Origin of the sequence: Segeticoccus rhizosphaerae (genome assembly GCF_005222685.1) — a bacterium.
Lineage (GTDB): Bacteria > Actinomycetota > Actinomycetes > Actinomycetales > Dermatophilaceae > Segeticoccus > Segeticoccus rhizosphaerae.
Map to the genome: position 1 here is coordinate 56,416 of NZ_SWMA01000006.1, position 57,671 is coordinate 114,086.

Genomic DNA, 57,671 nt, shown 5'->3' on the forward strand with positions numbered 1-57,671 from the left:
CAACCGGGCCGCGGCCGAGGTGCGCACGGCGCTGACGCGCGCCGGCGGCAACCTGGCCGAACCCGGGGCAGTCTCCTACCTGTTCAACCGCAAGGGCGTGGTCATCGTCCCCAAGGAGGAGCTGACCGAGGACCGGTTGCTCGAGGTGGTCCTGGACGCGGGTGCCGAGGAGATCAACGACCTCGGGGAGTCCTTCGAGATCCTGAGCGAGGCCACCGACTTCGTCGCGGTGCGCGAGGCGCTGCAGGCTGCCGACATCGACTACGACTCGGCCGAGGCGTCCTTCGTGCCCACTGTCGAGGTGCCGCTCGACGTGGACGGCGCCCGCAAGATGTTCCGCGTCATCGAGGCCCTCGAGGACAGTGACGAGGTGCAGAACGTCTGGGCCAACGGCGACGTCCCCGACGACGTGCTGGCCGAGCTCGACGACGAGGACTGAGGCCGAGGACACGGCGCGGGCAACCCGGACGGCGCGTCGCAGCGGCGTGCGGAGGCACCCACGAGGTACGTTCGGAGCGAACAGGTGTTCGGCGAGGACGAGGAGAAGGCCGTGCGGGTGCTGGGCGTCGACCCGGGGTTGACGCGCTGTGGCATCGGGGTCGTGGACGGCGGCGTCGGCTCACCCCTGCGGCTGGTCGCCGTGGGTGTGGTCCGCACGCCCTCGGGTGACCCGGTGCAGGAGCGGCTGCTCACGATCCAGACCGAGATCGACGACTGGATGCGCCGCTACGAGCCCGACGCGGTGGCCGTGGAACGGGTCTTCAGCCAGGCCAACCTGGCCAGCGTGATGGGCACCGCTCAGGCGTCGGCGATCCCGATGCTTGCCGCCGCACGGCTCGGGCTGCCGCTGGCGCTGCACACCCCGACCGAGGTCAAGGCCGCCGTGACCGGCAGCGGCCGTGCCGACAAGGCGCAGGTGACCACGATGGTCACCCGGATCCTGCGGTTGGACACGCAACCGACGCCGGCCGACGCCGCGGACGCACTGGCCCTTGCCATCTGCCACGTATGGCGTGGCGGCGCCGAGGACCGGCTGCAGCAGGCGGCAGCGGCCCAGCGCCGTGCCGTCGCCGCCCGACGTGCGAAGGTGGGCCGGTGATCGCCTCCGTCCGCGGCCCCGTGCAGCACGTCGGGCTCGACTCCGTCATCGTCGAGGTCGGCGGGGTGGGACTGCTCGTCCACACGACACCGGGCACGGCCGCCGACCTGCGCCGTGGGAGCCAGGCGACCCTGGCCACGAGCCTCGTCGTGCGTGAGGAGTCGCTCACCCTCTACGGTTTCGCCGACGCCGACGAGCGCGCCCTCTTCGAGCAGGTCCAGACCGTCTCCGGAGTGGGACCGCGGCTCGCCCTCGCCATGCTGGCGGTGCACCCGCCGGACGTGCTCCGGGGGGCGATCAGCGGCGGCGACCTGGCCACCCTGACCAAGGTGCCCGGCATCGGCAAGAAGGGCGCCGAGCGGATCGTGCTGGAGCTGCGCGACAAGGTGGTCGCCGGCGAGGCGTCCCCGGGCACGCCGGCGCGGGCGGCGGGCCGCGAGCCCTGGCGCTCGCAGGTCGGCGAGGCGCTCGTCGGACTCGGTTGGTCGGCCAAGCAGGCCGACGACGCGGTGGAGGCGGTGGCCGGCCAGGCCGGAGACGGCGGCGACGTCTCGGGCCTGCTGCGTGCCGCCCTGCGTGAGCTGGGCCGTTGACAGGGCGGATGGGACGGATGGAGGACGGAGACGCACGGCGCGAGCAGACCGATCGCGACCGGTATGCGGACGGCTCCAGCGACGCGACCGCGCGCATCGTCGATGCCAGGCCGGAGCCGCTGGACGACGAGGAGCACCGGATCGAGGCGGCCCTGCGGCCGCGCAAGCTCGCCGACTTCCCCGGACAGACGCGGGTGCGCGACCAGCTCGCCCTGGTCCTCGAGGCGGCTCGTCGGCGCGGCACCCCGCCCGACCACGTCCTGCTGTCCGGCCCACCCGGCCTCGGCAAGACGACGCTCGCCATGATCGTCGCGAGCGAGCTGGAGGCACCGATCCGGATCACGAGTGGCCCGGCGATCCAGCATGCCGGTGACCTGGCCGCCATACTCTCCTCCCTCACCGAGGGTGAGGTGCTCTTCCTGGACGAGATCCACCGGATGTCCCGCGCGGCCGAGGAGATGCTCTACCTCGCGATGGAGGACTTCCGGGTCGACGTGATCGTCGGCAAGGGTCCTGGGGCGACCGCCATACCGCTCGAGCTGCCCGTCTTCACCGTGGTCGGTGCCACGACCCGCGCGGGACTGTTGCCCGCTCCGCTGCGCGACCGCTTCGGCTTCACCGGTCACCTCGACTTCTACGCGACGCAGGACCTCGAGCGGATCCTCACCCGCAACGCGGTCCTGCTCGAGGTGGAGGCGGTGCCAGAGGGCATCGCGGAGATCGCGGGCCGGTCGCGGGGGACTCCGCGCATCGCCAACCGGCTGCTGCGGCGCGTGCGTGACTGGGCCCAGGTGCACGGCCGCAGCGTCGTCGACGGCGACGCCGCCCACGCCGCCCTCGCCCTGTTCGACGTCGACGACCGCGGCCTCGACCGGCTCGACCGCGCGGTGCTCGAGGCACTCTGCCGGCGGTTCGGGGGCGGGCCGGTGGGACTGTCCACGCTGGCCGTCGCCGTCGGGGAGGAGCCGGACACGGTGGAGACCGTGGCCGAGCCGTTCCTGGTGCGGGAGGGCTTCATGTTGCGGACCCCCCGGGGCCGGGCGGCGACCCCCCTCGCCTGGCAGCACGTCGGCCTCACCCCGCCGCCCGGCAGCGACACGCCGACCCTGCCGCTGGGTGGTGACGGGCGGTTCGGCGCCTGATCCCGGCGCGCCGGACGACGCGCCCTTTGGCGCTGGGCCGAGGCTCACATAGACTCGTTCTCTGCGCACCGGTCCACACCGGTCATCACCGGGGTACTGCGCCCGGACCACGTTCGGTTCCCGCACCAGCTAGAAGGACTCACACATGCCGTTCCTCGTCCCCGAGGCATCCTCGTCAGGTAGCAGCGGCGGGCTCGGTAGCCTGCTCATCCTGGCCATCCCGATCCTGTTGATCGGCTGGATGTTCATGTCGCAGCGGCGACGCCGGCGCGACATGGAGTCGATGCAGGCCAGCCTCGACGTGGGAGACGAGGTCTCCACGACCTCCGGGCTCCACGGTCGGATCGTCGAGATGGATGACGCCATCGTGACGCTGGAGATCAGCCCCGGAGTGAACGTCCGCTTCGACCGACGCGCCGTGCTGCGCAAGCCCGCCCCGAGTGTCGCCCACGGCGACTCGGAGCCTTCCACCGACTAGGACTCCCCAACTCGTGGCGATCAAACCCCAGAACCGCACACCGCTGAAGACCCTCGCGCTGCTGGTGCTGCTGATCCTCGGCCTGTTCGGCGGCATCGTCGCCGCCTCGGGCGCCGGCAACCCGGTCGACGCGTGGCGGCCCAAGCTCGGCCTCGACCTCGAGGGAGGGCGCCAGATCGTCCTCGCTCCCGTGATCGAGGGTGGCAAGCAGATCAACTCCCAGCAGGTGACCCAGGCCGTCAGCATCATCCGGCAGCGCGTCGACGGCAGCGGCGTCAGCGAGGCCGAGGTCACCACCCTCGGTCAGAGCAACATCGTGGTCTCGCTCCCGGGCAACCCCGACCAGGCCACCCTGGACTCCCTGAAGCAGTCCTCCCAGCTGCGCTTCCGCGCCGTCATCTGCGCCTCCTCCAGTCCCGGCGTGCCGGCTGGGTGCCCGTCACCCCAGGCGGCGCAGCCGGCGCCCTCCGGCACGAGTACGCCGAAGGCGTCCGGTGAGGCAACTGGTACGCCGTCCGTGAAGTCGACGCCGACGGCGTCGAGCAAGGCCACCAGCGCGCCACGGAAGAGCACGCCGAGCCCGAAGAAGACGTCCTCGGCCGGTGCCGCCGTCCCTCAGGCGCTGCGCGCGGACAGCACGCCGAGCCCCAGTGGCACAGCCACCGCGAGCAAGACCGCCACCGCGACCCCCTCGGGCGCCTCGACGGCCACCCCCACGGCGTCCGCCTCGCCGGGGCAGGAGCAGCCGCAGACCAAGCCCAAGAACGCCAGTGACGTCGCCTGGGTGACCCCGGCCCTGACCAAGGCCTACCAGCAGCTCAACTGCAAGACCGCCAAGGGCCGTGAGCAGGCCCTGGCGCCGGTGGACAAGCCGATGGTGGCCTGCCAGACGGACGGCCGGGAGAAGTTCATCCTCGGACCGTCCGAGGTCACCGGCGCCCACATCTCCGACGCCAGCGCGGGCTACCAGACGGGTCAGAACGGCGTGCAGACCAGCGTCGTCGAGGTCGCGCTCAGCTTCGACAAGGTCGGTGCCCAGCAGTTCGAGAAGGTCACCGCACGGTTGACGCCGCATCCGGAAGGCGACCCCCAGAAGCGGTTCGCCATCGTGCTGGACGGCCAGGTCATCTCGGCGCCCCAGTCACAGGCCGTGATCCGTGACGGCAGGGCCAGCATCACCGGCAACTTCACCCTGGACTCCGCCAAGCTCCTCGCGGACCAGCTGAAGTTCGGCGCCCTCCCGATGTCGTTCCAGGTGCAGACCTCCGAGCAGATCAGCCCGCAGCTCGGCAGCGAACAGCTGAAGATGGGCATCATCGCCGGCATGATCGGGCTGCTCCTGGTGGTGATCTACTCGCTCCTGCAGTACCGCGCCCTCGGTTTCGTGACGGTGTGCTCGCTGGCGATCGCGGGCCTCTCCAGCTACGGGCTGGTGACCCTGCTGGGCTACACGCACAACTTCCGGCTGACCATGGCCGGGGTGACCGGGTTGATCGTGTCCATCGGCATCACCGCGGACTCGTTCATCGTCTACTTCGAACGCGTGCGCGACGAGGTCCGCGACGGTCGACGACTCCGTTCGGCGGTGGAAACCGGCTGGGGCCGGGCCCGGCGCACCATCCTGATCTCCGACGGCATCAACTTCCTGGCAGCGGCCATCCTCTACGTGCTCTCCGAGAGCAGCGTCAAGGCCTTCGCCTTCACCCTCGGGCTGACCACGCTCGTGGACGTGGTGGTGGTGGTCCTGTTCACCCACCCGCTGCTGACCATCCTGTCGAGCACCGAGTTCTTCGGGCAGGGACACAAGTGGTCCGGCTTCGACCCCGTCCGGCTGGGCGCCAAGAAGATCACGTATGCCGGGCGGGGGCGGGTCTCGATCGCGGGTCAGCGGCCCGCTGAAGGGGGGACCGCCTGATGATGAGCTTCGCGCAGTTCGGCAACGACCTCTACACGGGCAAGCGCTCGATGAACATCGTCGGCCGGCAGAAACTCTTCTATGCCATCTCGGGCGTCATCCTGGTCCTCGCCGCCATCGGAATCTTCGGCACCGGGCTGAACTTCGGCCTCGAGTTCCGCGGCGGCTCCGAGCTGCGGGTCTCCGGGCTCTCGACCACGCAGAACTTCGAGGCGAAGGCCAAGGAAGCCATGTCCGAGGCGACCGGCGGTGCCGAGAACCTCGTGGTCACCACCATCGGGTCGGACACGATCCGGATCCAGACCGAGAAGCTCAACGAGACGCAGACCAACGCGGCGCAACGGACGCTGGCGAAGGACTTCGGCGTGCCCGAGAGCCAGGTCAGCGCCAACTTCATCGGTGCCTCCTGGGGCAAGGACGTCACGAACAAGGCGATCAGTGCGCTGATCTGGTTCCTCGTGCTCGTGTCGATCGTGCTCGGGATCTACTTCCGCACCTGGAAGATGGCCCTGTCGGCGCTGGTCGCGCTCCTGCACGACCTGATCATCACCGTCGGGATCTATGCGCTGTTCAAGTTCGAGATCACCCCCGCGTCGATGATCGGCTTCCTGACCATCCTCGGCTACTCGCTCTACGACACGGTCGTCGTTTTCGACAAGGTCCGCGAGAACACCCGGGCGGCCCAGGCGAGCGGACGGCAGACCTACAGCCAGGCGGCCAACATGGCCGTCAACCAGACGCTGGTGCGTTCGATCAACACCTCGGTGGTCGCGCTGCTGCCGGTCGGCGCCATCCTCGTGATCGGTTTCACCTACCTCGGCCCCGGCACCCTGCTCGACCTGAGCCTCGCGCTCTTCGTCGGCATCGCGGCCGGCACCTACTCCTCGGTCTTCATCGCCACACCGCTGCTGGCCGACCTGCGTGAACGCGAACCGGGCATGAAGGACCTCGCCAAGCGCGCGAGGAAGTACCAGGAGAAGCTCGCCCACGGCCGCCGTGTCTCCGACACCGGTCTCGTCCTCGACGACGACGGGAACGTGTCCACCGACAGCGGTGGTGCGGGGCAGGCGCCCCCAGCGGCAGCTTCATCGCCGGCCGACGCGCAGCCGGCCGAGGCGACTTCGGGTGTCAACGGCGAGGAGGCGGCGCAGTCGTCCGACGAGGTCCCGCACGGCGGCCGGCAGCTGCACCCCTACGCCCGGACCGGACCGAGGGGCCAACCCAAGCGGTCGTCCAAGTCCCGGCGCTGAGGTGCGAGGATGACCGACACGGTGCGGATGGAGGAGCTGGTCGGCCGTCACGTCCGTGACATCCCCGACTTCCCGGAGCCGGGCGTGGTCTTCAAGGACTTCACCCCGCTGCTGAGTGACGGACCGGCCCTGGGCGCGGTGGTGCGTGACGTTGCCTCGCGCCACCGCGGCAGTGTGGACGTGGTCGTCGGGATCGAGGCGCGCGGCTTCATCCTCGGCGCGGCCGTGGCCTACGAGCTCGGCATCGGCTTCGTCCCGGTCCGCAAGGCCGGCAAGCTGCCCGGTGCCACCTTGTCGACCGACTACGCCCTCGAGTACGGCACCGCCTCGATCGAGGTGCACGCTGACGCGTTCACGCCGGGAACGCGCGCGCTGGTGGTCGACGACGTGCTGGCCACCGGTGGCACGGCGGCGGCGACCTGCGAGCTGGTCGAGCGCGCCGGTGCCCAGGTCGTGGCCTTCGAAGCCGTCATCGAGATCGGCTTCCTGCGCGGCCGCGACCAGCTGACCGACCGCCGGGTCCACACCATGCTGGAGATCTGAGGTCGTCCTCAGAGCGGCCGGCTGCCGCCCTCCGGACGGCTCACTGCGCCTCCAGCAGCTGGCGCAGCACGTACTGCAGGATCCCGCCGTGCCGGTAGTAGGCGGCCTCGGCGGGGGTGTCGATGCGCACGGTGGCCTCGAACGACCGGCTGCGTCCGTCCTGTTCCGCCTGCACCTGCACGGTGGCGGGTACGTTCTCGCCGCCGGCCAGCCCGGTGATGGTGAAGGTCTCCTCACCGGTCAGTCCCATCGAGTCGGCGTTCTCACCCTCGGGAAACTGCAGTGGCAGCACGCCCATGCCGATCAGGTTGGACCGGTGGATGCGCTCGTATGACGTGGCCAGCACCGCACGCACGCCGAGCAGCGTGGTGCCCTTGGCGGCCCAGTCGCGCGACGAGCCCGAGCCGTACTCGGCGCCGGCCAGCAGGACCAGGGGCACGCCCGCCTCGGCGTAGCTGACCGACGCGTCGTAGATGGTCGTCACCGGACCGTCCGGCTTGGTCAGGTCGCGAGTCCAGCCGCCCTCGGTGCCCGGTGCGAGCTGGTTGCGCAACCGGACGTTCGCGAAGGTGCCCCGGATCATCACCTCGTGGTTGCCGCGCCGGGAGCCGTAGGAGTTGAACTCCTTCCGGGTCAGCCCGTGCTCGGTCAGGTAGGCGCCGGCGGGGGAGTCGGTCTTGAACGCTCCCGCGGGGCTGATGTGGTCGGTGGTCACCGAGTCGCCGAGCTTGGCCAGCACCCGCGCACCCGTGATGTCGGCCAACGGCTCCGGCTCACGGCCCATGCCGTCGAAGTAGGGCGGTCGGCGCACGTAGGTGGAGCTCTCGTCCCACTGGAAGATCTCGCCCTCCGGCACGGGCAGACTGCGCCAGTTGTCGTCGCCGGCGAACAGGTCGGCATACCCCGTGGTGAACATGTCGGCGCGCAGCGAGCCGTCGACCAGCTCGGCGACCTCCTGCTCGGTCGGCCAGATGTCACGCAGGTAGACCGGCTTGCCGTCCGGGTCCGTGCCCAGCGCGTCGCGGAGCAGGTTGACGTGCATCGTGCCGGCCAGGGCGTAGGCGATCACCAGGGGAGGGGAGCACAGGAAGTTCATCCGCGTCTCCGGGTGGATGCGGCCCTCGAAGTTGCGGTTGCCGGAGAGCACCGAGCACACGGTGAGGTCGCTCCCGGTCACGGCCGTGCTGACTTCGGGGATGAGCGGGCCGGAGTTGCCGATGCACGTGGTGCAGCCGTAGCCGACCAGGTTGAAGCCGAGCTTCTCGAGCGACGGGGTCAGGCCGGCCCGGTCCAGGTAGTCGGTGACCACCCGGGAACCGGGCGCGAGAGAGGTCTTGACCCACGGCTGGCTGACGAGGCCGCGCTCGACGGCCTTCTGGGCCAGCAGCCCGGCGCCCACCATCACCGAGGGGTTGGAGGTGTTGGTGCAGGAGGTGATGGCGGCGATGACGACGTGGCCGTTGTCGACGCTGGCGCTCCTGCCGTCGGCGAGGGTGATCGGGGTGGTCTTGGAGGGCCACTCGTGCGCGGACTCGCAGGAGCAGGGGGTGTGCGGTTCGTCCTCCGGGCTGTCGTGGTCGATCGCGATCGGGTCGCTGGCGGGGAAGGACTCGCTCGAGGCCTCGTCCAGACCCTGGAGGGCCTCCTCGACGGAGCTGCCGGTGAGCAGCTGGGAGATGGCGTGCGGCACCAGTTTGAGCGGGATCCGGTCCTGGGGACGCTTCGGTCCGGCGATCGAGGGCTCGACGGTGGACAGGTCGAGCTCCAGGCGGACCGAGTACTCCGGCTCGTGCTCGGGGTCGTGCCACATCCCCTGCTCCTTGGCGTAGGCCTCCACCAGGGCGATCTGCTTCTCCTCCCGACCGGTCAGCCGCAAGTAGTCCAGCGTCACCTGGTCGATCGGGAAGATCGCGCAGGTGGAGCCGTACTCCGGGCTCATGTTGCCGATCGTCGCGCGGTTGGCCAGCGGCACGTTGGCCACGCCCGGCCCGTAGAACTCCACGAACTTGCCGACCACGCCGGTCTGACGCAGGAGCTCGGCGATCGTGAGGACCAGGTCGGTGGCGGTCGTGCCGGCCGGCAGCTCACCGATCAGCTTCAGGCCCACCACTTGCGGGACGAGCATGCTCATCGGCTGACCGAGCATGGCGGCCTCGGCCTCGATGCCGCCGACGCCCCAGCCGAGCACACCGAGCCCGTTGACCATCGGGGTGTGCGAGTCGGTGCCGACCAGGGTGTCGGGATAGGCGAGCGTGCCGCCCTGGCCGTCCTCCCGCGTGAAGACGGTCCGAGCCAGGTGCTCGAGGTTCACCTGGTGGCAGATGCCGGTGTCCGGGGGCACCACCGCGAAGTCGCGGAACGCCTGCTGGGCCCAGCGCAGCAGCTGGTAGCGCTCCTGGTTGCGCTCGAACTCCAGCTGCGCGTTGAGCTTGAACGCATCCGCCCGGCCGAAGACGTCGGCGATGACGGAGTGGTCGATGACCAGCTCGGTCGGAATGAGTGGGTTGATCTTGGTCGGGTCGCCACCGAGGTCGGTGATGGCATCGCGCATCGCCACGAGGTCGACCACGCAGGGCACGCCGGTGAAGTCCTGCATCAGCACCCGCGCCGGCGTGAACTGGATCTCGCGGCCGTGCGCTGCGCTCGGGTCCCACTGGGCCACCGCGTCGATCTGTTCGGTGTTCACCAGGTGCCCGTCCTCGCAGCGCAACAGGTTCTCCAGCAGCACCTTGAGGCTGTAGGGCAGCCGCGCGGACCCCTCGATCCGGTCCAGTCGGTGGATCGTGTAGGTCAGGTCGTCCACGACCAGCTTGCCTTCGGTCCCGTAGCTGTTGGTGCTCATGGCTCTCCATCCTTGGTCGCCGGTCAGGTGGTCGGTGGGCTGGTCAGGTTGGTTCAGTAGGGCGTCCCGATCTTGCGCCACTTGCGTCCGCCGGTGCCCGGCTCGGGCGGAGGGGTGGCCTTGCGGCTGCGGTAGACGACATACGGACGCCACAGGTACCACAGCGGATAGCTCCAGGCGTGGACGAGCCGGGTGAACGGCCACAGCAGGAACAGCAGCCAGGCCGCGACCGCATGGATCTGGAAGTAGAGCGGGGCCTGCAGGGCGACCGACACGTCCGCACTGCCGGTGAACAAGCTGCGGAACCAGATCGAGATGGTGTCGCGGTACTCGTGCCCGAGGGGTGCGTTGATGGCGGTCACGACGATCCCGAGGATGACCATGATCCCCAGCAGTACCATGGCGACCCAGTCCACCGGGCTGGTGGTGGCCTTCACCCGGGGCACGAACAGCCGACGGGTGGCGAGGATCCCCATCCCGACGATCACCAGCGCGGCCGCGATCAGGCCGGCGGTGGCGGAGAACAGGTGGTAGACGTGCTCGTCGATTCCGATGGCGTCGATCCACGACTTGGGGACGAGGATGCCGAGGACGTGACCGCCGATCGCGGCGAAGGTGCCGTAGTGGAACAGCGGCGCCCCCCACTTCAGCCGGCGCCGCTCCTGCAGCTGCGTGGAGTAGCTGGTCCAGCCGTACTGGTCGTAGCGCCAGCGCCAGATGTGGCCGACGATGAAGACGGCCATCGCGACGTAGGGCAGGATCACCCACCAGAAGTATGCCCACGTGCTGCTCATCGCCGTGCCTCCGTCCCGGTGAGGTACTCCGGTGGCGCGAAGGGCTCCAGCCCCACCTCTTCCGCGGGTGGGCCCTCCGACCAGGCCCGCGCCACCTGGGCAGCCTCCCGCCGCCCGAGCGAGGGCAGCCCCGCCTGGACTGCCGCCACGAGGTGCGCATAGGGCGACTGGGCGTCGTCCAGGGCCTTGCGGAGCAGCTCGAGGTCGGCACGGTGGGAGGTCAGCAGCTCCGCGCCGCGCCGGTTCATGGAGGCGAATTCCAGCACCAGGGGCAGGTAGTCGGGCAGCTCGTCGTCCGTCGGGGTGAAGCCCTCCACCCGGTATGCCGTCTTGAAGGCGATCATCGCCAGTCCCCGGCGCCTGGTGTCACCGAAGCGGTAGTAGGTCAGGTAGAGCGCGCAGCGGCGGCGCAGGTCGAAGGTCTCGACGTAATGGCGTGCCACCTCGGTCGGTGGGGTGTCGCGCAGCCACGCGAGGAACGTCGCGAACGCGGTGCGCGAGCTTTGCGGTGAGGTGGCCGCGGCGGCCTCCTCCAGGGCCGCCATGCCCTCGAAGAACGAAGCGGTCGGATATTGCAGCAGGACGGAGGCCAGCTTCCACGCGGGTGCCGGGTTGCGGCGTCTCACGGGGCGCTCTCCTCGGGAAAGAGGCCCGGCGCGGACCCGCTGCCGTCCCAACCGAAGAGGTTGAACCGTTGGCGCCCGGCATCGTCGCGGAACTGGTGGCTCGCGCCCGGGGAGGCGCCACCGTGGAACGCGTCGACGCCCTCGGGGCCGGTGCCGCCCATCCCCGGCCCGCCCGGGGTGTCCAGGCTGCAGAAGAGCTGTTCGTGCTGGGCCATCAACCGGCCGGCGTCCTCGGTGTGCGCCGGGGGGATGACGTAGCGCTCGTCGTACTTGGCGATGGCCAGCAGCCGGTAGAGGTCGTCCAGGTCGTCCGGCGACGCGCCCACCTGCTCGGGCAGGTCGTCGGCGGGGTCGATGCCGAGCTGGGCGGCGCGCTGGTAGCCGCGAATCGCCGCGAGCTTGCGCAGGACCCGGCGGATGTGGCTGGTGTCCCCGGCGGTGAACAGGTTGGCGAGGTACTCCATGGGGATGCGCAACGACTCGATCGTGGCGAAGACGCGATCCGGGTCGTTCTCGTCATACCCCTCGGCGTGGGCCACGTCGGCGACCGGCGACAGCGGCGGGATGTACCAGACCATGGGCAGCGTCCGATACTCCGGGTGCAGGGGGAGGGCCACCTTGTGCCGGCAGGCGAGGGCGTAGACCGGCGAACGGCGAGCGGCCTCGATCCAGTCGGTGGGGATGCCGGCGCGCTCCGCCTCGGTGCGGACCTGCGGGTCCTCCGGGTCGAGGAAGACCGACAGCTGCGCCTCGTAGAGGTCCTGCGGATCGGGGGTGGCAGCCGCCTCGAGGACCTTGTCCGCGTCATACAGGAACAACCCCAGGTAGCGCAGTCGACCGACGCACGTCTCCGAGCAGATGGTGGGTTGGCCCTGCTCGATGCGGGGGAAGCAGAAGGTGCACTTCTCCGCCTTGCCGGTGCGGTGGTTGAAGTAGACCTTCTTGTACGGGCACCCCGAGACGCAGAATCGCCAGCCGCGACACCGGTCCTGGTCGACGAGCACGATGCCGTCCTCGTCCCGCTTGTACATCGCGCCGGACGGGCAGGACGCCACACAGGACGGGTTGAGGCAGTGCTCGCAGATGCGCGGCAGGTAGAACATGAAGACGTCCTCGAACTCCATCCGCACCCGGTCCTCGAGCCCGGCGAGGTTGGGATCGGCCATCGCCCGCGCGGGCGCGCCGGCCAGGTCGTCCTCCCAGTTCGGGCCCCAGTGGAGGTTGACGTCCTTGCCGGTCAGCGCCGAGATCGAGTGGGCCGTGGGGTTGTGGGCACCGAGAGGCGCGTCGATGACGGTCTGGTAGTCGTAGGTCCACGGGTCGCCGTAGTCGTCGATCGAGGGCAGGTTGGGGTTCCAGAATATCTGCAGCAGCTTGCGCACCCGGCCACCGGCCTTGAGCTGCAACCGACCCCGCTTGTCCAGGGTCCAGCCGCCGTGCCACTGCTCCTGGTCCTCGTAGCGGCGGGGGTAGCCGACCCCGGGCTTGGTCTCGACGTTGTTGAAGTAGACGTATTCCATGCCTGGCCGGTTGGTCCACGTCTGCTTGCAGGTGACCGAGCAGGTGTGGCAACCGATGCACTTGTCGAGGTTCATCACCATCGCGACCTGCGCCATGGGCCTCATGTGTTCTACCTGCCTTCCGTCGGACCGGGTTCCGCGAATCGCCGAGCGAAGAACGAGTCAGGACTTCGTGGGGTGCGCCTGTTGGGGTGTCAGTACTCGACCTCCTGGGCACGCCGGCGGATCACGGTGATCTCGTCGCGCTGGTTGCCCGTGGGGCCGTAGTAGTTGAATCCCCAGGAGAACTGGCCGTACCCGCCGATCATGTGGGTGGGCTTGACGACCAGCCGGGTCAGGGAGTTGTCGCCACCGCCGTGCCAGCCGGACACCTCCGACTTGGGCACCATCAGGTGGCGGTCCTTCGCGTGGTACATGAACACGGTGCCCTCGGGCATGCGGTGGGTCACGACGGCGCGGCAGGCCACGACACCGTTGCGGTTGTAGGCCTCGATCCAGTCGTTGTCCTCGACCCCGATCTTCCCGGCATCCCTGGGGCTCATCCAGATGACCGGACCACCGCGGAAGAGTCGCAGCATGTGCAGGTTGTCCTGGTACTCCGAGTGGATCGACCACTTCGAGTGAGGGGTGAGGTATCGGACGGTGATCTCGGGCCGGTCCCGCTCCCGCAGTCCCTGCTCCCCGTAGTGGCGCACATAGTCGAGGGGCGGCCGGTAGGTGGGCAGGCCCTCCCCGTACTCGGCGATCCAGTCGTGGTCGAGGAAGAAGTGCATGCGCCCGGTCAGGGTGTGCCACGGCTTCTTCCGCTCCACGTTGACGACGAAGGCGGAGTAGCGCCGTCCGCCGGTCTCGCTGCCGGACCACTCCGGGGAGGTGATGACGGCGCGCGGCTGGTTCTGGGTGTCGGCGAAGGTGATCCGGTCGCCGGAGCGTTCCTCGGCGAGGTCGGCCAGCGGCATCCCGGTGCGCTTCTCGTACTCGTGCCAGCCCTGCACGGCGACCTCGCCGTTGGTGGTGCCGGACAGCGCCAGGATGCCCTCGGCCAGGTGGATGTCCCGGGTCAGCTTCGGCCGGCCGTCCGCGACGCCTCCTCGCACCCGGCCGTTGGTCCTGCCCAGGAAGTCGACCGCGGCCGTCGGCTTCCAGCTGATCCCCTTCACTCCGGTCCCCAACGTCTCCACCAGGGGCCCGAGTGCTGCCATCTTCTGCGCCACGGCGCCGTAGTCGCGCTCGACGGTGACCAGCCTCGGCATCGTCACCCCGGGCACCGGCTCGCACTCGCCGAGCGTCCAGTCACGGACCCGGCCGCCCGGCTGGGCGAGCTCGTCGGGGGAGTCGTGCATGAGGGGCGTGGCCATGAGGTCGGTGCGGGTCCCCAGGTGGGTCGCCGCAAGGCCGGAGAACCTCTCGCCGACCAGGCGGAACCACTCGAAGTCGGTGCGGGAGTCCCAGGGCGGTGAGATGGCCGGGTTGAACGAGTGCACGAACGGGTGCATGTCGGTGGTGGAGATGTCGTGCTTCTCGTACCACGTGGCAGCCGGCAGCACGATGTCGGAATAGGTGCAGGTGCTGGTCATCCGGAAGTCGAGGGTGGTGACCAGGTCGAGCTTGGCCCGGGGCGCCTCGTCGTGCCACTTCACCTCGAGGGGGCGCAGGCGCTTCGGCGACTCCTCTGCTCGGACGGCGTCCTCGACGCCGAGCAGGTGGCGCATGAAGTACTCCATCCCCTTGCCCGACGACCCGAGCAGGTTGGCCCGCCAGACCGTCATCACGCGGGGGAAGTTGGCCGGGTTGTCCGGGTCGGTGTCGGCGAAGTGCAGCCGGCCCGCCTTGAGCTCGTCCACCACGTGCTCCGCCACCGGTCGACCCGCCGCGGCGGCCTCGTCGGCCACGTCCAGCGGGTTGCGGTCGAACGCGGGGTGCGACGGGGTCCACCCGAGCCGGGACGCCTGGACCAGGCAGTCGGCGAAGGCCCGGCCGCGCAGCCGTCCCGGGCCCAGCGGGCTGGCCAGCTCCTCGGCTCCGAAGCTTTCGTAGCGCCACTGGTCGGTGTGCAGGTAGAAGAACGACGTGCCCGTCATGTGGCGGGTGGGGCGCTGCCAGTCCAGCGCGAACGCCAGGGTCTGGAAACCGGTGAGCGGCCGGACCTTCTCCTGCCCGACGTAGTGGGCCCAGCCGCCACCGTTGACCCCTTGGCACCCGCACAGCATGGTGAGCGTGAAGAAGGTGCGGTAGATCTGGTCGGAGTGGTACCAGTGGTTGGTGCCTGCCCCCATCGTGATCATCGAGCGGCCCTTGGACAGCTCGGCGTTGCGCGCGAACTCGCGTGCCACCCGGGTCGCCGCGACGGCCGGGACCGACGTGATCGTCTCCTGCCACGCGGGCGTGTAGGGGACGGGATCGTCGTAGCCCGTGGGCCACTCGCCGGGCAGCCCGTCCCGCGGCACGGCATACTGCGCCATCAGCAGGTCGAAGACCGTGGTGACCAGGTGTCCGTTGATCCGGCGGGCGGGCACCCCTCGCCGGATCGCGGTGCCGCCCTCGGTCTCGCCCTCGTCGAAGCGAGGCAGGTCGACGGTGACCGCCTCGTCGTGCCGGCCGTAGAGGGTCAGCAGCGGGTCGATCCCGCGCAGGTCGAGGTTCCAGTGCCCCATGCCCGCCTCGCCGTAGCGCTGGGCGACGGTGCCGTCCGGCAGGAACGCCTCGCCGGTCGCCGCGTCGAGCATGACGGTCTGCAGTGCGGCGTTCTCGCGCTCGGCGTCCGCGCCGCCCAGGTCCTCGGCGGTCAGGAAGCGCCCCATCACGTGGGAGTCGCCTCGCTCGGGCAGGGTCACGAGGAAGGGTAGGTCGGTGTAGGTCTTGACGTAGGTGTCGAAGTAGGGCACCGAACGGTCGCGGAAGAACTCCGTCAGGACCACGTGCCCCATCGCCATCGCCAGGGCCGCGTCGGTGCCGGGGGCGCAGGGCAGCCAGTCGTCGGCGAACTTGGTGTGGTCGGAGTAGTCGGGGCTCACGACCACGACCTTCTGCCCGCGGTAGCGCGCCTCGGTCATGAAGTGCGCGTCCGGTGTCCGGGTGATCGGCAGGTTGGTGCCCCAGATGATCAGGTATGACGAGTTCCACCAGTCCCCGGACTCCGGCACGTCGGTCTGGTCGCCGAAGACCTGGGGTGAGGCGATCGGCATGTCGGCGTACCAGTCGTAGAAGGACAGGATCGTGCCGCCGATCATGGACAGGAACCGGGTGCCCGCGGAGTAGGAGACCTGCGACATCGCCGGGATCGGCGAGAACCCCACGACCCGGTCGGGGCCGAAGGTCTTGATCGTGTGCACGTGAGCCGCCGCGATGATGTCGGTGACCTCGTCGGTGGTGGCTCGCACCATCCCGCCCCGCCCACGCATGAACTTGTAGCGCGCGGCCTTGTCCGGGTCGGAGACGATGCTGGCCCAGGCGTCCACGGGGTCGGCGAACTCGCGACGGGCCTCGCGCCAGAGCTCGAGCAGGGGGCTGCGGACGTAGGGGTAGCGCACCCGGGACGGGGAGTAGGTGTACCAGGAGAAGGACGCGCCGCGGGGGCAGCCACGCGGTTCGTACTCCGGCGAGTCGGGCCCGACGGACGGGTAGTCGGTCTGCTGGGTCTCCCAGGAGATGATCCCGTCCTTGACGTAGACCTTCCAGGAACAGGAGCCCGTGCAGTTGACGCCGTGGGTGGAACGGACGACCTTGTCGTGCCGCCAGCGCTCGTGGTAGAACGCCTCGGCGTCTCTCCCGCCCGACCGGTGCAGCTCCCGATGGTCCTTCGTCGGCTCGCCCGGGAGGAAGAACTGGGCCTTGCGCAGGAGCGTCTCGACCGGTTCCCCGGCCGGCAGCAACGGTGCCAATCGGGCGTCCTCGGATCGCGGTTCGGGTGCTGGGAGCGACATGCAACCTCCTCGCGTCGGCACCCGGCGCTGTCGGCCCGGCACCATTCCCCCGGCACCTTAGCGCCGACCTGCGAACTCGGCGAGGTGAAAATCGCCTCGTGCTCACGCGGGCGCAGTCCCCGGTCGTGCGCGGGAGGCCCCCGGGCCCTGCCTAGACTGTGTTCATGAACGAGGAACGGTCGGCGGCGCTGCCGTCCTCGCCTGCCTCCTCGCGGGTCCGCGCCCGCCTCGCGCGCCTGGGTGGGCCGAGGCCGGGCAACCATGCCGTCCTCGAGCCGATGCTGCGCACCGTGCGTCGGACCCACCCCAAGGCCGACCTGTCGGTGATCGAACGTGCGTATGCCGTGGCGGAGCGCGCGCACCGCGGGCAGCTGCGCAAGAGCGGTGACCCCTACATCACCCACCCGCTCGCGGTGACGACCATCCTGGCGGAGCTCGGCATGACGCCGGACACGCTCGCCGCGGCCCTGCTGCACGACACGGTGGAGGACACCGACTACGGCCTCGAGCAGCTGACCCGCGAGTTCGGCCAGGACATCGCAGGCCTGGTCGACGGGGTGACCAAGCTGGAGAAGGTCAAGTACGGCGACGCGGCCCAGGCCGAGACGGTGCGCAAGATGGTGGTCGCGATGGCCCGGGACATCCGGGTCCTGGTGATCAAGCTCGCCGACCGCCTGCACAACGCGCGCACCTGGCGCTACGTCTCGGTGGAGTCGGCCCAGCGCAAGGCCAACGAGACCCTCGAGATCTACGCGCCGCTGGCCCACCGGCTGGGCATGAACACCATCAAGTGGGAACTCGAGGACCTGTCCTTCGCCACCCTCTATCCGAAGGTCTACGACGAGATCGTCCGCCTCGTCGCCGAACGCGCGCCGGCCCGCGAGGAGTACCTCGCCGGCGTCCGCGAGCACATCAAGAACGACCTGCGCGCCGCGAAGATCAAGGCGACCGTGACCGGGCGGCCCAAGCACTACTACTCCGTCTACCAGAAGATGATCGTCCGCGGTCGCGACTTCGAGGAGATCTACGACCTCGTCGCGGTGCGCGTCCTGGTCGACAGCGTCCGCGACTGCTATGCCGTCCTCGGTGCGCTGCACGCGCGCTGGAACCCGGTGCCGGGCCGGTTCAAGGACTACATCGCGATGCCCAAGTTCAACATGTACCAGTCGCTGCACACGACGGTCATCGGGCCCGGCGGCAACCCGGTCGAGATCCAGATCCGCACCCACCAGATGCACCGGCGGGCGGAGTACGGCGTGGCCGCGCACTGGAAGTACAAGGAGGACGGCACCGCCACCACCTCCGTCGGCAAGGACGGCGACTCCGGCGCCATCAACGACATGACCTGGCTGCGCCAGCTGCTCGAGTGGCAGCGGGAGACGTCCGACCCGGGGGAGTTCCTCGACTCGCTGCGCTTCGAGATCAACGCGCGCGAGGTCTATGTCTTCACCCCTCAGGGGGAGGTCATGGGCCTGCCGGCAGGGTCGACCCCGGTGGACTTCGCCTACGCGGTCCACACCGAGGTGGGCCACCACTGCATCGGCGGCCGGGTCAACGGGCGGCTCGTGCCCCTGGAGAGCCCGCTCGAGAACGGCGACGTCGTCGAGATCCTCACCTCCAAGGCGGACGGCGCCGGCCCCAGCCGCGACTGGCTGACCTTCGTCAAGAGTCCTCGCGCGCGCAACAAGATCCGCCAGTGGTTCTCCAAGGAACGTCGTGAAGAGGCGATCGAGAACGGCAAGGAGCAGATCGCCAAGGTGCTGCGCAAGCAGGGGCTGCCCCTGCAGCGCCTGATGTCGCACGAGAGCCTGACCGCGCTCGCCGGCGAGCTGCGCTATGCGGACATCGACGGGCTGTATGCCGCAGTGGGGCAGGGCCACGTCTCCGCGCAGCACGTCGTCACCACCCTGGTGGCCACGGCAGGCGGTGAGGACGGCGCCACCGAGGACCTGGCGGAGGCGACCAACCCCAGGTCGGTGCGCAAGCGCGGCCAGGACCCCGGCGTGGTCGTGGTCGGCACCGCCGACGTCTGGGTCAAGCTGGCCCGCTGCTGCACGCCGGTGCCCGGCGACCCGATCATCGGCTTCGTCACCACGGGCAGCGGTGTCTCGGTGCACCGGGCCGACTGCACCAACGCCGAATCGCTGAAGGCGCAGCCGGACCGACTGATCGACGTGGCGTGGTCGCCCTCGGCGGCCAGCGTCTTCCTCGTCGCGCTGCAGGTCGAGGCGCTCGACCGCAACCGGCTCCTGTCCGACATCACCCGGGTGCTGTCGGAGCAACACGTCAACATCCTGTCGGCGAGCGTGCAGACCTCACGCGACCGCGTCGCCATCTCCAAGTTCACCTTCGAGATGGGCGACCCGAGCCACCTCGACCACGTCATCAAGGCCGTCCGCCGGATCGACGGGGTCTTCGACGTCTACCGCATCACCGGTGGCAGGCACCAGCGCGGGGCCGAGGAGCAGTCCCGGTCGGCGAGCTGACCGGGTCCGCGTGAGGCGAAACGGGACCGTCGACCTCTCCGGGCCGGTTCAGGCGGGGGAGAGGAAGGCCGCCAGCGCCGCGGCATACATCGCCTGGTCCTGGGCGCCGGCCAGCTCCCGGGTTGAGTGCATCGCCAGTGTCGGGGCCCCGAAGTCCACGGTCGTCGCGCCCGTGAGGGCCGCGGTCATCGGGCCCACGGTCGAGCCGCAGGGCAGGTCGGATCGGGTCACGAACTTCTGCACGGGCACGTCCGCCTGGGCGCACGCCTCCAAGAACGCGGCCGCTCCGAGGGAGTCGGTGGCGTAGCGCAGCTGCTGGTTGACCTTGAGCACGGGTCCGCCGTTCATCGCGATCTGGTGCTGCGGCTCGTGGCGGTCTGCGTAGTTGGGGTGCGTGGCGTGGGCCATGTCGCCAGAGGCGATCACCGTGCCGGCGAGCGCCCGCAGGTAGGCGTCGCGGTCACCACCTTGGCTGATCACGATCCGCTCGAGCACGGTGGGCAGGAGCCGGGAGAACGCACCGCGCTCGGACATGCTGCCGACCTCCTCGTGGTCGAAGAGGACGAGCACCGGGGTCCAGGGCCGGGCGGGCGCCTGTTCGGCGGCCGCGAGGAGCGCCTGCACGCCGGCGTAGCTCGTGGCCTGGTTGTCCAGACGCGGAGCGGCCACCAGCTCGCGGTCGCGTCCCACCCGGCGCGAAGGCGTCAGGTCGTGGGTCATCAGGTCCCAGCCGAGGACGTCCTGCTTCTCGACGTCCACCTGCTCTGCGACGTATGCCGTGAAGTCACCCGGTCCGTCTCCGATGCCCCAGATGGGCGACAGGTGCTGCTGGCGATTGAGCTTGAGGCCGTCCTGGTCGAGGCTGCGGTCGAGGTGGATGGCCAGTTGCGGGACGCGCAGCACCGGGTCGTCGATCCGCACCAGACGGCCCTCGACGCCGGCCGCGGTCCGCACCGCCACCCGGCCGGAGAGGCCCAGGTCGCGGTCGAGCCAGGAGTTGAGGAGGGGTCCGCCGTAGACCTCGACCCCGAGCAGCTGCCAACCCGCTCGGGCCAGGTCCGGCTGCGGCTTGATCCGCAGGTTGGGGCTGTCGGTGTGCGCGCCGACGACCCGGAAGGGGGTCGCCGCGCCGTCCGCGTACTCGGTGGTCCACGCCACCAGAGACCCGCCCCGCACCAGGTAGTGCCGGCCCGCGGTGGTCGGCCACGGCTCGGTCTCCGTCACCCGGCGAAAGCCCTGCTCCTCCAGCTGCCGACCGGCCTCGGCGCACGCGTGGAACGGGGACGGCGAGGCGTCGACGTAGGCGCACAGCCCATCGACCGCGGTGTCGGTGTCGAAGCTGAACGCCATGGATGGACTCCTCCTGGTGGGTGGTCGACCGGTGCATCGGCGGGACGAGGTTTGCCCCTCACTGGCCCGAGCCCCACCTTGGCACAGCCCCAACGGGCGAGGCGGAGCCAGTGGTGCGAGTCAGGCGCCGAACTCCTGAAGGCCGCGGCGGGCCTGCTGCAGCCACTGCTCCCGCGCCTCCAGCGCGGACCGCGCCTCCTTCACCGTGCGCTCGTTGCCCGAGGCCTCGGCCTTGGTGAGGTCGGCGCGCAGGTCCGTGACGGCGGACTCCAGTTGCTCCACCAGTGACTGGGCTCGCGCAGCAGCCTCCGGATTGCTGCTGGCCCAACGCTTCTCGTCCGCCTCACGGACCTGGGACTCGACACGCCGCAGTGACTTCTCGATGCGGGCCATGTCCTTGCGCGGGACCTTGCCAGCGGCGTCCCACCGGTCCTGGATGCCGCGCAGCGCTTGCTTGGCCGCGTCGAGATCGGCAACGGGCAGGATCGACTCGGCCTCGGCGAGAAGCTTCTCCTTGACGGCGAGGTTCGCCTCGAACTCGACGTTCTCCGCGGCGACGACCTGGTCCTTGGCCTGGAAGAACGCGTCCTGAGCGCTGCGGAAGCGTTCCCAGAGCGCGTCGTCGTCGGCCCGGGCTGCGCGACCGGCCTTGCGCCAGCGGTCCATCAGCTGCTTGTATGCCGTGGCCGTCGGGCCCCAGTCCTTGCTCCCCGACAGTGCCTCGGCCTCCTTGACCAGCTTCTCCTTGGCCCGCTTGGCCTCTGCGTGGGTCTCCTCGAGCCGGGCGAAGTGCACGCGGCGCAGCTTGTCGAAGCCGTTGCGGGCTGCGCTGAACCGCTGCCAGAGAGCGGTCTCGGTCTCCCGGTCCAGACGGGCCCCGGTGCGCTGCAGCTGCTTCCACTCGTCCAGCAGTGCCCGCATCCGGGCACCGCTCGCCTTCCACTGAATCTTGCTCTCCGGCTGGGCGGCGATCTGCTCGGCCTGCGTCACGAGCTCCTCGCGCTGGGCACGGCTGCGCTCCCGTGCCGCGGTCCGCTCGGCTCCCTCGAGCTTGCGCTTGACGGCGTTGGCGTCGGCGATCTGCTCCACGGTCGCATCGAGTGCGGCCAGGTCGCCCACCACGTTTGCCGAGCGCACTTGGGCGCGAAGCTTCTTCAGCGCCTCCGCGGCGTCATGGGTCGACAGGTCGGTCTGGGTGACCCGCTGCAGGAGCAGGTCGGCGGACGCGGCCAGCTCGTCGTACTTGCGGGCAAAGTAGGCGAGCGCCTCCTGCGGAGTGGCGTCCGGGTAGGACCCGACCTCGCGCTCACCGTCGGGGGAGCGGACGAAGACCGTGCCGTCCTCCGCGACCCGCCCGAACGACGCCGAGACAGAGGCCGGTTGGTGCACGTGCGGCGCGGGAACGGGCACCGCCGCGGCCGGCGCGCTCGGCATCACCCGAGGGGTGGGCACCGGGCCGGGTTTCGGCGTCGCGGCCGCCCGCTCGGCCGGCTCGGCGACCTCCGGCTGCCGGGGCTGCGGCGTCTCCGGCTCGACCTGCTCGGGCTGGTCAGCCTGCTGTGCCTGCTCGGGCTGGTCAGCCTGTTGCGGCTGCTCGGGCTGGTCCACCTGTTGCGGCTGCTCTGCCTGCTCCTTCTGGTCGACCTGCTGCTGCGTCTGCTCGGACACGTGACTCACGCCTTCTGCTCGGTGACGACGACCTTGAGGATGCTGATCGGCTGGACGGGCGAACCGTCCTGCGGGTTCTGCGAGCCGGGGTCGACTCCCTGCTGCGCGACCGCCTTGACGATGTCGAGGCCCTCGGTGACCTTCCCGAAGATCGAGTAGCCACCGCCCTGCGTGGGCAGCGAGGTGTCGTCGTAGACGATGAAGAACTGGCCGCCGTTGCTGTTCGGGTCCTGGGTGCGGGCCATGGCCAGGGTGCCGCTCGGGTAGCGGCCGTCGGCCGGCGCGTTCTCGATGCCGAAGCCGTAGCCCGGGCTGCCCGATCCCGTGCCCGTCGGGTCGCCGCACTGCAGCACGAAGATGCCTGCCGTGGTCAGCCGGAAGCACGGGCTGTCGTCCCAGTAGCCCGCCTGCGCGAGCTGCTCGAAGGAGGCGACGGTCTGCGGTGCCCGGTCGGCATACAGCTCGAGGGTGATGTCGCCGCAGTTGGTGGTGATCGTGGCCGTGACCGTCGTGCCCCGCACGGAGGCCGGGTCGGGGGCGGCGTCGAAGGTCTGGACGTCGGTCGGCAGGGCCGGGGCCGGCGAGCACGATCCCGATCCCGATCCCGTGGCGAGGCTGGTCGTCGTCGCCGACCCGGAGGCGTCCGCGCCGCCACCGCAGCCGCTGAGCCCGACCGCCCCTGTCGCCAGCCCTACGACGAACAGGGTCCGTAGGCGCGGGGAGGGCATGGACCGGGCTCCTTGCATGGATGCTGCCGCGGCGCGGAGCCTGGGCAGCGGACGACAGCTGGTGAACGAACACGGCCTCCTGCGTGCGGGCGGCCGACGGCCAGTCTAGGCAGGGGAGTGGCTCCGGCGCTTCCCAAAAACGGTCACGACCGTGTGACAGTTGTGCGAGGACGACGACCATCGGGCGGCGCCTGAGCCGTCGAGACCGTCTCCGCCGGGCCCGGCCGCCTGCCGTAGGCTCGCGACCGTGTTCACGCTCGGATTCCCTGCCGCCGCCTTCGGCACCAACTGCTACGTGCTCGCGCCCGGCCCCGGCCAGGAGTGCCTCGTGGTCGACCCGGGTGTCGGCGTGGAGGCCCAGCTCGGCGAGGTGCTGGCCGAGCACGGGCTTAAGCCCACCGCCGTCCTGCTCACCCACGGCCACCTGGACCACGTCTACTCCGTGACGCCGGTCTGCGGCGGCGTCCTCGGCGCCTACATCCACGGCGACGACCGCTATCGGCTGAAGGACCCGCTCGCCACGCTGGACCCAGGCCTCGTCGGCATGCTCGAGCAGCAGTTCGGGCGCAGCGCCACCTGGCAGGAACCCGAGGACGTCGTGGAGGTGTCCGACGGCGAGCACCTCGAGCTCGCGGGCCTGTCGCTGGCCGTGCGACACGCTCCCGGCCACACCGAGGGCTCGGTCATGTTCTCCTTGGGGGAGGTCCCCGACGGGGTCGCCGGACAGGTCGACGTCGACGCCACCGTCCTCTCCGGCGACGTGCTCTTCGCCGGCTCCATCGGCCGCACCGATCTTCCGGGAGGGGACGGCAACGCGATGCAGCGCTCGCTGCGCGACGTCGTCCTCCCGCTGCCAGACAGCACGCTCGTCCTCCCCGGCCACGGGCCGGCGACGACCGTCGAGCACGAGCGCGCGACGAACCCATACCTGCAAGGACTCTGAGCCCATGGCCAAAGTGACGCCGATCAGCGGCTTCCCCGAGTGGCTGCCCGACGGCCGCATCATCGAGCAACGCTTCCTCGACGTGATCCGGGAGACCTTCGAGGTGCACGGCTTCTCCTCGATCAACACCCGCGCCGTCGAGCCCATCGAGCGGCTCGGCGCACAGGGCGAGGACGCCGACAAGGAGATCTACGCCGTCTCCCGGCTCGCCGGTGGCGAAGGGGACGCCCGCTGGGGACTGCGGTTCGACCTGACCGTGCCGCTCGCGCGCTACGTCCTCGAGCACGCGGGCAAACTCGCTTTTCCCTTCCGCCGCTACCAGATCCAGGAGGTATGGCGTGGCGAACGCCCCCAGGAGGGGCGCTACCGGGAGTTCACCCAGGCCGACATCGACGTCGTGGACGTCGGCGAGCTGTCGCCACACTTCGAGGCGGAGATGCCGCTGGTGATCGCCGACGTGTTCCGCCGGTTCCCGGTGGGGGACTTCGTGATCCAGGTCAACAACCGCAAGATCGCCAGCGGCTTCTACCAGGGCATCGGGCTGGAAGACGTCGCGGGCACGCTGCGCATCGTCGACAAGCTCGACAAGATCGGCCCCGAGAAGGTGGCGGCGCTGCTGGTCGAGGCGGGCGCCACCGACGAACAGGCCCGGCAGTGCCTCGCGCTCGCGCAGATCCGCACGCCGGACCTCGGATTCGTCGAGGCGGTGCGAGCGCTCGGCGTCGAGCACGCAGAGCTCGACCAGGGGCTCGAGGCGCTGGTGGCGGTGATCCGCACCGGGATGCGCAACGCGCCGGGGACGCTGGTGGCCGACCTGCGGATCGCCCGCGGCCTGGACTACTACACCGGCACCGTCTACGAGACTCAGCTGATCGGTCACGAGGAGTGGGGATCGTTCTGCTCCGGCGGACGTTACGACGCCCTGGCCTCGGACGGGAAGACGACCTACCCCGGGGTGGGGATCTCGATCGGGGTCACGCGGATCCTCGGGCTGCTGATCGGCAACGGGCTGCTCAGCGCGTCACGGTCGACGCCGGCCGCCGTCCTGGTCGCGCTCAACGACGACGAGTCGCGCGACGCCGCGGTCTCCATCGCCACCGCCCTGCGGCAACGCGGCATCGCCTGCGAGGTGGCGCCGGCGGCCAGCAGGTTCGGCAAGCAGATCCGCTACGCCGAGCGACGCGGCATACCGTTCGTCTGGTTCCCGGGCAGGGACGGTGGCTCCGACGCAGTCAAGGACATCCGCTCCGGGGAGCAGCTCGACGCCGACGCCGCGACCTGGTCGCCGCCCGAGGAGGACCTCGTCCCGCAGGTGCTCCGGACCGACGGGTGAACAGACCTTGCGCCGACGCCGTGGGCCGTAGCATGGAGCGAGAGACCACGACCCCGCACGGGGGCCGTCCGAGGCAGGTTGAGGTGGTCACCAGATATGAGGATCGGGATCCCGCGGGAGATCAAGCCGGGTGAGTTCCGCGTCGCCATCACCCCGTCCGGGGTGCACGAGCTGAGCGCACACGGACACGACGTCTACGTCGAGGCAGGCGCGGGGGAGGGCAGCGCGATCACCGACGACGACTACGTCTCGGCGGGCGCCAAGATCGCCGACTCGGCCGACGAGGTCTGGGAGGCAGGCGAACTCATCCTCAAGGTGAAGGAGCCGGTGGCCGACGAGTTCCACCGGATCCGGTCGGGGCAGACGCTGTTCACCTACCTGCACCTCGCGGCCGACGCCGGGCTCACTCGTGAGCTGATGGACCGGGGGGTGACGGCGATCGCCTACGAGACGGTCGAGGAGCCGGATCACTCGCTCCCCCTGCTCGCGCCGATGAGCGAGATCGCTGGACGCCTCGCGCCCCAGGTGGGCGCCTACACGTTGATGCGGGCCCAGGGCGGCCGCGGCATCCTGCTCGGCGGCGTCTCCGGGGTCTACGCGGCCAAGGTCGTGGTGATCGGTGCCGGCGTCTCGGGCATGAACGCCGCCGCGATCGCCCTGGGCATGCAGGCCGAGGTGCTGCTGCTCGACCGCGACATCAGCAAGCTGCGCCGCGCCGACGCGATCTACCAGGGCCACTGCCAGACCGTCGCGTCCAACACGCTCGAGGTCGAACGAGCCATCGCCGACGCCGACCTGGTCATCGGTGCGGTGCTGGTGCCCGGCGCCCGGACGCCCTCGCTGGTCAGCAACGAGCAGGTCTCGCGGATGCGACCGGGCAGCGTCCTGGTCGACATCTCCATCGACCAGGGCGGCTGCTTCGAGGACTCCCGTCCGACGACCCACGACGACCCGACCTTCCGCGTCCACGACTCGGTCTTCTACTGCGTGGCCAACATGCCCGGCGCGGTGCCCCACACCTCCACCTATGCCCTCACCAACGTGACTCTCCCGTATGCCGTCTCACTCGCCAATGAGGGCTGGCGCGACGCTCTGCGGCAGGACCACGCCCTGGCCCAGGGCCTCAACGTGCACGCCGGCGCGGTGACCTGCCCGCCGGTGGCGCAGGCACACGGCTTCGACCTGACCCCGGTCGAGGACGTCCTCACCTGACCGGACCCCGCCTCACCGCAGGGTCGGAAGGCCCTGGTCGGTCGTCAGCGCACCGCGGAACAGGTCGCCGCGCGAGGCGAGCCGGTCCAGCACGGTGCGGAGGGTCCACCGGTCAGGACGGAGGTCTGGATCGTCCAGCTCGTCCCACGCGATCGGCGTCGACACCGGGGCGCCCGGTGCCGGACGCGTGCTGTAGGGCGCCACGAGCGTCTTGTTCACGGCGTTCTGGGTGTAGTCGAGCCGCGCGAGGCCCTTGCGTTCGCGCTTCTCCCACTTCCAGCTGACCAGGTCCGGCATCACCCGGCCGACGGTCTTGGAGACCTGCTCGACCCAGGCGCGGGTCTGGTCGAACGTCGGTCCGCGCCGGATCGGCACCCAGATCTGGATGCCGCGCCGCCCCGTCACCTTGGGGTAGGCGCGGATGTGCAGGTGCTCGAACGCGGTGCGGTGCAGCCTGGCGAGCACGAGCACCTCCTCCCACGACGTGCGTTCGCCGGGGTCGAGGTCGAACAGCGCGTAGGTGGGGTGGTCCGGCTCGTCGGTCCGCGAGGTCCACGGATGCCACTCCAGGCCACCGAAGTTCGCAGCCCACACCAGCGCCGCGGGCTCGTCCACCACCAGGTAGGTGCGCGTCTCGCCGGGGTCGGCGTCGGGGTTGTCCCAGCGCGGAAGCCACTCCGGCGCATGGCCGGGCAGCTCCTTGTGCCAGAAGCCCTTGTGGTCGGCGCCCTCCGGGTAGCGGTGCAGGTTCAGCGCCCGGCCGGAGAGGTAGGGCAGCAGCGTCGGCGCAATCTGGGCGCTGTAGCGAAGGAAGTCCCGCTTGGTGACCGGCTCCTCGCCCTCGCGGGCCGGAAAGAGGACCTTGTCCAGGTTGGTGACGCGCAGGGAGCGTCCGAAGATCTCCCACGTGCCCTGCCGGCCGAGGTCGTCCAGAGCGGTGAGCTCGTCGTCACGGGGCCACTCGACGGCCGCGGACTCGACCGCGACGGAGGCCTCCGCAGCCGGCAGGTCCGAGCGCCAGAGGCGTTCGGGGGAGGCCTTGACCTCCTCATTGGTGCGTCCGGACAGGACCGAACGTGGGTGGTCCTCCGGGTCCCAGCCCTTGACGGCGTCGTCGTCGTGCTTGTGCAGCATCAGCCACTGCTCCTTGCCCGAGTCACCGTCCTGGCCGGGGCCGCCCCGCCGGACGAGGACGAACCGGCCACGCAGCTTCTCCCCGTGCAGGTCGGCGTGGAAGTCACCGGCCCGAACGGCCGCGGCCGGGTCGTCGGTGGCGTGCGGCTCCCAGGGCCCACGGTCCCAGACGATGACGTCGCCACCGCCGTACTCGCCCTTGGGGATGACCCCTTCGAAGTCCTCGTACTCCAGCGGGTGGTCCTCGACGTGGACCGCCATCCGGCGGACGTCGGGGTCGAGGGTCGGACCCTTTGGCACCGCCCAGCTGACCAGCACCCCGTCGATCTCGAAGCGCACGTCGTAGTGCAGCCGGCGCGCCCGGTGGCGCTGCACGACGAACCGCCGGACGCCTTCTGGTGCCGGTGGCGCGGCAGCCTCGCCCGACGGTTCGGGTGTCCGGTCGAACCGTCGCTTCTCCCGGTAGGTGGTGAGCGGCTCGTCCTGCCGGGCGTCGCGCCCAGCCGGACGGCCGCCTCGGGTGGCCGACATACCAGCACCTCCTGGTGGCCATCCTCGCAGCAGGTCGATCGCACCACGACCGGACGCGGATAGAGTCGGCCACGTGTCAGCGACCGGGGCCGCGCATCGCCTGACCGCCCTGGACCGGGCGGTGCAGGGATGGCTCGACCACCTGCGGGTGGAGCGTGGCGCCTCACCGCACACCATGACCGCCTACCGCAGGGACCTGCGCCGGTATGCCTGGTTCCTCGCCTCCCGGGGAGTCACCCGGCCCGAGGACGTGCGGGAGGAGCACGTCGCCGCCTTCCTGGTCTCGTTGCGCGAGGGAGGTCCGGAACAGCGCCCGCTGGCCGCGTCGTCGGCCGCCAGGACCCTGGTGGCGGTGCGTGGCCTGCACAAGTTCCTCGCCCTCGAGGGGGAGTCGACCGCCGACCCGGCAGGAGCGGTGGCGCCACCTCGACCCCCGCGTCGCCTGCCCAAGGCGATCTCGGTCGAGCAGGTGGAGCGGCTGCTGCAGGCCGCGAGCGTGGGCGACACCCCCGCGTCGTTGCGGGACCGTGCCCTGCTCGAGCTGCTCTACGGCGCCGGGGCCAGGGTGAGCGAGGCGATCGGGTTGGACGTCGACGACGTGGACCTGGCCCTCGAGGCGGTCCGGCTCTTCGGCAAGGGCAGCAAGGAACGGGTCGTGCCGCTGGGACGCTACGCGCGCGAGGCGGTCTCCGCCTACCTGGTCCGGGGTCGACCGGCGCTGGCCACGCGCGGCAGGGGGACCCCGGCACTCTTCCTCAACCAGCGCGGCGGGCGGCTGTCGCGCCAGAGTGCCTGGAACGTCATACGCGCTGCGGCCGACCGGGCGGACCTGTCCGGTCACATCAGCCCCCACACGCTGCGGCACTCGTTTGCCACGCACCTGCTCGACGGTGGCGCCGACGTGCGGGTCGTGCAAGAGCTGCTCGGCCACGCCTCGGTGACGACAACGCAGATCTACACGATGGTCTCGGTGCAGCAGCTGCGCGAGGTCTTCGCCCAGGCCCACCCACGCGCACGATGACCTGCGGGCCGACCTGCCGGCATCGGACGGCGACGAGCCGGGCCCTGCCTTGATGCAGGGACGCGGCCGCGACTAGTGTCGGACCGATCTGCGGGAGGCTGACCGAGTTGAGCGACGGTGGGAGTGACACGTCTGTGAGTGCCGAGGTGACCACGGAGGCCGAGGGCCCTGCTGCCGTCCCCACGGCGAGCGAGCCGGCGCCGCGGCCCTCGCACGACCGGCTCCCCGGGACCGAGAGCGCCGGCACGGGGCAGACCGGACCGACGGGACGGCCGCTGCCCGACTTCCCCACGCCGCCGCCGCTGGCGCACCACGGCCCTGCGCGCGTCATCGCGATGTGCAACCAGAAGGGTGGGGTCGGCAAGACCACCACCACGATCAACCTCGGCGCCGCGCTCGCGGAGTACGGCCGCAAGGTGCTGCTGGTCGACTTCGACCCCCAGGGCGCGCTCTCGGTCGGCCTCGGCATCCGCACCCACGAGCTCGACAACACCATCTACAACCTGCTCGTCGAGCGCGGCCACGACGTGCACGACCTCGTGCAGCGCACCCGCACCGAGGGCCTCGACCTCATCCCGGCCAACATCGACCTGTCCGCCGCCGAGGTGCAGCTGGTGGGCGAGGTCGCCCGCGAGATGGTGCTCGCCCGTGTGCTGCGGCCGCTGCTCGACGACTACGACGTCATCCTGATCGACTGCCAGCCCTCGCTCGGGCTGCTCACGGTCAACGCCCTCACCGCGGCGCACGGGGTCATCGTGCCGCTGGAGTGCGAGTTCTTCGCGATGCGCGGGGTCGCCCTGCTCGTCGAGACGATCGAGAAGATCACCGACCGGCTCAACCCGCGCCTCGAGATCGACGGGATCCTGGCGACGATGTATGACGGCCGCACCCTGCACAGCAAGGAGGTCGTCCGCAGCGTCGTGGACCACTTCGGCGACACGGTGTTCCACACCGTCATCAGCCGCACGGTGAAGTTCCCCGACGCGACGCTCGCCGCCGAGCCGATCACCACCTACGCCTCCACCCACGGTGCCGCGGAGTCCTACCGCCAGCTGGCCCGGGAGCTGGTCGCCCGCGGCGGGGCGGCCTGAGACCCATGACCGGGGCCGAGCCCCCTCACCTGCACACCGTGGAGCCACCGGCGCCCGCGCCGGTCGAGGACGTGTCACCCACCGATCCGGAGGCCCTGGACGCCCCGGCGGCTCCGCCGGAGCCGGAGGGGCTGGCGGCGTCCGAGGCCCCCGGAGGAGTGCTCACCAAGCGGGCCGCCGGCACGCCGTTCGAGGTGCACCTCGACGTGTTCTCGGGGCCCTTTGACCTGCTGCTCGGGCTGATCTCCAAGCACAAGCTCGACATCACCGAGATCGCGCTGGCGAAGGTCACCGACGAGTTCATCGTCCACATCAAGGCCGCCCAGACCGCGCACACCGAGTGGGACCTCGGGCAGGCCTCGGAGTTCCTGCTCGTCGCCTCCACGCTCCTCGACCTCAAGGCCTCGCGGCTGCTGCCGCAGCTCGGCCCGGAGGACGAGGAGGACCTCGCCCTGATCGAGGCCCGCGACCTGCTCTTCGCCCGGCTCCTGCAGTACCGCGCGTTCAAGGACATCGCGGCTGCCTTCGGCGCGCGGATGGCGACCGCGAGCCGGATGGCACCTCGTCAGGCGGGTCTCGACGAGCGTTTCACCAGCCTGCTGCCCGAGCTGATCATGGGGGTGACGCCAGAGCAGCTGGCCATGGTGGCGGCCCGGGCGCTCACCCCGAGGCCCGAGCCCACGGTGGGGCTGGACCACCTGCACGCACCTGCCGTCAGCGTGAGGGAGCAGGCCGCTCTCGTCGTCGCCCGGCTCCGCCGCGAGCGGACCTGCTCCTTCCGCGAGCTCGTGGCCGACGCGGGAGAGACCGTGATCATCGTGGCGCGCTTCCTTGCGCTGCTCGAGCTCTTCCGCGAGGCCGCCGTGGCCCTCGAGCAGGAGCAGGCCCTCGGTGAGCTCACCGTCCGCTGGACCGGTGACGACGAGGGAGACGTGGACATCACCGATGAGTTCGACGAGCCGGAGAGCCCGGACGAACCCAGCACCGACCAAGGAGGACCCTCGTGACGGATGACCCGATCGAGACGGCCGGACCCGAGCCTGAGGTCGAGCCGGAGCAGGTGGCGTTCGACGTCAACGACTTCCCGGGCGGCGCACGCAGCGCCATCGAGGCGGTGCTCATGGTGGTCGACGGGCCGGTGACGGAGATGGCGCTGGCCACGGCGCTCGAGCTGCCCGTGGACGACGTCGTAGCGCACCTGACCGACCTGCAGCAGGACTATGAACAGGCGCAGCGCGGCTTCACCCTGCGCAACGTGGCGGGGGGCTGGCGGGTCTACAGCGGCAGCGCCTATGCGCCGGTGGTGGAGAAGTTCCTGCTCGACGGCCAGCAGGCGAAACTGACCCAGGCCTCCCTCGAGACCCTCGCGGTGATCGCCTACCGGCAGCCGATCTCCCGCTCCCGGGTGAGCTCGGTGCGAGGCGTCAACGTGGACGGGGTGGTGCGGACGCTGTTGTCGCGGGACCTGATCGAGGAGGTCGGCGCCGAGGGGGAGAACGGCGCCACGCTCTACGGCACGACCTCCTACTTCCTCGAACGGCTCGGCCTCGGCTCGTTGGACGACCTGCCGGCGCTGGCCCCCTACCTACCCGAAGTGGACATGCTGGACGAGCTGGCGGAACGAGGACGCGGATGAGCGGCGACGACGGCGTGAGGAAACGAGCGGAGCGAGGACGCGGCCCGGGGCCGGGTGGTCGGAGCGGGAGGGGTAAGCCGGGAGCCGGCGCCCGCGGCCGAGGACACGGGGCAGCGGGCCGCGCCGCCGGCGCGCGCACGGGCGGACCAGGCGGCAAGTCGGGCCGGCCGGACCGTGAGCGCGCGGCCCGGCCCAGCGTGGACGTGCACGATCCCGACGGGGTGCGCCTGCAGAAGCTGCTGGCCGCAGCCGGAGTGGGCAGCCGACGGGCCTGCGAGAACCTGATCAGCGAGGGCCGGGTCGAGGTCGACGGCCACGTGGTGCGCGAGCTCGGTGTGCGGATCGACCCCGGCCGCCAGGTCGTCCACGTCGACGGCACGCGGGTGCAGCTGGACGAGTCGCGCCTCTACCTGGCCTTCAACAAGCCGCTCGGCGTGGTCTCGACCATGAACGACGAGCTCGGGCGTCCCTCGATCAGCGACTACGTGGGCGACCGCAAGGAGCGGCTCTTCCACGTGGGCCGCCTGGACGCGGACACCGAGGGCCTGCTCCTGCTCACCAACGACGGTGACCTGGCCCACCGGCTGCAGCACCCGGCATACGGCGTCCGCAAGACCTATCTCGCGCAGATCCCCGGGCCGGTGCCCCGTGACCTGGGCAAGCGGCTGCGTGCCGGTGTCGAGCTCGAGGACGGGCCGGTGGCGGTCGACTCGTTCAAGGTGGTGGACTCCCGGCCCGGCAAGGCGCTGGTGGAGGTGGTCCTGCACGAGGGTCGCAAGCACGTGGTGCGGCGAATGCTGGACGCGGTCGGGCATCCGGTCGAGTCGCTCGTGCGCACCGATGTGGGGCCGATCCGGCTGGGCGACCTGCGACCGGGCAAGATGCGGCCGCTCAACAGCCAGGAGATCGGGGCGCTCTACTCGGCCGCCGGCCTGTAGCAAGCGGGAGTCGCTCGGGCGACCTGCCGGCGGGACCGGCCCAGGCCCTGCAGGCGCCGCGTGAGGCATATTGGGGCCACTACGTGACCCGCCCTTGGAGGTATGCCGTGAACGACGCTCCCGTCCCCATTGGCCCCCTGGGGCCGCCGGACGCCAGTCTGAACCCGCGCTACGCCGGCTTTGCGACCTTTGCTCGCCTGCCCAGGATCGACCAGGTGGACCGCGCCGACCTCGCCGTGCTCGGTGTGCCGTTCGACAGCGGGGTGAGCTACCGGCCCGGCGCCCGCTTCGGGCCGTCGCACGTGCGGGAGTCCTCCCGGCTGCTGCGGCCTTACAACCCGGTGCAGGACGTCGAGCCCTTCGCGGCCGCGCAGGTCGTGGATGCGGGAGACGTGGTGGCCAACCCGTTCGACATCGGCGAGGCGGTGCACCAGGTCGAGACCGCAGCCCATGCGCTGACCAGCTCCGGCGCGCGCCTGGTCACCATCGGTGGTGACCACACCATCGCGCTGCCGCTGCTGCGCAACGCCGCCGCGGAGCACGGACCGCTGGCCGTGCTGCACTTCGACGCGCACCTGGACACATGGGACACCTACTTCGGCGCCAGCACCACGCACGGGACACCGTTCCGTCGCGCCTCCGAGGAGGGCCTGGTTGACCTGGAAGCCAGCATCCACATGGGGATCCGCGGATCGCTCTACGGTCGCAGCGACCTGCGTGACGACAAGCGGCTGGGTTTCACCATCGTGGGGTGCGACGAGGTCGAACAGGACGGGGCCGGGGCAGCGATCGAGCGAATGCTTGCCCGGCTGGGGGACCGGCCCACCTACGTCTCCATCGACATCGACGTGCTCGACCCGTCGCACGCGCCCGGGACCGGCACGCCGGAGGCCGGCGGCCTCACCAGCCGGGAGCTGCTGCGGATGGTGCGTGCGCTGCGCGGCCGACAGCTCGTGGGCGCAGACGTCGTCGAGGTGGCTCCCGCCTACGACCACGCCCAGATCACCGCCATCGCCGCGTCGCACGTCATCTACGAGCTGCTGTCGGCGATGACGCCCGACGCCCCGGCCGAGAGCCTTGATGCGGGGGGGTGAACGCGGCGTTGGGCTCCGGGCGCGGTGCTGTCCTGTGGGTGGACGGGCGCCCGGTCGCACGCGGCGATTCGCTACCGTGCCACGCGTGAGTGAGCAGGCGACGGCGGTGCGTGCGGTCCGTGGGGCCATCCAACTCGACGTGGACGAGCGCGAGCACGTGCTGGCCTCGACCCGTGAGCTCGTGACGGCGGTGCTCGAGGCCAACGGCATCGATCTGGCCGACGTCATCTCGGTGTGGTTCACCGCGACACCCGACGTGCGCAGCGAGTTCCCGGCCGTGGCGGCGCGCGAGCTCGGCATGGGGGACATCCCGCTGATGTGCACACAGGAGCTCGATGTCGTCGGCGCGATGCCCCTGGTGATTCGGCTGATGGCTCACGTCAACACGGCACTGCCGCGCTCGGAGATCACCCACGTCTACCTGCGGGGTGCGGCGGCGCTGCGCCGGGACCTTGCCCAGTGAGGGCCCGATGAGCGCCGCCGGGACACTCCGATGACGGTGGGGCACGTCCGCATCGTCGGCACCGGGCTGATCGGCACGAGCCTGGGGCTGGCGCTGCGGCGCCTCGACGTGACCGTGTCCCTCGCGGACCCGTCGCCGACGGCGGTGGCGCTGGCCCGGGACCTCGGGGCCGGCGAGCTGGCAGAGAGGGTCGCGGCGGCACCGGACCTGGTCGTGGTGGCCGCACCCCCCGACGTCACGGCGGCGGTGGTCGCCGACGAGCTGCGGCACTGGCGCGACTGCGTGGTCACGGACGTCGCCTCGGTCAAGGGGTCCGTCCTCGAGGCGCTCCGGGCCACCGGCGTGCCACTGGACAGGTATGTCGGGTCCCATCCCATGGCCGGTCGCGAGCGCTCCGGTGCGGTGGCCGCCGAGGCTGACCTCTTCGAGGGACGCACCTGGGTTGTGGTGCCGGGGCCGGAGTCGACCCCGGCCGCCGTCGAGCTCGTCACCGGCGTGGCGGCCTCGGTCGGCGCCGCACCGGTGCGACTTGCACCCGGAGAGCACGACGAGGCCGTGGCCGCCGTCTCCCACGTGCCCCAGATCGTGGCCAGCCTGGTCGCGGGCCGCCTGCGTGACCTGCCGGCGAGCGCTGTCGCCTTGTCCGGGCAAGGGATTCGCGACGTCACACGCATCGCGGCGAGCGACCCCCTGCTGTGGACGCAGATCCTCGCGGCCAACGCGCCGGCGGTGCGGCAGGTGCTGGTCGCACTGGCCGCCGACCTCGCCGAAACGGTCGCGGCGCTCGCCGACCTGGCCCCGGGGTCGCGGGCGACCCTGGCCAGGATGGTCGCCCACGGCAACACGGGGCACGCCCGCATCCCGGGCAAGCACGGGGCGGAGCCCACGGCATACGCCACCGTTCTCGTCGTGGTGCCCGACGAGCCGGGGGCACTGGGTCGTCTCTTCCAGGACATGGGCGACGCGGGCATCAACCTCGAGGACCTGCGCCTCGAGCACGGGGTCGGGGCGCCCTTCGGGATCGCCGAGCTGGCCGTGCTGCCGGCAGTGGGAGAGCGCCTCGAGGACGAGCTGCTGGCCCGCGGGTGGCGCGTCCACACGTGAGCGCGCGCGGGCTGTGTCCGGGCCGGACCGCGAGCACCACTAAACTCCCTCGAATGACCGACGCCTCCTCCCCACCCCTCACGATCGCCATCGACGGCCCCTCCGGCACCGGCAAGTCCAGCGTCTCCAAGGCCGTTGCCGCGCGGCTCGGCCTGGCCTTCCTGGACACGGGGGCGATGTACCGGGCGCTCACCTGGTGGTGCGTGCAGCGGCAGATCGACCTGGCGGACAAGGACGCCGTCGCCGCGGCAGCTCGCGACCTCCCGCTCGTGATGGGCACGGACCCGGCGGCTCCGTCGGTCACGGTCGACGGTGTCAGCGTGGACCAGGCGATCCGCACGACGTCGATCTCGGAGTCGGTCTCACAGGTGGCAACGAACCTTGACGTGCGCGAGGAGCTGCAGGACCGGCAGCGGGTGCTGATCCTCGAGGCGCGCCGCACGGTGGGCGGAGTCGTCGCCGAGGGCCGCGACATCACCACGGTCGTTGCCCCCGACGCCGAGGTGCGGGTCCTGCTCATGGCCGACGAGAGGGCGCGGCTCGCCCGTCGCTCGACCGAGCTGCACGGAGGCAGCGACCGGGCGTCGGTGGAGGCGACCCGCGAGCAGATCATCCGACGCGACCGCGACGACTCGACGGTCTCGCAGTTCATGGAGGCGGCGCCCGGGGTGGAGACCGTCGACACCTCTGCCCTGACCTTCGAGCAGTCGGTCGAGGCGGTCCTGGGCGTGGTGGCCACCAAGACCGGGCAGCACTGTGGCTGAACGCTACCCGGCGCCGCACCGACGCCGGTCGATCATCGGGTGGCGGCTCGGGCAGGTCGTCTTCCGCACGCTGTATGACGTGCAGGTGGTCGACAGGGACCGGGTGCCGCGGCGCGGAGCGGCAATCCTCGTGTCCAACCACCTCGGGTTCCTCGACGGCCCACTGCTGTTCGGCACAGCCCCCCGCGCCGCCAACATCATCGTCAAGAAGGAGCTGTTCCACGGTTTCGTCGGCTGGTTGCTGCGGGCCCTCGGCCAGATCCCGATCGACCGCACCACCGGTGACCGCAACGCCCTCATGACGGCCGTGTCGGCCCTCGATGACGACCGGGTGGTCGGGGTCTTTCCGGAAGGCACCCGCGGTCGCGGCGACGTCGCGCACATCCACCAGGGGGCGACGTGGCTCGCACTGCGCACCGGAGCCCCGGTCGTGCCGGTCACCTTGCTCGGCACCCGCAAGCGGGACGCCCGTGGCTCGCTGCCGGGCCCCAGGAGTCGGGTCATCGTGGCCTTCGGCGAGCCGTTCACCCTCAAGGGGCAGCCCGGACTCCCGGGTCGTGACCAGCGACGGATCGCTACCGAGCAGATGCGCGTCGCCATGACCGAGCACGTGCAGACCACCGTCGAGCGGGTCGGCATGGCGCTGCCGGAGCGACCACCGTCCGACGTGAGCGACAATGGGTAGTTCAACCCCCCGCACCACGACCTGAAGGGCCCCTGCCCGTGAACGAGCAGCAGACCGACACCCCCGCCGACGACGCGAGCGCCGCGCCGCCGCAGGACGACGGTGGGGGCGACGTCGAGCGCGTCCTGCGTGCGGGGCTGGAGGAGTTCGAGCTCAGCGACGAGGACCGCGACCTCATCGAGCGGGAAGACTCCGGCGCTGAGCTGGAGGCGGGGGAGACCCGACCCGTGGTGGCGGTCGTCGGCCGCCCGAACGTCGGCAAGTCGACCCTGGTCAATCGGATCCTCGGCCGCCGCGAGGCCGTGGTCGAGGACGTGCCCGGAGTGACTCGTGACCGGGTCGCCTACGACGCCGAGTGGACCGGCCACCGCTTCACGCTGGTCGACACCGGGGGATGGGAGGTGGACGCCCGCGGCATCCACCTGCGGGTCGCCGAGCAGGCGGAGGTCGCCGTCGAGATGGCGGACGTCGTCATGTTCGTCGTGGACGCGACGGTCGGCGCGACCGACACCGACGAGGCGGTCGTCAAGCTGTTGCGGCGGTCGGGCAAGCCCGTCGTGCTGGTCGCCAACAAGGTGGACGACCTGCGCGCGGAGGCCGACGCCGCCATGCTGTGGTCGCTCGGGCTCGGGCAGCCTTGGCCGGTCTCGGCGCTGCACGGCCGCGGCAGCGGAGACGTGCTCGACGCACTGCTCGAGGCCCTGCCCGACGTCTCGGGCGTCTCCGGTGCCTACTCACGGGGCGGCCCGCGACGCGTGGCGCTCCTCGGCCGGCCGAACGTCGGCAAGTCCAGCCTGCTCAACCAGCTCGCGGGGGAGGACCGGGTCGTGGTCGACCCCGTCGCCGGGACCACCCGCGACCCGGTCGACGAGATGATCGAGCTCGGCGGCAAGACCTGGCGGTTCGTCGACACCGCGGGAATCCGGCGCCGGGTGCACCAGACCCGCGGCGCGGACTTCTACGCCTCGCTACGCACCCAGACCGCACTCGAGAAGGCCGAGGTGGCGGTGGTGCTCATCGACGCCGAGGAACCGATCGCCGAGCAGGACGTGCGCGTGATCCAGCAGGTCGTCGACTCCGGCCGCGCCCTCGTCATCGCCTACAACAAGTGGGACCTGCTCGACGAGGAGCGCCGCTACTACCTCGAGCGCGAAATCGAGAAGGAGCTCGTGCAGGTGCCCTGGGCGCCCCGGGTCAACATCTCGGCCCGCACCGGCCGGCACATGGACCGGCTCGTCCCGGCGATCGAGACCGCGCTGGACTCCTGGGACACCCGGATTCCGACCGGCCGCCTCAATGCCTTCCTGGGCGAGATCGTGGCCGGCCACCCGCACCCGGTGCGCTCCGGCAAGCAACCGCGGATCCTGTTCGCGACGCAGGCGTCGACCCGGCCGCCACGGTTCGTGGTCTTCGCGAGCGGCTTCCTCGAGGCCGGCTACCGCCGCTTCATCGAGCGGCGGTTGCGTGAGGAGTTCGGCTTCGAAGGCAGCCCGATCGAAGTGTCCGTCAGGGTGCGCGAGAAGCGTCGTCGCCGGTGAGTCACCACCCCGCCACGGCCGGGCCGGACATGCGCTGTGGCGATTCGGAACCGGGGGAGTGCGTGCGCTAGAGTTCTGATCGCTCCTTCGGGAGCTTCCCGGGACGTGGCGCAGCTTGGTAGCGCCCTCGACTGGTGGGGTTGATTGAGTTTGGCCCTCTGCCACGCCCGACAACTGAACAACGGGATGTGGCGCAGCTTGGTAGCGCACCTGACTGGGGGTCAGGGGGTCGCAGGTTCAAATCCTGTCATCCCGACTGGGAGCACTCGAGGTCGAGGGCCCACACAACAGGTCGGTGTGTGGGCCCTTGCCATGCCCCGAACCGGTGGGTGCGCAACGTTCCGGAGCGCGGCGGAGTAGATTAGTTAACCGAAGGCAACTAATCGCACGCTGGAGGCCTCGGTCGGGCCGCGGAGGGACACAGATGAGCGGACGGCATACCGAGTCGACGAGGGCACGAGCGCGACAGGAGAGGGCCGCGCGCGACGTCGCGAGCCCTCGTTACAAGTGGGTGGTGCTGTCCAACACCACGCTCGGGGTCCTGATGGCCACCATCAACATGTCGATCCTGCTGATCGCGCTGCCGGACATCTTCCGGGGTGTGGGCATCAACCCGCTCGAGCCGGGCAACACCAGTCTGCTGCTCTGGCTGATCATGGGTTACATGGTGGTCACCGCCGTGCTGGTGGTGGGCTTCGGGCGACTCGGGGACATGTACGGCCGGGTCAAGATGTACAACGCCGGGTTCGCGGTCTTCACCGTGTTCTCCATCCTGCTGTCGGTGACCTGGATGCACGGTACGCCGGCGGTGCTCTGGCTGATCCTGATGCGGATCCTGCAGGGGGTCGGCGGGGCGATGCTGATGGCCAACTCCAACGCGATCATCACCGACGCCTTCCCGGTCGACCAGCGCGGTCTGGGACTGGGCCTCAACCAGGTTGCCGGGATTGCCGGTTCGTTCATCGGGCTGATCGTCGGTGGCCTGCTCGCTCCCATCGAGTGGCACCTGGTCTTCCTGGTCTCGGTGCCGATCGGGCTGTTCGGCACGGTGTGGGCCTACCTCAAGCTGCACGACACGGGGGTGCGCAGACATGCGGAGATGGACTGGTGGGGCAACGCGACCTTCGCGGCGGGTCTGATCGCCGTCCTGGTCGGCATCACCTACGGCATCCAGCCCTACGGCGGGCACACCATGGGCTGGACCAACCCGTGGGTGCTCGTCGCGCTGGTCGGGGGGGTGGTGGTGCTGGGCGTCTTCGGTGTCGTGGAGACGCGGGTCCGCGAGCCGATGTTCCACCTGGGACTGTTCCGGATCCGGGCCTTCCTGGCGGGCAACCTGGCAAGCCTGCTCGGGGCTCTGGGTCGCGGCGGCCTGATGTTCATCTTGATCATCTGGTTGCAGGGGATCTGGCTGCCCCAGCACGGCTACACCTTTGAGTCGACGCCGTTGTGGGCCGGCATCTACATGCTGCCGTTGACGGCGGGGTTCCTCGTCGCGGGTCCCACCTCGGGTTGGCTCTCCGACCGGTTCGGTGCCCGCACGTTCGCGACCGTCGGCATGCTGGTAGCCGCCGGCAGCTTCGTGTGGCTGCTGCTGCTTCCCGTCGACTTCAGCTACTGGCTGTTCGCCCTGGCCCTGCTGGTCAACGGCATCGGGATGGGGCTGTTCGCCGCGCCCAACCGCGCGGGCATCATGAACAGCCTTCCGCCGGGCCAGCGCGGCGTCGGCGCCGGGATGAGCACCACCTTCCAGAACTCCGCCATGGTGCTGTCCATCGGCATCTTCTTCTCGCTGATGATCACCGGCCTCGCGAGGTCGCTCCCGCACACGCTGGCCACCGGCCTCACCGCTCAGGGCGTCCCGGCCGACGCGGCCGACAAGGTGGCGCAGCTCCCGCCGGTGGGGGTGCTCTTCTCCTCACTGCTCGGCTACAACCCGGTGCAGACGCTCCTCGGTCCGCAGGTCCTTGGCCAGCTGCCCGCCGCGAACGCGCACTACCTGACCGGTCGCCGCTTCTTCCCCTCGCTGATCTCCGGTCCCTTCTCCGACGGCCTGGGGGTCGCCTTCGCGTTTGCGATCGCGGCGTGCGTGATCGCTGCGCTGGCCTCGGCCCTGCGTGGCGGGAAGTACGTGCACACCGAGCCGCAGGAGCAGGCCCCCGGGAGCGCCGCCCCACAGCCCGCGGCCGTGGGGCACCGCGCCCAGGGGGGCGTTCGGGACGGCGTCCTCACCTCCTTGGCTGGTGGCGATCCCGACCGGCCCGCGGCACAGGGCCACCACGGTCTGAGGTAGCGGCAGGGCGGCGCTGGTCGTAGGGTCGAGTCAGTTCCCACTGGGAGGAGTGCAGACATGCACATCGCACGGTTTGTCGCACGGGCGTTCATCGGTGGCCTTTTCATCGGCCACGGAACGCAGAAGCTCTTCGGCTGGTTCGAGGGACCGGGAATGGAGGGCACCGAGGGGATGATGCGATCCCTGAGGCTGCACCCGACCCGCCGCAACGCGTTCGCGGCCGGTGCGACCGAGACGGCCGGCGGAGCTCTGCTGGCCGCCGGCCTGGCCACCCCGGTGGCCACTGCCGCCCTGACCGGTGTCATGGCCACCGCCATCCGCACGGTCCACCTGCCCAACGGGTTCTGGAACGCCAACGGCGGCTACGAGTTCAACGGCACGATCATCGCCGCGCTCACCGCCTTGGCCGAGACCGGTCCGGGCGACCTGTCGCTCGACGCGGTGATGGGCCGCAAGATGTCGGGTCCCTGGTGGGCGCTGGCCTCGCTGGCGACTGGCGTGGCGGCCTCCACGGCCGTGGTCGCCCTCGGGCGGCAGGCGGCACCCCCGCAGGTGCCCGACCCAGGGCCGTCTGCCGAAGGCAACCCCGACGGCGACGGAGTCGCGCCGGCCTGAGCGCGCTGCACCCGAGCTGCACCCGGTCAGAGGGAACGGAACGCGTCCCTGACCTTCACCCTGGCTCCCGTGCGGAGCACGGCGTTGCTGTAGATCCGGGCGGCGAGCCAGATCAGCCCCGGGATCGCCAGCACGATGAGGGCGACCGCGAGCACCAGCTCCCAGGCCGGCACCCCGCCCATCGCCACCCGGATCGGCATCAGCGTCGGGGAGAAGACGGGCAGCCAGGAGAGCACGCGCACGACCCCGTTGGCGGGGTCGCTGGGCAGGACCGACACCCCGATGACATAACCGAGGATGACGAGCATCAGGGGCGGCATCACGACACCGCCGACGTCCTCCTGACGCGAGACCAGGGCTCCGGCCGCCGCGAAGACCAGGGCGTAGGCGAAGAACCCGAGGACGAACCAGACGACCAGCCAGACCACCACGTTCAGGGTGGCCGCGATCGAGATGGTCAGGACCCCGGTGGCGACGGCGGCGATCGCTCCGCCGCCGGCGATGACGACCATCTGTGCGAGTCCCAGCAAGCCGATGCCCAGGACCTTGCCGGCCATGAGCTGCCAGGGCCGGACCGCTGCCAGCAGCAGCTCGACGACGCGGCTGGACTTCTCCTCCACGACTCCCTGCGCCACGATCTGACCGTTCATCATCAGCGAGAGGTAGATGAGGACGCCTGCGATGACGCCCAGCGCCAGCTGATCCGGTGAGAACGTGCGCGGTGGCTCCAGGTTGGTCACCTGCGGATGGGCCGCCGCCACCGCCCGCTCGAAGGTCGCCGGGTCGCCGCCGAGCTTGGTGACCTGCTCGTGGATGGCGGTCTGCTGGGCCAGCGCGGTCACCGCCGCCTCGACGTCGCTGCCCAGCTCCCGCTTCGCCGTGACGTGGACCACGCCTCGAGGGTCGATGCGCACCAAGGCGTCGAGGTCGCCGTCGCGGACCTGCTGCCGTCCCGCGTCCGCACTCACCTTCCTGGTCTCCACGTCCAGGCCGGTCGCCTTCCCGCTCGCCGTGATCTGCTGTCCGACCGCCTGTCCGCCGACATAGCCGACAGTCGCGTCCGGGCCACCACCGGAGACGAACTTCATGACGACCACGAAGCCGACGACTGCGATCAGGGTGACCAGGGTGATGAGGCGCCAGGCCTTCGACTCCCACCGTGTGCGGATCTCACGGGTGGCCACGAGCCAGACCGGTCCGAAGCGCCCGGGGGCGGCGGAGGAGGTGCCCGTCATGCCGTCACCTCCTCGGAGACGACGTGGCGGAACAACTCGGCGAGCGAGGGCTGCCGCGGCGCGAACGAGCGGACCGGGCCGGTGGCGAGCGCCGCCTTCAGCACGGCCTGCTCGTCCGTGCCGGGCGACAGCTCGAGGACAGTCACCGTCCCGCCGCTGTCGTGGACGGCGACCCCGGCGAGCCCGTCGGCCCACCCCGGTCGCGCGCCGGGCGCATCGATGACCAGCTGCATCGCGCTGCCAGAGCGCAGTTCGTCAACCGTGCCGGCCGCCACGACCCGGCCACGGCGGACGATCGCGACCCGGTCGCACAGCCGCTCGACGAGCTCGAGCTGATGACTCGAGAAGATGACGGGGACCCCCCGGGCAGCGGTGTCACGCAGCACTTGGCTCATCACGTCCACGGCGATCGGGTCCAGGCCGGAGAACGGCTCGTCCAGCACGAGGAGGACAGGGTCGTGGACCATCGCCGCCGCCAGTTGCACGCGCTGCTGGTTGCCGAGGCTGAGCTTCTGCACCTCGCTGCCGCGGTAGTGGGCGATGCCGAGGCGTGCGAGCCACCGGTCCACCGAGGTGTCGGCGTCGGAGGATGACAGGCCGTGCAGCCGCGCCAGGTAGTGCAGCTGGTCGCCGACCCTCATCCGCGGGTAGAGCCCGCGCTCCTCAGGCATGTAACCGATCTGTCGCCGACCGTCGGCGGTGATGGGTGTGCCCTGCCACAGGACCTGCCCGGAGTCGGACGCCAGCACCCCCAGGATGATCCGCATCAGTGTGCTCTTGCCGGCGCCGTTGCTCCCGACGAACCCGAGGACCTCACCGGGCGCCAGGTCGAGCGACATGGCATCGGCCGCGAGCGTGTCGCCATACCGCTTGGTGACGTCGCGGACGGTCAGGCCGACACCAGGTGTGGGGGAAGCGGGCAGCAGGGACCCATCCTGCGAAGGTGGCATGCGCTCGAGACTCACAGGGGCGGTGCACAGGGTCAAGCAGATTCACAGCGTGTTGGGCGGGAGGTCGCCTACGCGGGAATCGCCGAGCACCGCTTAGGCTCTGGGGCGTGAGGGATGATGTCGGCGGGCCACCGTCGCAGCGGGCGCGGCCGGTCGACGGCCACGAGGGCCACCTCGTGGTGAGCAACCGGGTCCTGACCGTGCCCAACGTCCTGTCCCTGCTCCGGCTGGTCGGCGTGCCGCTGTTCCTGTGGCTGCTGATCGACGGCTCACACACCACCTGGGCGGCGGTGGTGCTCATGGTCTCGGGGGTCACCGACTACCTCGACGGCAAGATCGCGCGCCGCTACGGGCTGGTCACCCGCGTCGGCCAGGTCCTCGATCCGCTCGCCGACCGCCTCTACATCCTGGCGACGTTGCTCGGACTCGGCTGGGTCGACGCGATCCCGTGGTGGCTGGTGGGCGTGCTGCTCGCCCGCGAGGTCTTCATCGCCGCGCTGGGTCCGGTGCTCCGGGCCCACCACCTTCCGCTGCCACCCGTCCACTTCATCGGCAAGGCAGCCACGTTCAACCTGCTCAGCGCCTTCCCCCTCATCCTGCTCGGCCAGGGTGGGAGCACGGCGGCGACGGTGGTCCAGGTCATCGGTTGGGCCTTCGCCTGGTGGGGAACGGTCCTCTACTGGGTTGCTGGGATCATGTATGCCGTGCACGTGCGCCAGATGGTGCGTGACGCCGCGGGCGGCCGGGAGCGACGGTGAGCGACCAGTTCCGACCGGCCGCGCGTCGCCCGGTCGACGCCTCGATGACCCTGCTCAACGAGATGATGCGCCGACCCCTGGATCCGGGATATGCCGCCGAGGCCGACGCCCGGGAGCGCGCGGGCAGGCCCCGGACGTCGGGCACGCGGACCCCGATGCTGCTGCTCACGGCGGTCGTCATCGGCTTCCTCGTGGCCGTGGCGGCGTTGTCCCTGCGGGTGCCGACCACCGCCGCCGCCGAGGCCAAGCAGCGCCTGATCGCCCAGATCGAGTCCCGGCAGGCGGATGGCGACCGGCAGGCCGCCACCATCGCGGCGCTGCGGGCGCAGATCCAGCAGGCCCAGCAGCAGGCGCTGGTCCGGGGCCACGAGTCCCAGCTCGCCGAGCAGCTCACCGCGATCGCGCGAGGAGTCGGCGCCGTGCCGCTGACCGGGCCGGGAGTGCTCCTGACCATCGACGACGCCAGGCCGGACCAGGCCGCGGCGGACGGCGACGTCGACCCCAGGACCCAGACGGAGGAGAACGCCGGACGGGTCACGTCGGGGGACCTGCAGATCATCGTCAACGGCTTGTGGAAGTCGGGGGCGGAGGCGGTCTCGATCAACGGGCAACGGCTCACCGCCCAGTCCGCGATCCGGTTCGCCGGCGAGGCGATCCTGGTCAACTTCCGGCCGTTGACCCGGCCCTACGTGATCACGGCGATCGGCGACCCCGATACGATGCCCACCACCTTCTCGCGGGGCAGCGGCGGGCACTACCTCTCGTCGCTGCAGGAGACCTTCGGCATCCAGGCGACGGTCAAGACGGAGCAGTCGCTGCAGGTCTCGGCGTCGCCGGCCCTGCAGCTGCGCGTGGCCAAGCCCGTGCCCACGAGGAGCACCGCCTCGACCCCACCGACCACGCCCACCTCCGAGGACGCATCGTGATCCCAGCCATCGGCATGGTCGTCGGCATCCTCGTCGGGCTGCTGTTCCATCCCACCGTGCCGGTGTGGATGCAGCCCTACCTGCCGATCGCGGTGATCGCCGCCCTGGACGCCGTCTTCGGCGCGGTCCGGGCGGTGCTCGACGGCATCTTCAACGACAAGGTCTTCGTCATCTCGTTCCTGTCCAACGTGGTCGTCGCCGCCTTCATCGTCTTCCTCGGCGACCAGCTCGGGGTGGGTTCGCAGCTGTCCACGGGGGTCGTGGTCGTGCTCGGCATTCGGATCTTCTCCAACGTGGCCAGCATCCGTCGACACCTCTTCCACGCATGAACCACCCCACACAGAGCCGCGGCGACGATGAGCGGCGAGAAGGAGGCGGAGCGAACCCGCCGCCGAGGAGCGCGACCACGAGCATGAGCGGCGGCGCGACCGGGTGGCGCCGGCTCGTGCGCATGGGCGCGCCGCGCGCCACCAAGGCGAACGCGCTGGCCACCGTCCTCGCCCTGCTGCTGGGCTTCGCCATCGTGACCCAGGTGCGCCAGACCCGCTCGGAGGGCCTGGACGCCCTGCGCCAGACCGAGCTGGTCGGCCTCCTCGACGACGTGAGCCAGCGGTCCGACCGGCTCGACAAGGACGCGGCGCAGCTGCGGCGCACCCGCGACGAGCTGGTCAGCGGTGGGGCCAGCGACCGCGAGGCCCGCAAGGCCGCGAGGGAGCGGCTGTCCTCGCTGGAGGTCCTCGCGGGCACGGTGCCCGCCAAGGGCCCGGGGATCACCATCACCATCGGCGATCCGCGTCACGAGATCACCGACTCGGTCCTGCTCGACGCGTTGCAGGAACTGCGGGACGCGGGGGCGGAGGCGGTGCAGATCGGTCCGGTGCGCGTCGTCGCGAGCACCTACTTCGGCACGGCCCAGGACGGGACGGTGCAGGTGGACGGTGTGGGCGTGCGACCGCCATACCGGATCCTGGCGATCGGTGACCCGCACACCATGGCGGCGGCGATGGCGATCCCCGGCGGGCTGGCGGAGAATGTGCGTCAGCTCGGGGGACACCCCACGATCACCCAGTCCCAGACCGTCCACATCGATGCATTGCACTCGCCTCCCGCGCATCGTTACGCTCAGCCGGTACCCACGGCCACCCCCACCCAGTGACCCGTCACCCTTCTCGAGGAGCGTCATGAGCGATTTGGACTACCCGCAGGATCTGCGTTACACCGCAGAGCACGAGTGGGTGCGCGACCAGGGCGACGGCGTGGCTCGGGTCGGCATCACGGCCTTCGCTCAGGACGCGCTCGGTGACGTCGTCTACGTGAGCCTGCCCTCGGTGGGGGACACCATCGCCGTCGGGGACGCGTGCGGTGAGGTGGAGTCGACCAAGTCGGTCAGCGACCTCTACGCGCCACTCGCCGGTGAAGTGGTCGGGGTCAACGAGGGACTCGACGCCGCCCCCGAGCAGATCAACACCGACCCCTACGGCGAGGGCTGGATGTATGACGTGAAGCTCGCCGACCCGGACGCAACCCAGGAGCTGCTCGACGTCGAGGCCTACCGCGCCCAGCTCGGTTGAGCCCCCGCGCGGAGCCAGGTTCCAGGCTGGCTCCGCAGACGCACCGGGCAGGATGCCGACTTCTCGCCCGGGTTGACCCGGAATCGGTGGATACCCCTCACGCGGCGGGGCCGCCGTCATCTAGGGTTGAGGTGTCGGCGCCCCTTCCGCCAGTCCCGCCGCCCCGAAAGCAGGTGCCCTTCATGACCGAGCACGATTCCGAGCACCCGTCCTCGTCGTCAAGCGACCGGACGACGGTGCACCTGCCCGGCGTCGAAGAGCCGGAGCTGCGGGAGAAGGCGTTCGAGGGCGAACCCCCTCTTCCGTCGGAGGACCAGGCAACCATCGAGGCGCTCCGCCCCGGCACGGCGCTGCTGGTGGTGCTGCGTGGACCCAACACCGGCGCGCGGTTCCTGCTGGACGCGCAGGAGATCACCGTCGGGCGCAACCCCGACAGCGACATCTTCCTCGACGACGTGACCGTTTCCCGCAAGCACGCCGTCTTCCGCCGCGAGGGTGACGGCTACGCCGTCGCAGACGTCGGTTCGCTCAACGGCAGCTACGTCAACCGCGAGCGTATCGACCAGGCCACGCTGGTCACGGGCGACGAGGTGCAGATCGGCAAGTTCCGGCTGGTCTACTACGGCGCGGCCCGACGCGGTCAGTGAGTGCCCGCGGGCTGAGCATCGGCGCCGTCCTCGCCCAGCTGCAGCCGGAATTCCCCGACGTCAGCATCTCCAAGATTCGCTTCCTCGAGGCCGAGGGGCTGATCACGCCGCAACGCACCGGGTCGGGCTACCGCTCCTTCTCCCCGGAGGATGTGGAGCGACTGCGCTACATCCTCACCGCCCAGCGCGACCGGTTCTGGCCGCTCAAGGTGATCCGCGAGGCGCTCGACGCGCTCGATCGGGGCCTCACGCCTCCGGGTGACGGATCAGGCGGTGCCCGACCGGCCGTACCTCCGGCCGAGCCGGACCCGACCCTCCCGACTCCTGAGCAGTTGCGTCCGCGCTCTGACCTGCGGCTGACCGCTGCCGAGCTGCGCGAGGCCGCCGAGCTCGACGGCCCGACCTTCGAGGCCCTCTCCACCTTCGGGCTCCTGCGCACGGACGGGGACGGTCACTACGGCGAGGGCGATCTGGCCGTGGCCCGCGCGGCCGGCGCGCTCGCGGCATACGGCGTCGAACCACGACACCTGCGGCCCTTCCGCACCGCCGCCGACCGCGAGATCGGCCTGGTGCAGCAGGTGGTCAGCCCCCTGCGCCGGCGTCGGGGCAGCGCGTCGGCGCACGGCACGGCGGAGGACCCCACGACCGAGGTCCTCGCCTGGTGCGTGGCGCTGCACACCGGGTTGGTGCGGTCCGGCCTGGCCTCGGGCTGACCGATTGCCCTGAGCGGCCGCACGATCCGCCGCTGAACCCGCCGCCTCGCGCGACGACACGGGCTGCCCGAGCGGGTACGGTGAAGGGGTGAGAGAGCTCGATGTCCTCGGCGTCCGTGTCGAGATGCCGACCAACAACCCGATCGTGCTGCTGCGGGAGCGCGGCGGCGAGCGCTACCTGCCCATCTGGATCGGCGCGCCGGAGGCCACCGCGATCGCCTACGCACAGCAGGGGGTCGAGCCGCCCAGGCCGTTGACCCACGACCTGATGAAGAACCTCCTGGACGCCCTCGGTCACACGTTGACCGAGGTCCGCATCGTGGCCCTCACGGACAACATCTACTTCGCCAGCCTGGTCGTCGACGGAGGGCTCGAGATCAGCGCCCGGTCCTCCGACGCCATCGCCCTGGCCCTGCGCACCGGCAGCCCCATCCTGGTCGAGGACAGCCTGCTGGACGAGGCCGGCGTCGCGATCACCCCGGACGAGGACGACGAGGTCGAGCGCTTCCGCGAGTTCCTGGACCACGTCACGCCCGAAGACTTCGAGAAGGGCGGCGAACCACCGCCGTGACCCGAGTCCATCCTCTACCTCAACTTGACGGTAAGGGTGCCGACACGCCGGGACGGTTCGCCTCAGGGTGATTGACGTGGCACCGGCCCGACCGTAACGTCTGCAGAAATCACCACGGTGTCGTTTCCGTCGGCCGCCTCCCGCGTCCCAGACAGTCCCACGGCACCACGGACACGGAGGTATGGCGTGAGCTCCACCGGACACGCGCAGCAACCGGCCCAGAAGGTGCCCGCTGCCGCCCAGGGCCTGCTGTTCACCGACGACCTCCCCGAGCTGCGCGAGGACGTCGGCTACCGCGGACCGACGGCCTGCCGGGCGACCGGCGTGACCTACCGGCAGCTGGACTACTGGGCGCGCACCGGTCTGCTCGAGCCGACGGTGCGCAATCCGTCCGGCTCCGGCACCCAGCGGCTCTACAGCTTCCGCGACATCCTGGTCCTCAAGATCATCAAGCGACTCCTGGACACCGGCGTCTCGCTGCAGCAGATCCGGGTGGCGGTGACCCAGCTGCGTGAACGCGGCGTGTCCGAGCTGGCCGAGATCACCCTGATGAGCGATGGCGCCAGCGTCTACGAGTGCACGTCCGACGACGAGGTCATCGACCTGGTCAAGGGCGGGCAGGGCGTCTTCGGCATCGCGGTGGGCAAGGTCTGGCACGAGGTCGAGGGCGAGCTCGCGCAGCTGCCGGGCGAGCGGGCCGACGACGATGTGCCGGCTGCCCACCCCGACGATGAGCTGCGTGCCCGTCGCCAGGCCCGCAAGACCGGCTGAGCGGCGACGCAGGGCAGCGAGGATGGAGCGCAGCGACCCCGCTGCCAAGGAGCGCGACGCCGTGGCCGGGAAGAGCGTGTGGCGCTGATAGATTGAGGGCGCTGACAACCCTGCGTGGGAGAGACCTCGCCGCACCGGCGAGGCGCCGAAGGGGCAAACTCCCCGGAACCTCTCAGGCGCCAGGACCACGTGGGTGAGGCAACTCTGGAACCAGGCACCCGGCATACCGTCGTCTGCACGGTGACAGAGGGGGAGGCGCCAGCCACGCCTGCGACAGGAGCCCTCGTGTCCGACCACGTCACCCCCACTTCCGCCACCGACGACCTCTTCGCCAGCCCCGACTTCGTGTCCCGTCACGTCGGCCCGTCGAGCTCCGACGTCGAGACGATGCTCCGAGCCATCGGGCAGCCGTCGATCGAGGCGATGCTCGAGACCGCGATGCCTTCGCAGATCCGCAGCGCCGAGCCGCTGCGGGTCGAGCCCGCCCCCTCCGAGCCGGCGGTGATCGAGGAGCTGCGCGGCCTGGCCGCGCGCAACACCGTGCTCACCTCGATGATCGGCCTCGGCTACTACGGCACCCACACCCCGGCGGTGATCCGGCGCAACATCCTCGAGAACCCGGCGTGGTACACCGCCTACACCCCCTACCAGCCCGAGATCTCCCAGGGACGGCTCGAGGCGCTGCTCAACTTCCAGACCATCGTCAGCGATCTGACCGGTTTGCCGACCGCGGGGGCGTCGCTGCTCGACGAGGGGACGGCTGCGGCCGAGGCGATGACCCTGATGCGCCGGGCCAGCAAGGCCCCGAGCGATGCCGTGCTGCTGGTGGATCGGCACACCATGCCGCAGTCGGTCGCCGTGATCTCGACCCGTGCCGAGCCGTTGGGTCTCGACGTCGTCGTGGCCGACCTCGAAGGCGTCTTTGACCAGGACTCTCTGGAGCGAGCGGCCGGCGGCCGGTCGGTGTTCGGCGTGCTGGTGCAGTACCCCGGCGCCGACGGGCAGGTCCGGGACTGGCGGGCGCTGACGGAGGCGGCCCACGCCGCCGGTGCGCTGGTGACGGCAGCGGCCGACCTGCTGGCGCTGACCCTGCTGCGCGAGCCGGCGCAGTGGGGTGCGGACGTCGCGGTCGGCACCACGCAGCGGTTCGGGGTGCCGATGGGCTTCGGCGGACCGCACGCGGGTTACATGAGCGTGCGGAAGGGGCTGGAGCGGACGCTGCCCGGCCGACTGGTCGGCGTCAGCGTCGACGCCGACGGTGCCCCCGCCTACCGGCTCGCCCTGCAGACGCGCGAGCAGCACATCCGGCGCGAGAAGGCGACCTCCAACATCTGCACCGCACAGGTGCTGCTCGCGGTGATGGCGTCGATGTATGCCGTGTGGCACGGGCCGGACGGTCTGCGCCGCATCGGCCGAGCGGTGCATGCCCACGCTGCCGCGTTGGCGACCTGTTTATCTCAGGGTGGAGTAGAGGTTGAGACATCCTCCTTCTTCGACACCCTCACGGTGCGCGTGCCCGGCCGGGCACGGCCGGTCGTCGCCGCGGCCGCGGAGCGGGGCGTCAACCTGTGGGCGGTCGACGACGACCGGATCTCGATCAGCACCGACGAGACGATCACCCTGACGCACCTGAGCGCGGTCTGCGCCGCCTTCGGTGTGGAGGAGCCGACGCCGGAGTCGCTCCGGGAGGCGATGGCGGCCGGCCCGGTCTGGTCGGCCGAGCAGCAGCGGGAGACCGACTTCCTCACCCACCCGGTCTTCCACAGCCACCGCAGCGAGACGGCCATGCTTCGCTACCTGCGCACGTTGGCCGACCGGGACTACGCACTCGACCGCGGCATGATCCCGCTCGGCTCCTGCACGATGAAGCTGAACGCCACGACCGAGATGGAGCCGATCACCTGGCCGGAGTTCGCCAACCTGCACCCGTTCGCACCGGCCGATCAGACCGAGGGGCTGCGGGCACTGATCGGGCAGCTGGGAGACTGGCTCGCCGAGATCACCGGCTACGACGAGGTCTCGCTACAACCCAACGCGGGCTCGCAGGGGGAGCTCGCGGGACTGCTGGCGATCCACGCCTACCACCGCTCTCGCGGGGAGACCGGTCGCAACGTCTGCCTGATCCCCGCCAGCGCCCACGGCACCAATGCCGCCAGCGCGGTGATGGCCGGGCTCAAGGTGGTCGTGGTCAAGACCGCCACCAGTGGCGAGATCGACATGGAGGACCTCGCGGCGAAGGTCGACCAGCACCGCGACAGCCTTGCCGCGATCATGGTGACCTATCCCTCCACCCACGGGGTCTTCGAGGACACCATCAGCGACCTGTGTGCTCTCGTGCACGACGCCGGAGGCCAGGTCTACCTCGACGGGGCCAACCTCAACGCGATGATGGGCCTGGCCCGACCCGGCCACTTCGGCGGCGACGTGTCGCACCTCAACCTGCACAAGACCTTCTGCATCCCGCACGGCGGAGGTGGGCCCGGCGTCGGCCCGATCGGGGTGCGCTCCCACCTCGCGCCGTTCCTCCCCAACCACCCCTTCTCCGAGGAAGCCGGCCCCAAGTCCGGTGTCGGCCCCATCTCGGCCGCGCCGTTCGGCTCGGCGAGCATCCTGCCGATCTCGTGGGCCTACGTGCGGTTGATGGGCGGCGAGGGTCTGACCCGGGCCTCGCAGGTGGCCGTGCTGTCCGCGAACTACATCGCGGCGCGGCTACGTGAGCACTTTCCCGTGCTCTACGCCGGCGCCGACGGTCTGGTGGCACACGAGTGCATCCTCGACCTGCGAGACCTCACCAAGCGCACCGGCGTCACCGTCGATGACGTGGCCAAGCGGCTGATCGACTACGGCTTCCACGCGCCAACCATGTCGTTCCCGGTCGCCGGCACCCTGATGGTCGAGCCGACCGAGTCCGAGGACCTGACCGAGCTCGACCGGTTCATCGAGGCGATGATCGCGATTCGCGAGGAGATCGCGCAGGTGGAGTCGGGATCGGTGGAGGCCGCCGAGAGCGTGCTGCGGCACGCCCCCTACACGGCCCAGTCGATCGCGGGGGAGTGGTCGCATCCGTTCGACCGGATGACCGCGGCCTACCCGAAGGGCGTGGACCCGACGGCGAAGTACTGGTCTCCGGTCCGCCGCGTCGATGGCGCCTACGGTGACCGCCACCTGGTCTGCTCCTGCCCGCCGCCCGAGGCCTTCGAGGACTGACCCCACCAGGGACCCTCACTGAGCAGCGGAACGTCAGGCGGCGGCCTCGTCGGCGAGGGTGGTGCAGACCGACAGGTGCGACCCGGCCGGGGTCTTGGTGACCCGGACCTGAGCGCGGATGCGCTGGCGCAGCTCCGGCACGTGGCTGACGATGCCGACGGCACGGCCGCCGGCACGCAGGTCGTCGAGGATGCCCATGACGTGTTCGAGGCTCTCCTCGTCGAGGCTGCCGAAACCCTCGTCGACGAAGAGCGTCTGCAGGTCGAGGCCGCCGGCCTCGGCGCGGACGGCGTCGCCGAGGCCGAGAGCGAGCGCGAGCGAGGCGAGGAAGGCCTCGCCCCCGGACAGGGTGTTCGTCTCGCGCTCGATGCCGGTCCAGGCGTCGGTGACCCGCAGGCCAAGGCCGCTGCGCGCCCCACGTGCTGCCCGCGCGTCCGAGTGCCGCAGGGTGTAGCGGCCGTCGCTCATCACCCCGAGCCGCTCGTTGGCGTAACGCGCAACCTCCTCGAGACGTGCGGCCAGGACGAACGCTGACAGCCGCATCTTGAGCTCGTTGTCCGGCCCGGTGCCGGCCACACACTCAGCGAGGTCCTGCAGACTCCTGTGTGCGGCCTCCTGGGTGTCGAGCCGCTCGAGCGTCGTGTGGATCTCACGCGACAGCTGACGCAGCCTGCTCTCGGCGCGCGCGTAGTGCGCGGCAGCGCGGTCGGCGGCCGTGTGTGACTCGCGTGCGTCGCGCTCGAGCTGGGTCAGCGCTTCCAGGTCGGGGACTTCCTTCGCCTGTGCCGCCATGACCTCCGGCTCCGCGAGCACCGCCGCCGCCGTCTCCCGCCGTCGGTCGAACTCGCGCAGCTCTCGCTCCAGGGCGGCCATCTGGTCATCCGACCGCGACGCGGCGCGGGCCGCCTCGGCATCGGCGAAACCGTTCTCAGTCAGTGCCGTCTGCAGTGCGTCCCGCGCCCGGGCCAGGACACGGTGCGCCGACGCCCGCTCCTGCAGCGCAGCGGCCAGCCCGGCCAGCAGCTCGGTGGCAGCGCGGTGTCGGGCAACGATGTCCTGTAGCTGCTGGCCGGACATCTCCAGGCTGCTGGCCGGTGGTTCGTCGAGGCCGCCGGCGGCCGGTTCGCTGTCCGGCCCGTCCGGAGGCAGCGCAGGGTCTGCGCAAGGGCAGTGCTCGTGGTGCTCCCTCATCAGCTTGGTGAGGTCCCTGACGGCACTCCTCGCCTCCGCCAGTGCGGCATCCCGCGTGGCGGCAGCCGCCGCGAGGGTGTTCCGTGCGGCCTCTTGGTCTGCTCGGGTGCGTTCGGCGGAGGTGGCCAGCGCCTGCCGCTCCTGCTCGGCGTCGTCGCGCGCCTGACCCGCCTCCTGCGCCTCGGTGGCTGCGCGCCTCGTCTCGTCGGTCAGGCCCTGCAGCTGATCGATCGTCACGTCCGCTGGGTCATAGGCCAGGCCCAGACCGCTCAGACACGCGCCCAACTGCTCGACCTGGGTGTCGTGCCGAGCCCGGACCGTGGCCAGCTCGTGCCGGACCTCGTCGTGCACCGTGCGGGACGCTGCTGCACGCCGCTCGGCCGCTTCGATCTGGTGTGAGGACACGGTCGCGGTGCCCTCTGCGGGGCGCGGGTGCTCCGCAGATCCACAGACGGGGCAGTCCTGCCCGTCGGCCAGGCCGATGGCCAGCTCGGCGGCCATCCCCTCGATGCGCAGCCGGTGCAGGCGCACCACCTCCTCGCCGTCGGCCAGGGAGGCTGGCGCGAGCACGGACTCCTGATCCGTCAGAACGTCGATCCGCTCTGCAGCCTGAGAGCGTGAGGTGGCCAACGACACGGCCCGGCGCAGCGCGGAGTCACGGGAGCGATGCGCTTCGAGTTTCGAGGCCACGGCAGACAGCGCCTCGAGCTGCGCGGCGAGGGTCTTGCGGCGCTCCTCGTGCTGACACGCGACCTGCTGCAACCGCTCCACCTCCGCCGATTGCGCCGTCACCAGGGCGGCGTGCTCATCGGCCCGTGACCGGCTCGATCGCCCACGGTCGAGGGCGGCCCCTGCGCGGGTGAGGGCGGCTGCCGCCGAGCCGACCTCTTCGGCGAGGAGGCGCACCGCGGGCAGGTCGGTCCCGTCGTCCGGCTCGGCGAGGGCGCGGCACACCTCGGCCACGGCCGCCCGGGCGGCGGCCACTCGCCGCTCGGTGTCGGCCGCCTCCGTCGTCGCCGTGTCGAGGCCGCTCAGGTGGGCCGCGAGCTCCCGAGCCCGACGGGCCTGCTCCAGGATCTGCGCACTCAGGTCACGCTGCCCCGCCAGTTCGGCGACCGCGGCCAGGGTGTCCTGCGCCTGCCTGGCGCGGGCCTGCAACGTGTCGGTCCGCTCGGCATCAGCGAGCCTGGCCGATGCACGGTCGCGTTCACCGGCGGCGTGGTCGGCCCGCGCCAGCGCGATGCTGGCCAGGTCCACGACGCGGGAAACGCTGCCGTCGAGCTCCTGGCCGACCTGGCGGGCGTCGAGCTCCGACCACGGCGGTGACAGCTCCTCCTCGGCCGGGCCGACCGTCAGCCCCGTGGCGTCGTCACCAGGACCGGACCCGGCCGTCGTCTCCGCCGGCCCGAGAGGGTCGAGATCGCCCAGGACGTCGTCGACCCGCTGCAGGCCCGCCCGCAGCTCGGTCCGGGCGGACTCGACGCTTGCGGCCGACTCGCGACGACGCGTCGCCAGCCAGTCCTCGACGTCGGTGAAGCGGCTGGTGTCGAAGAGCCGCTCCAGCAGCCCCCTACGGTCCTCCGGCGTCGCACGCAGGAAGGCAGCGAACTCGCCCTGCGGCAGCAGCACCACCTTGACGAACTGTTCGAGACCGAGGCCGACGACGTCGTCGACGACCTGGGCCACCTCGTCGAGTCGGGTGCCCTTGGTTGTCCACTCGTCGCCGACGAGCTCCTGCAGCAGCACCGTGGCCTGCACGGTGGTTTCACCCTCGCCCCGCATCTTCGGCCGGCTGAAGGCGGGGCTGCGGGTGATCCTCATCCGCCGCCCTCTGACCGTCAGCTCGAGCTCGACCCGTGGGAGCGTGCCTGCTGCTGCGTGGTCGCTGCGCAGGGTGCCGCGGGAACCGGCGCGTGAGCCGGGCACCGCGGCATACAGGGCGAAGCAGATCGCGTCGAGGATGCTGGTCTTGCCTGCCCCGGTGGGGCCCTGGATCAGGTAGAGACCGGCCCGGGCAAGGTCCTCGAAGTCGACGGTCTCGGTGCCCGCGAACGGCCCGAATGCGGTCATGCTCAGCCGGTGCAGCTTCATGCCACGCCCCGATCGCCCGACCGGGCGCCGACCTCGGACGCACCATCGGTCCCGGCTGCTCCCTCGTCGTCACGGCGGCTGCGCTCGCGCCGCGACTGCTCCACCGCCTCGGCCAGCAGCGCCCGCTCGGTCTCGTCGGCACCGGCGCCACCACGGACGTGCTCGAGGAAGTCACAGCAGACCTCGAGGTCGTCGCGCCGGCGCAGTCGGCCCGCATAGGACCGTGCCTGCGAGAACGGCGTCGGCCCGTCGAACTGCAACGACAGCGTGCCGGGAAACCGGCGTTGCAGCCGCTCCATCGCGCCCCGGGGGCGCGTCTGGTCGGTGAGAGTGACCTGGCACCAAGCCGATTCGGCGGTGGTGTGGGCAGGATCGGCGAGCAGTTCCTCGAGCGTGCCGCGCAGCCTGGCCAGTGGCTTGGCCACCGGCGCCTCGATCGCGGTCACCATCGGCTCGGCGCCGGACAGGTCGACCAGGAACGAACCCTTGGTGTGGTCGGCCTCGCTGAACGACATGGCGACCGGTGACCCGGAGTAGCGCACGGAGTCGGTGACCCGCTGCGGTCCGTGCAGGTGCCCCAGCGCCACGTAGTCGACCCCCTGGAACGTCTCGGGGCGCACCGCGCTCACGCCGCCGACGCTGATGTCGCGCTCGGAGTCGCTGGAGGCTCCGCCGGTCACGAAGGCATGCGACATCACGACCGAGCGGGTGGCGCGCCCCTCGAGGTCGGCGCGCACCCGGGCCATCGCGGCGCGGAGCACGCCGGCGTGCGTGACCTCGGCGGCGCCCAGGTGGGTGGCCGTGGCCGGCGGCTCCAGGTAGGGGAGGGGATAGACGGCGACGTCGCCGAGCAGCACCGGGGTGCCGATGGTGTCGACGGTGGTGCGGATGTGCAGACCTGCCCGGCCCAGCAGCTCCGCGGCGAAGCCCAGCCGGATCGCGGAGTCGTGGTTGCCGCTGGAGAGCACCACCTGGGCGCCCGCGTCGATGATCCGCCGGACCGCTTCGGACAGGAGCGCCACGGTGTCGGGGCCCGGCAGCGCACGGTCGTAGATGTCGCCGGACACGAGCACGGCCTCCACCGACTCGGAACGGACCACCTCGACCAGGTGGTCGATGAACGTCGCCTGGGCATCGAGCAGTCCCACCCGGTGGAAGGACCGCCCCAGGTGCCAGTCGGAGGTGTGGATCAGGCGCACACCCGCAGGCTAGGACGGTCCGCCGACAGACCGGCTCATTTGGGCGGCGCGCCGGTCGAACCGGGGCCAACTCCTTCCCCGCACGGGCAGGTTGTGGTTGGGTCGAGCACAAGCGCTGGCAGATGCGCGGGCACAGGAGGCTCCATGGGCGAGGACGTCACCGGCACGGCATACACGCGCGAGCAGCGGCAGCGCTATCGCGAGAAGGTGCAGCAGGATCTCGACGTGTTCGAGCGCATGCTCGCGACGAGCGTCTTCGAGTTCGAGCGGCCGATGACCGGCATGGAGATCGAGCTCAACCTGGTCGACACCGACTACCAGCCGACGATGACCAACGCCGCGGTGCTCGAGAGCATCGCCGACCCGGGCTACCAGACCGAGCTCGGGCAGTACAACATCGAGCTCAACGTCAATCCCCGGCCGCTGCCCGGGGACGCGGCGCTGGTGCTGGAGGAGGACCTGCGCACGAGCCTCAACCACGCCGAGAGC

Annotated in this window: 49 protein-coding genes, 1 tRNA gene and 1 riboswitch (2 of these 51 only partly in view); of the genes, 37 read left to right on the forward strand and 13 right to left on the reverse strand. The window is 70.8% G+C overall.

The genetic code is table 11. The features are described from left to right. The 8 genes from FCN22_RS06780 to FCN22_RS06815 form a co-directional block, all read left to right on the forward strand. Positions 1 to 439, forward strand: the 3' portion of a protein-coding gene (locus FCN22_RS06780; protein WP_137120792.1) for a YebC/PmpR family DNA-binding transcriptional regulator. The gene continues 320 nt to the left of window position 1, outside the view; the window shows 439 of its 759 coding nt (coding positions 321–759); the start codon falls outside the window, past its left edge; it ends in the stop codon at positions 437 to 439. Positions 440 to 550: 111 nt separating this feature from the next. Then, on the forward strand, positions 551 to 1,099 hold the full coding sequence (ruvC, locus tag FCN22_RS06785) for a crossover junction endodeoxyribonuclease RuvC (protein ID WP_137120874.1): 549 nt from the start codon (positions 551 to 553) through the stop codon (positions 1,097 to 1,099). After that, positions 1,096 to 1,692, forward strand: a complete 597-nt coding sequence (ruvA, locus tag FCN22_RS06790) for a Holliday junction branch migration protein RuvA (protein WP_137120793.1) — start codon at positions 1,096 to 1,098, stop codon at positions 1,690 to 1,692. The genes ruvC and ruvA overlap by 4 nt, the downstream gene beginning before the upstream one ends. Before the next feature lie 17 nt (positions 1,693 to 1,709). Then, positions 1,710 to 2,834, forward strand: coding sequence for a Holliday junction branch migration DNA helicase RuvB (gene ruvB, locus FCN22_RS06795; protein WP_137120794.1), 1,125 nt, complete (start codon positions 1,710 to 1,712; stop codon positions 2,832 to 2,834). A gap of 145 nt (positions 2,835 to 2,979) precedes the next feature. After that, positions 2,980 to 3,312: a preprotein translocase subunit YajC gene (yajC, locus tag FCN22_RS06800; protein ID WP_137120795.1), complete on the forward strand. Its 333-nt coding sequence runs from the start codon at positions 2,980 to 2,982 to the stop codon at positions 3,310 to 3,312. A gap of 13 nt (positions 3,313 to 3,325) precedes the next feature. After that, positions 3,326 to 5,227: a protein translocase subunit SecD gene (secD, locus tag FCN22_RS06805; protein ID WP_137120796.1), complete on the forward strand. Its 1,902-nt coding sequence runs from the start codon at positions 3,326 to 3,328 to the stop codon at positions 5,225 to 5,227. After that, complete coding sequence (gene secF, locus FCN22_RS06810) at positions 5,227 to 6,477, forward strand: protein translocase subunit SecF (protein WP_137120797.1); 1,251 nt, start codon at positions 5,227 to 5,229, stop codon at positions 6,475 to 6,477. The genes secD and secF overlap by 1 nt, the downstream gene beginning before the upstream one ends. A gap of 9 nt (positions 6,478 to 6,486) precedes the next feature. Further along, positions 6,487 to 7,020, forward strand: coding sequence for an adenine phosphoribosyltransferase (locus FCN22_RS06815; protein ID WP_137120798.1), 534 nt, complete (start codon positions 6,487 to 6,489; stop codon positions 7,018 to 7,020). A gap of 40 nt (positions 7,021 to 7,060) precedes the next feature. Here FCN22_RS06815 and FCN22_RS06820 read toward each other — a convergent pair whose 3' ends face one another. From FCN22_RS06820 to FCN22_RS06840, 5 genes are all read right to left on the reverse strand, one after another. Continuing rightward, positions 7,061 to 9,862: an aconitate hydratase gene (locus tag FCN22_RS06820; RefSeq protein ID WP_137120799.1), complete on the reverse strand. Its 2,802-nt coding sequence runs from the start codon at positions 9,860 to 9,862 to the stop codon at positions 7,061 to 7,063. A gap of 53 nt (positions 9,863 to 9,915) precedes the next feature. Continuing rightward, entirely contained in the window at positions 9,916 to 10,656 is a 741-nt protein-coding gene (gene narI, locus FCN22_RS06825; protein ID WP_137120800.1) for a respiratory nitrate reductase subunit gamma, read from the reverse strand. Beyond that, positions 10,653 to 11,282 (reverse strand): nitrate reductase molybdenum cofactor assembly chaperone, encoded by a 630-nt coding sequence (gene narJ, locus FCN22_RS06830; protein ID WP_238384565.1) that lies wholly within the window; start codon positions 11,280 to 11,282, stop codon positions 10,653 to 10,655. Before narJ ends, narI begins: the two co-directional genes overlap by 4 nt. After that, positions 11,279 to 12,907, reverse strand: a complete 1,629-nt coding sequence (narH, locus tag FCN22_RS06835) for a nitrate reductase subunit beta (RefSeq protein WP_137120801.1) — start codon at positions 12,905 to 12,907, stop codon at positions 11,279 to 11,281. Before narH ends, narJ begins: the two co-directional genes overlap by 4 nt. A gap of 89 nt (positions 12,908 to 12,996) precedes the next feature. Next, the gene (locus FCN22_RS06840) at positions 12,997 to 16,725 is read right to left on the reverse strand and encodes a nitrate reductase subunit alpha (protein WP_137120802.1); all 3,729 of its coding nucleotides are present in this window, start codon (positions 16,723 to 16,725) and stop codon (positions 12,997 to 12,999) included. Between the two features lie 164 nt (positions 16,726 to 16,889). Between FCN22_RS06840 and FCN22_RS06845 the strand changes: the two genes are divergently transcribed. Continuing rightward, complete coding sequence (locus tag FCN22_RS06845) at positions 16,890 to 19,211, forward strand: RelA/SpoT family protein (protein ID WP_137120803.1); 2,322 nt, start codon at positions 16,890 to 16,892, stop codon at positions 19,209 to 19,211. A gap of 48 nt (positions 19,212 to 19,259) precedes the next feature. On the opposite strand, the gene FCN22_RS06850 is transcribed toward FCN22_RS06845, so the two are convergent. From FCN22_RS06850 to FCN22_RS06860, 3 genes are all read right to left on the reverse strand, one after another. Next, entirely contained in the window at positions 19,260 to 20,561 is a 1,302-nt protein-coding gene (locus FCN22_RS06850; protein WP_137120804.1) for a M18 family aminopeptidase, read from the reverse strand. A 120-nt stretch (positions 20,562 to 20,681) separates the two neighbouring features. Next, a complete protein-coding gene (locus tag FCN22_RS06855; RefSeq protein ID WP_238384566.1) occupies positions 20,682 to 22,238 on the reverse strand; it encodes a DUF349 domain-containing protein in 1,557 nt (518 codons plus the stop codon). Continuing rightward, positions 22,235 to 22,957, reverse strand: coding sequence for a peptidylprolyl isomerase (locus FCN22_RS06860; protein ID WP_238384567.1), 723 nt, complete (start codon positions 22,955 to 22,957; stop codon positions 22,235 to 22,237). The genes FCN22_RS06855 and FCN22_RS06860 overlap by 4 nt, the downstream gene beginning before the upstream one ends. Positions 22,958 to 23,204: 247 nt before the next feature. On the opposite strand from FCN22_RS06860, the gene FCN22_RS06865 reads away from it, so the two are divergent. The 3 genes from FCN22_RS06865 (at position 23,205) to ald (ending at position 26,445) form a co-directional block, all read left to right on the forward strand. Next, positions 23,205 to 23,900, forward strand: a complete 696-nt coding sequence (locus FCN22_RS06865) for an MBL fold metallo-hydrolase (protein ID WP_137120806.1) — start codon at positions 23,205 to 23,207, stop codon at positions 23,898 to 23,900. Positions 23,901 to 23,904: 4 nt separating this feature from the next. Continuing rightward, positions 23,905 to 25,233 carry a histidine--tRNA ligase gene (hisS, locus tag FCN22_RS06870; RefSeq protein WP_137120807.1) on the forward strand — a complete coding sequence of 443 codons (1,329 nt, stop codon included), beginning with the start codon at positions 23,905 to 23,907 and terminating at the stop codon, positions 25,231 to 25,233. A 96-nt stretch (positions 25,234 to 25,329) separates the two neighbouring features. After that, positions 25,330 to 26,445, forward strand: coding sequence for an alanine dehydrogenase (gene ald, locus FCN22_RS06875; protein WP_137120808.1), 1,116 nt, complete (start codon positions 25,330 to 25,332; stop codon positions 26,443 to 26,445). 12 nt (positions 26,446 to 26,457) lie between these two features. On the opposite strand, the gene ligD is transcribed toward ald, so the two are convergent. Further along, positions 26,458 to 28,110 carry a non-homologous end-joining DNA ligase gene (ligD, locus tag FCN22_RS06880; protein WP_137120809.1) on the reverse strand — a complete coding sequence of 551 codons (1,653 nt, stop codon included), beginning with the start codon at positions 28,108 to 28,110 and terminating at the stop codon, positions 26,458 to 26,460. 73 nt (positions 28,111 to 28,183) lie between these two features. Here ligD and xerD point away from each other — a divergent pair, with 73 nt between their 5' ends. From xerD to FCN22_RS06950, 14 genes are all read left to right on the forward strand, one after another. Continuing rightward, complete coding sequence (gene xerD, locus FCN22_RS06885) at positions 28,184 to 29,131, forward strand: site-specific tyrosine recombinase XerD (protein ID WP_238384568.1); 948 nt, start codon at positions 28,184 to 28,186, stop codon at positions 29,129 to 29,131. Between the two features lie 275 nt (positions 29,132 to 29,406). Beyond that, positions 29,407 to 30,222, forward strand: coding sequence for a ParA family protein (locus tag FCN22_RS06890; RefSeq protein ID WP_152186889.1), 816 nt, complete (start codon positions 29,407 to 29,409; stop codon positions 30,220 to 30,222). 5 nt (positions 30,223 to 30,227) lie between these two features. Further along, on the forward strand, positions 30,228 to 31,229 hold the full coding sequence (locus tag FCN22_RS06895) for a segregation and condensation protein A (protein WP_137120811.1): 1,002 nt from the start codon (positions 30,228 to 30,230) through the stop codon (positions 31,227 to 31,229). Continuing rightward, positions 31,226 to 31,858, forward strand: a complete 633-nt coding sequence (scpB, locus tag FCN22_RS06900; RefSeq protein ID WP_137120812.1) for an SMC-Scp complex subunit ScpB — start codon at positions 31,226 to 31,228, stop codon at positions 31,856 to 31,858. The genes FCN22_RS06895 and scpB overlap by 4 nt, the downstream gene beginning before the upstream one ends. After that, complete coding sequence (locus FCN22_RS06905) at positions 31,855 to 32,796, forward strand: pseudouridine synthase (protein ID WP_137120813.1); 942 nt, start codon at positions 31,855 to 31,857, stop codon at positions 32,794 to 32,796. Before scpB ends, FCN22_RS06905 begins: the two co-directional genes overlap by 4 nt. Positions 32,797 to 32,903: 107 nt before the next feature. Further along, the gene (speB, locus tag FCN22_RS06910; RefSeq protein ID WP_137120814.1) at positions 32,904 to 33,890 is read left to right on the forward strand and encodes an agmatinase; all 987 of its coding nucleotides are present in this window, start codon (positions 32,904 to 32,906) and stop codon (positions 33,888 to 33,890) included. 85 nt (positions 33,891 to 33,975) lie between these two features. Further along, complete coding sequence (aroH, locus tag FCN22_RS06915; RefSeq protein WP_238384569.1) at positions 33,976 to 34,353, forward strand: chorismate mutase; 378 nt, start codon at positions 33,976 to 33,978, stop codon at positions 34,351 to 34,353. Positions 34,354 to 34,383: 30 nt separating this feature from the next. Continuing rightward, entirely contained in the window at positions 34,384 to 35,457 is a 1,074-nt protein-coding gene (locus FCN22_RS06920) for a prephenate dehydrogenase (protein WP_137120816.1), read from the forward strand. Positions 35,458 to 35,510: 53 nt separating this feature from the next. Continuing rightward, entirely contained in the window at positions 35,511 to 36,221 is a 711-nt protein-coding gene (gene cmk / locus FCN22_RS06925) for a (d)CMP kinase (RefSeq protein ID WP_137120817.1), read from the forward strand. Next, a complete protein-coding gene (locus FCN22_RS06930; RefSeq protein ID WP_137120818.1) occupies positions 36,214 to 36,906 on the forward strand; it encodes a lysophospholipid acyltransferase family protein in 693 nt (230 codons plus the stop codon). Before cmk ends, FCN22_RS06930 begins: the two co-directional genes overlap by 8 nt. A gap of 125 nt (positions 36,907 to 37,031) precedes the next feature. After that, positions 37,032 to 38,444: a ribosome biogenesis GTPase Der gene (gene der / locus FCN22_RS06935; protein ID WP_238384576.1), complete on the forward strand. Its 1,413-nt coding sequence runs from the start codon at positions 37,032 to 37,034 to the stop codon at positions 38,442 to 38,444. A 182-nt stretch (positions 38,445 to 38,626) separates the two neighbouring features. Continuing rightward, positions 38,627 to 38,700 (forward strand) — tRNA-Pro (locus FCN22_RS06940). Positions 38,701 to 38,868: 168 nt separating this feature from the next. Then, positions 38,869 to 40,737 (forward strand): MFS transporter, encoded by a 1,869-nt coding sequence (locus FCN22_RS06945; RefSeq protein ID WP_137120820.1) that lies wholly within the window; start codon positions 38,869 to 38,871, stop codon positions 40,735 to 40,737. A 57-nt stretch (positions 40,738 to 40,794) separates the two neighbouring features. Beyond that, positions 40,795 to 41,352: a DoxX family protein gene (locus tag FCN22_RS06950; protein WP_137120821.1), complete on the forward strand. Its 558-nt coding sequence runs from the start codon at positions 40,795 to 40,797 to the stop codon at positions 41,350 to 41,352. 26 nt (positions 41,353 to 41,378) lie between these two features. Here the strand turns inward: FCN22_RS06950 and FCN22_RS06955 are convergent, their stop codons facing one another. Next, positions 41,379 to 42,587 carry an ABC transporter permease gene (locus FCN22_RS06955; RefSeq protein WP_137120822.1) on the reverse strand — a complete coding sequence of 403 codons (1,209 nt, stop codon included), beginning with the start codon at positions 42,585 to 42,587 and terminating at the stop codon, positions 41,379 to 41,381. Next, positions 42,584 to 43,537, reverse strand: coding sequence for an ABC transporter ATP-binding protein (locus FCN22_RS06960; RefSeq protein ID WP_137120823.1), 954 nt, complete (start codon positions 43,535 to 43,537; stop codon positions 42,584 to 42,586). The genes FCN22_RS06955 and FCN22_RS06960 overlap by 4 nt, the downstream gene beginning before the upstream one ends. Positions 43,538 to 43,644: 107 nt before the next feature. Between FCN22_RS06960 and clsA the strand changes: the two genes are divergently transcribed. The 10 genes from clsA to gcvP all read left to right on the forward strand — a co-directional run bounded on the left by clsA (position 43,645) and on the right by gcvP (position 52,701). Further along, a complete protein-coding gene (clsA, locus tag FCN22_RS06965) occupies positions 43,645 to 44,295 on the forward strand; it encodes a cardiolipin synthase ClsA (RefSeq protein WP_338016635.1) in 651 nt (216 codons plus the stop codon). Beyond that, positions 44,292 to 45,221 (forward strand): DUF881 domain-containing protein, encoded by a 930-nt coding sequence (locus tag FCN22_RS06970; RefSeq protein ID WP_137120824.1) that lies wholly within the window; start codon positions 44,292 to 44,294, stop codon positions 45,219 to 45,221. Before clsA ends, FCN22_RS06970 begins: the two co-directional genes overlap by 4 nt. Continuing rightward, positions 45,218 to 45,550, forward strand: coding sequence for a small basic family protein (locus FCN22_RS06975; protein ID WP_137120825.1), 333 nt, complete (start codon positions 45,218 to 45,220; stop codon positions 45,548 to 45,550). The genes FCN22_RS06970 and FCN22_RS06975 overlap by 4 nt, the downstream gene beginning before the upstream one ends. 83 nt (positions 45,551 to 45,633) lie before the next feature. Then, a complete protein-coding gene (locus tag FCN22_RS06980; RefSeq protein WP_137120826.1) occupies positions 45,634 to 46,377 on the forward strand; it encodes a DUF881 domain-containing protein in 744 nt (247 codons plus the stop codon). 25 nt (positions 46,378 to 46,402) lie between these two features. Beyond that, positions 46,403 to 46,792: a glycine cleavage system protein GcvH gene (gene gcvH / locus FCN22_RS06985; protein WP_137120827.1), complete on the forward strand. Its 390-nt coding sequence runs from the start codon at positions 46,403 to 46,405 to the stop codon at positions 46,790 to 46,792. A gap of 182 nt (positions 46,793 to 46,974) precedes the next feature. Further along, on the forward strand, positions 46,975 to 47,439 hold the full coding sequence (locus FCN22_RS06990; RefSeq protein WP_137120828.1) for an FHA domain-containing protein: 465 nt from the start codon (positions 46,975 to 46,977) through the stop codon (positions 47,437 to 47,439). Continuing rightward, positions 47,436 to 48,152, forward strand: coding sequence for a transcriptional regulator FtsR (gene ftsR, locus FCN22_RS06995; protein ID WP_137120829.1), 717 nt, complete (start codon positions 47,436 to 47,438; stop codon positions 48,150 to 48,152). Before FCN22_RS06990 ends, ftsR begins: the two co-directional genes overlap by 4 nt. An 88-nt stretch (positions 48,153 to 48,240) precedes the next feature. Beyond that, complete coding sequence (locus FCN22_RS07000; protein ID WP_137120830.1) at positions 48,241 to 48,723, forward strand: bifunctional nuclease family protein; 483 nt, start codon at positions 48,241 to 48,243, stop codon at positions 48,721 to 48,723. Between the two features lie 186 nt (positions 48,724 to 48,909). Then, positions 48,910 to 49,494, forward strand: coding sequence for a MerR family transcriptional regulator (locus FCN22_RS07005; protein WP_137120831.1), 585 nt, complete (start codon positions 48,910 to 48,912; stop codon positions 49,492 to 49,494). Positions 49,495 to 49,599: 105 nt separating this feature from the next. Beyond that, positions 49,600 to 49,692, forward strand: a riboswitch (glycine riboswitch). A 189-nt stretch (positions 49,693 to 49,881) separates the two neighbouring features. Continuing rightward, positions 49,882 to 52,701, forward strand: a complete 2,820-nt coding sequence (gene gcvP / locus FCN22_RS07010; protein WP_373681290.1) for an aminomethyl-transferring glycine dehydrogenase — start codon at positions 49,882 to 49,884, stop codon at positions 52,699 to 52,701. A 33-nt stretch (positions 52,702 to 52,734) separates the two neighbouring features. Here gcvP and FCN22_RS07015 read toward each other — a convergent pair whose 3' ends face one another. Both FCN22_RS07015 and FCN22_RS07020 read right to left on the reverse strand, forming a co-directional pair. After that, on the reverse strand, positions 52,735 to 55,962 hold the full coding sequence (locus FCN22_RS07015; RefSeq protein WP_162308150.1) for an AAA family ATPase: 3,228 nt from the start codon (positions 55,960 to 55,962) through the stop codon (positions 52,735 to 52,737). 17 nt (positions 55,963 to 55,979) lie between these two features. Continuing rightward, on the reverse strand, positions 55,980 to 57,182 hold the full coding sequence (locus FCN22_RS07020; RefSeq protein WP_137120834.1) for an exonuclease SbcCD subunit D: 1,203 nt from the start codon (positions 57,180 to 57,182) through the stop codon (positions 55,980 to 55,982). Positions 57,183 to 57,326: 144 nt separating this feature from the next. Between FCN22_RS07020 and FCN22_RS07025 the strand changes: the two genes are divergently transcribed. Next, positions 57,327 to 57,671, forward strand: the start of a protein-coding gene (locus FCN22_RS07025) for a glutamate-cysteine ligase family protein (protein WP_137120835.1). 1,143 nt of this gene lie beyond the right edge of the window; 345 of the gene's 1,488 nt are visible here — the first part of the coding sequence; it begins with the start codon at positions 57,327 to 57,329; its stop codon lies off the right edge, out of view.

Coding starts and splice junctions, on each gene's coding strand:
- ruvB (WP_137120794.1), top strand. CDS start 1,710: ATGGAGGACGGAGACGCACGGCGCGAGCAGACCGATCGCGACCGGTAT.
- yajC (WP_137120795.1), top strand. CDS start 2,980: ATGCCGTTCCTCGTCCCCGAGGCATCCTCGTCAGGTAGCAGCGGCGGG.
- secF (WP_137120797.1), top strand. CDS start 5,227: ATGATGAGCTTCGCGCAGTTCGGCAACGACCTCTACACGGGCAAGCGC.
- FCN22_RS06815 (WP_137120798.1), top strand. CDS start 6,487: ATGACCGACACGGTGCGGATGGAGGAGCTGGTCGGCCGTCACGTCCGT.
- FCN22_RS06820 (WP_137120799.1), bottom strand. CDS start 9,862: ATGAGCACCAACAGCTACGGGACCGAAGGCAAGCTGGTCGTGGACGAC.
- narI (WP_137120800.1), bottom strand. CDS start 10,656: ATGAGCAGCACGTGGGCATACTTCTGGTGGGTGATCCTGCCCTACGTC.
- narH (WP_137120801.1), bottom strand. CDS start 12,907: ATGAGGCCCATGGCGCAGGTCGCGATGGTGATGAACCTCGACAAGTGC.
- FCN22_RS06840 (WP_137120802.1), bottom strand. CDS start 16,725: ATGTCGCTCCCAGCACCCGAACCGCGATCCGAGGACGCCCGATTGGCA.
- FCN22_RS06845 (WP_137120803.1), top strand. CDS start 16,890: ATGAACGAGGAACGGTCGGCGGCGCTGCCGTCCTCGCCTGCCTCCTCG.
- FCN22_RS06850 (WP_137120804.1), bottom strand. CDS start 20,561: ATGGCGTTCAGCTTCGACACCGACACCGCGGTCGATGGGCTGTGCGCC.
- FCN22_RS06860 (WP_238384567.1), bottom strand. CDS start 22,957: ATGCCCTCCCCGCGCCTACGGACCCTGTTCGTCGTAGGGCTGGCGACA.
- hisS (WP_137120807.1), top strand. CDS start 23,905: ATGGCCAAAGTGACGCCGATCAGCGGCTTCCCCGAGTGGCTGCCCGAC.
- ald (WP_137120808.1), top strand. CDS start 25,330: ATGAGGATCGGGATCCCGCGGGAGATCAAGCCGGGTGAGTTCCGCGTC.
- ligD (WP_137120809.1), bottom strand. CDS start 28,110: ATGTCGGCCACCCGAGGCGGCCGTCCGGCTGGGCGCGACGCCCGGCAG.
- FCN22_RS06895 (WP_137120811.1), top strand. CDS start 30,228: ATGACCGGGGCCGAGCCCCCTCACCTGCACACCGTGGAGCCACCGGCG.
- FCN22_RS06905 (WP_137120813.1), top strand. CDS start 31,855: ATGAGCGGCGACGACGGCGTGAGGAAACGAGCGGAGCGAGGACGCGGC.
- FCN22_RS06920 (WP_137120816.1), top strand. CDS start 34,384: ATGACGGTGGGGCACGTCCGCATCGTCGGCACCGGGCTGATCGGCACG.
- cmk (WP_137120817.1), top strand. CDS start 35,511: ATGACCGACGCCTCCTCCCCACCCCTCACGATCGCCATCGACGGCCCC.
- FCN22_RS06945 (WP_137120820.1), top strand. CDS start 38,869: ATGAGCGGACGGCATACCGAGTCGACGAGGGCACGAGCGCGACAGGAG.
- FCN22_RS06950 (WP_137120821.1), top strand. CDS start 40,795: ATGCACATCGCACGGTTTGTCGCACGGGCGTTCATCGGTGGCCTTTTC.
- FCN22_RS06955 (WP_137120822.1), bottom strand. CDS start 42,587: ATGACGGGCACCTCCTCCGCCGCCCCCGGGCGCTTCGGACCGGTCTGG.
- FCN22_RS06960 (WP_137120823.1), bottom strand. CDS start 43,537: ATGCCACCTTCGCAGGATGGGTCCCTGCTGCCCGCTTCCCCCACACCT.
- FCN22_RS06980 (WP_137120826.1), top strand. CDS start 45,634: ATGAGCGGCGGCGCGACCGGGTGGCGCCGGCTCGTGCGCATGGGCGCG.
- gcvH (WP_137120827.1), top strand. CDS start 46,403: ATGAGCGATTTGGACTACCCGCAGGATCTGCGTTACACCGCAGAGCAC.
- FCN22_RS06990 (WP_137120828.1), top strand. CDS start 46,975: ATGACCGAGCACGATTCCGAGCACCCGTCCTCGTCGTCAAGCGACCGG.
- gcvP (WP_373681290.1), top strand. CDS start 49,882: ATGCTCCGAGCCATCGGGCAGCCGTCGATCGAGGCGATGCTCGAGACC.
- FCN22_RS07015 (WP_162308150.1), bottom strand. CDS start 55,962: ATGACCGCATTCGGGCCGTTCGCGGGCACCGAGACCGTCGACTTCGAG.